This is a genomic window from Bradyrhizobium sp. B097 (assembly GCF_038957035.1).
Classification (GTDB): domain Bacteria; phylum Pseudomonadota; class Alphaproteobacteria; order Rhizobiales; family Xanthobacteraceae; genus Bradyrhizobium.
In genome coordinates, this window is the sequence record NZ_CP152412.1 from 625,134 (window position 1) to 680,557 (window position 55,424).

54 protein-coding genes, 1 tRNA gene and 1 other RNA gene (1 of these 56 only partly in view) are annotated in these 55,424 nt (G+C 64.7%); 22 read left to right on the top strand and 34 right to left on the bottom strand.

Annotation, left to right across the window (positions count from 1 at the left end; translation table 11 throughout):
- Positions 1-1,029 carry the 3' portion of an acyl-CoA dehydrogenase gene (locus tag AAFG07_RS02895; protein ID WP_342725936.1) on the top strand. Its footprint begins 111 nt before the window's first position, so 1,029 of the gene's 1,140 nt are visible here — the last part of the coding sequence; its start codon lies off the left edge, out of view; its stop codon occupies positions 1,027-1,029.
- A gap of 377 nt (positions 1,030-1,406) precedes the next feature.
- On the opposite strand, the gene AAFG07_RS02900 is transcribed toward AAFG07_RS02895, so the two are convergent.
- The 9 genes from AAFG07_RS02900 to AAFG07_RS02940 all read right to left on the bottom strand — a co-directional run bounded on the left by AAFG07_RS02900 (position 1,407) and on the right by AAFG07_RS02940 (position 9,817).
- Complete coding sequence (locus tag AAFG07_RS02900; RefSeq protein WP_342725938.1) at positions 1,407-2,444, bottom strand: amino acid ABC transporter substrate-binding protein; 1,038 nt, start codon at positions 2,442-2,444, stop codon at positions 1,407-1,409.
- Positions 2,445-2,507: 63 nt separating this feature from the next.
- Positions 2,508-3,101, bottom strand: a complete 594-nt coding sequence (locus AAFG07_RS02905; protein ID WP_229167489.1) for a L,D-transpeptidase — start codon at positions 3,099-3,101, stop codon at positions 2,508-2,510.
- A 165-nt stretch (positions 3,102-3,266) separates the two neighbouring features.
- Positions 3,267-3,395, bottom strand: a complete 129-nt coding sequence (locus AAFG07_RS02910; RefSeq protein WP_092122578.1) for a DUF2474 domain-containing protein — start codon at positions 3,393-3,395, stop codon at positions 3,267-3,269.
- Positions 3,396-3,496: 101 nt separating this feature from the next.
- Positions 3,497-4,507: a cytochrome d ubiquinol oxidase subunit II gene (gene cydB / locus AAFG07_RS02915; protein ID WP_342725939.1), complete on the bottom strand. Its 1,011-nt coding sequence runs from the start codon at positions 4,505-4,507 to the stop codon at positions 3,497-3,499.
- Positions 4,504-5,910, bottom strand: coding sequence for a cytochrome ubiquinol oxidase subunit I (locus tag AAFG07_RS02920; RefSeq protein ID WP_342725940.1), 1,407 nt, complete (start codon positions 5,908-5,910; stop codon positions 4,504-4,506). The genes cydB and AAFG07_RS02920 overlap by 4 nt, the downstream gene beginning before the upstream one ends.
- Before the next feature lie 119 nt (positions 5,911-6,029).
- Positions 6,030-6,608: a thioredoxin family protein gene (locus AAFG07_RS02925; RefSeq protein WP_342725941.1), complete on the bottom strand. Its 579-nt coding sequence runs from the start codon at positions 6,606-6,608 to the stop codon at positions 6,030-6,032.
- Between the two features lie 18 nt (positions 6,609-6,626).
- Entirely contained in the window at positions 6,627-7,322 is a 696-nt protein-coding gene (locus tag AAFG07_RS02930; protein ID WP_342725942.1) for a cytochrome c biogenesis CcdA family protein, read from the bottom strand.
- Between the two features lie 561 nt (positions 7,323-7,883).
- Complete coding sequence (locus AAFG07_RS02935; protein WP_342725943.1) at positions 7,884-8,495, bottom strand: sigma-70 family RNA polymerase sigma factor; 612 nt, start codon at positions 8,493-8,495, stop codon at positions 7,884-7,886.
- A gap of 254 nt (positions 8,496-8,749) precedes the next feature.
- Complete coding sequence (locus AAFG07_RS02940) at positions 8,750-9,817, bottom strand: acyltransferase family protein (protein ID WP_342725944.1); 1,068 nt, start codon at positions 9,815-9,817, stop codon at positions 8,750-8,752.
- Between the two features lie 215 nt (positions 9,818-10,032).
- Here AAFG07_RS02940 and hrpB point away from each other — a divergent pair, with 215 nt between their 5' ends.
- From hrpB to AAFG07_RS02955, 3 genes are all read left to right on the top strand, one after another.
- On the top strand, positions 10,033-12,501 hold the full coding sequence (gene hrpB, locus AAFG07_RS02945) for an ATP-dependent helicase HrpB (RefSeq protein WP_342725945.1): 2,469 nt from the start codon (positions 10,033-10,035) through the stop codon (positions 12,499-12,501).
- 219 nt (positions 12,502-12,720) lie between these two features.
- Positions 12,721-14,187: an NCS1 family nucleobase:cation symporter-1 gene (locus tag AAFG07_RS02950; RefSeq protein ID WP_342725946.1), complete on the top strand. Its 1,467-nt coding sequence runs from the start codon at positions 12,721-12,723 to the stop codon at positions 14,185-14,187.
- Positions 14,188-14,379: 192 nt separating this feature from the next.
- Positions 14,380-14,892, top strand: a complete 513-nt coding sequence (locus AAFG07_RS02955) for a TIGR02281 family clan AA aspartic protease (protein ID WP_342725947.1) — start codon at positions 14,380-14,382, stop codon at positions 14,890-14,892.
- A gap of 184 nt (positions 14,893-15,076) precedes the next feature.
- On the opposite strand, the gene AAFG07_RS02960 is transcribed toward AAFG07_RS02955, so the two are convergent.
- Together AAFG07_RS02960 and AAFG07_RS02965 are read right to left on the bottom strand one after the other, a co-directional pair.
- The gene (locus AAFG07_RS02960; RefSeq protein ID WP_342725948.1) at positions 15,077-15,469 is read right to left on the bottom strand and encodes a hypothetical protein; all 393 of its coding nucleotides are present in this window, start codon (positions 15,467-15,469) and stop codon (positions 15,077-15,079) included.
- A gap of 170 nt (positions 15,470-15,639) precedes the next feature.
- The gene (locus AAFG07_RS02965) at positions 15,640-16,206 is read right to left on the bottom strand and encodes a hypothetical protein (RefSeq protein WP_342725949.1); all 567 of its coding nucleotides are present in this window, start codon (positions 16,204-16,206) and stop codon (positions 15,640-15,642) included.
- Between the two features lie 409 nt (positions 16,207-16,615).
- Here AAFG07_RS02965 and AAFG07_RS02970 point away from each other — a divergent pair, with 409 nt between their 5' ends.
- Positions 16,616-18,115, top strand: coding sequence for a phosphomannomutase/phosphoglucomutase (locus AAFG07_RS02970; RefSeq protein ID WP_342725950.1), 1,500 nt, complete (start codon positions 16,616-16,618; stop codon positions 18,113-18,115).
- Between the two features lie 166 nt (positions 18,116-18,281).
- Here AAFG07_RS02970 and AAFG07_RS02975 read toward each other — a convergent pair whose 3' ends face one another.
- From AAFG07_RS02975 to AAFG07_RS02990, 4 genes are all read right to left on the bottom strand, one after another.
- Complete coding sequence (locus AAFG07_RS02975) at positions 18,282-18,782, bottom strand: Lrp/AsnC family transcriptional regulator (protein WP_024578797.1); 501 nt, start codon at positions 18,780-18,782, stop codon at positions 18,282-18,284.
- 76 nt (positions 18,783-18,858) lie between these two features.
- Positions 18,859-19,806 (bottom strand): sugar kinase, encoded by a 948-nt coding sequence (locus AAFG07_RS02980; protein WP_342725951.1) that lies wholly within the window; start codon positions 19,804-19,806, stop codon positions 18,859-18,861.
- 78 nt (positions 19,807-19,884) lie between these two features.
- Entirely contained in the window at positions 19,885-20,835 is a 951-nt protein-coding gene (nudC, locus tag AAFG07_RS02985) for an NAD(+) diphosphatase (RefSeq protein WP_342725952.1), read from the bottom strand.
- Between the two features lie 6 nt (positions 20,836-20,841).
- Positions 20,842-21,261, bottom strand: coding sequence for an HIT family protein (locus AAFG07_RS02990; protein ID WP_342729035.1), 420 nt, complete (start codon positions 21,259-21,261; stop codon positions 20,842-20,844).
- 111 nt (positions 21,262-21,372) lie between these two features.
- Between AAFG07_RS02990 and ffs the strand changes: the two genes are divergently transcribed.
- The 5 genes from ffs (at position 21,373) to AAFG07_RS03015 (ending at position 25,053) form a co-directional block, all read left to right on the top strand.
- An RNA gene (gene ffs / locus AAFG07_RS02995) (signal recognition particle sRNA small type) lies at positions 21,373-21,469 on the top strand.
- A gap of 112 nt (positions 21,470-21,581) precedes the next feature.
- Positions 21,582-23,432 (top strand): DNA polymerase III subunit gamma/tau, encoded by a 1,851-nt coding sequence (locus AAFG07_RS03000; RefSeq protein WP_342725953.1) that lies wholly within the window; start codon positions 21,582-21,584, stop codon positions 23,430-23,432.
- Positions 23,433-23,453: 21 nt separating this feature from the next.
- Positions 23,454-23,774 carry a YbaB/EbfC family nucleoid-associated protein gene (locus AAFG07_RS03005; protein WP_092122614.1) on the top strand — a complete coding sequence of 107 codons (321 nt, stop codon included), beginning with the start codon at positions 23,454-23,456 and terminating at the stop codon, positions 23,772-23,774.
- Between the two features lie 97 nt (positions 23,775-23,871).
- On the top strand, positions 23,872-24,477 hold the full coding sequence (gene recR / locus AAFG07_RS03010) for a recombination mediator RecR (RefSeq protein ID WP_342725954.1): 606 nt from the start codon (positions 23,872-23,874) through the stop codon (positions 24,475-24,477).
- Positions 24,478-24,624: 147 nt separating this feature from the next.
- Complete coding sequence (locus AAFG07_RS03015; RefSeq protein WP_342725955.1) at positions 24,625-25,053, top strand: hypothetical protein; 429 nt, start codon at positions 24,625-24,627, stop codon at positions 25,051-25,053.
- A gap of 312 nt (positions 25,054-25,365) precedes the next feature.
- Here AAFG07_RS03015 and AAFG07_RS03020 read toward each other — a convergent pair whose 3' ends face one another.
- Positions 25,366-26,739, bottom strand: a complete 1,374-nt coding sequence (locus tag AAFG07_RS03020; RefSeq protein WP_342725956.1) for an AmpG family muropeptide MFS transporter — start codon at positions 26,737-26,739, stop codon at positions 25,366-25,368.
- Positions 26,740-27,023: 284 nt separating this feature from the next.
- On the opposite strand from AAFG07_RS03020, the gene AAFG07_RS03025 reads away from it, so the two are divergent.
- On the top strand, positions 27,024-27,329 hold the full coding sequence (locus tag AAFG07_RS03025; RefSeq protein WP_342729036.1) for a GIY-YIG nuclease family protein: 306 nt from the start codon (positions 27,024-27,026) through the stop codon (positions 27,327-27,329).
- 72 nt (positions 27,330-27,401) lie between these two features.
- Here AAFG07_RS03025 and rmuC read toward each other — a convergent pair whose 3' ends face one another.
- Positions 27,402-28,610 (bottom strand): DNA recombination protein RmuC, encoded by a 1,209-nt coding sequence (gene rmuC / locus AAFG07_RS03030; protein WP_342725957.1) that lies wholly within the window; start codon positions 28,608-28,610, stop codon positions 27,402-27,404.
- A 170-nt stretch (positions 28,611-28,780) separates the two neighbouring features.
- Between rmuC and def the strand changes: the two genes are divergently transcribed.
- From def to truA, 3 genes are all read left to right on the top strand, one after another.
- Positions 28,781-29,308 (top strand): peptide deformylase, encoded by a 528-nt coding sequence (gene def / locus AAFG07_RS03035; RefSeq protein WP_342725958.1) that lies wholly within the window; start codon positions 28,781-28,783, stop codon positions 29,306-29,308.
- 224 nt (positions 29,309-29,532) lie between these two features.
- The gene (gene fmt / locus AAFG07_RS03040; protein ID WP_342725959.1) at positions 29,533-30,468 is read left to right on the top strand and encodes a methionyl-tRNA formyltransferase; all 936 of its coding nucleotides are present in this window, start codon (positions 29,533-29,535) and stop codon (positions 30,466-30,468) included.
- On the top strand, positions 30,468-31,205 hold the full coding sequence (gene truA, locus AAFG07_RS03045; RefSeq protein ID WP_342725960.1) for a tRNA pseudouridine(38-40) synthase TruA: 738 nt from the start codon (positions 30,468-30,470) through the stop codon (positions 31,203-31,205). The genes fmt and truA overlap by 1 nt, the downstream gene beginning before the upstream one ends.
- Positions 31,206-31,601: 396 nt before the next feature.
- Here truA and dapE read toward each other — a convergent pair whose 3' ends face one another.
- The 11 genes from dapE to rpmH all read right to left on the bottom strand — a co-directional run bounded on the left by dapE (position 31,602) and on the right by rpmH (position 41,323).
- Positions 31,602-32,768: a succinyl-diaminopimelate desuccinylase gene (gene dapE / locus AAFG07_RS03050; protein WP_342725961.1), complete on the bottom strand. Its 1,167-nt coding sequence runs from the start codon at positions 32,766-32,768 to the stop codon at positions 31,602-31,604.
- 49 nt (positions 32,769-32,817) lie between these two features.
- Entirely contained in the window at positions 32,818-33,402 is a 585-nt protein-coding gene (locus tag AAFG07_RS03055) for a DUF805 domain-containing protein (protein WP_342725962.1), read from the bottom strand.
- Between the two features lie 224 nt (positions 33,403-33,626).
- Positions 33,627-34,472: a 2,3,4,5-tetrahydropyridine-2,6-dicarboxylate N-succinyltransferase gene (gene dapD / locus AAFG07_RS03060; protein WP_342725963.1), complete on the bottom strand. Its 846-nt coding sequence runs from the start codon at positions 34,470-34,472 to the stop codon at positions 33,627-33,629.
- 221 nt (positions 34,473-34,693) lie between these two features.
- Complete coding sequence (locus AAFG07_RS03065; protein WP_342725964.1) at positions 34,694-35,383, bottom strand: pyrimidine 5'-nucleotidase; 690 nt, start codon at positions 35,381-35,383, stop codon at positions 34,694-34,696.
- A gap of 183 nt (positions 35,384-35,566) precedes the next feature.
- Positions 35,567-36,553 (bottom strand): DUF1036 domain-containing protein, encoded by a 987-nt coding sequence (locus AAFG07_RS03070; protein WP_342729037.1) that lies wholly within the window; start codon positions 36,551-36,553, stop codon positions 35,567-35,569.
- Positions 36,554-36,624: 71 nt separating this feature from the next.
- Entirely contained in the window at positions 36,625-37,518 is an 894-nt protein-coding gene (gene argB, locus AAFG07_RS03075; RefSeq protein ID WP_092122647.1) for an acetylglutamate kinase, read from the bottom strand.
- A 175-nt stretch (positions 37,519-37,693) separates the two neighbouring features.
- Positions 37,694-38,062 (bottom strand): DUF423 domain-containing protein, encoded by a 369-nt coding sequence (locus tag AAFG07_RS03080; protein ID WP_342725965.1) that lies wholly within the window; start codon positions 38,060-38,062, stop codon positions 37,694-37,696.
- On the bottom strand, positions 38,059-38,712 hold the full coding sequence (gene yihA, locus AAFG07_RS03085; protein ID WP_342725966.1) for a ribosome biogenesis GTP-binding protein YihA/YsxC: 654 nt from the start codon (positions 38,710-38,712) through the stop codon (positions 38,059-38,061). The genes AAFG07_RS03080 and yihA overlap by 4 nt, the downstream gene beginning before the upstream one ends.
- A 158-nt stretch (positions 38,713-38,870) precedes the next feature.
- Complete coding sequence (gene yidC, locus AAFG07_RS03090) at positions 38,871-40,742, bottom strand: membrane protein insertase YidC (RefSeq protein WP_342725967.1); 1,872 nt, start codon at positions 40,740-40,742, stop codon at positions 38,871-38,873.
- 3 nt (positions 40,743-40,745) lie between these two features.
- The gene (rnpA, locus tag AAFG07_RS03095) at positions 40,746-41,156 is read right to left on the bottom strand and encodes a ribonuclease P protein component (RefSeq protein ID WP_342725968.1); all 411 of its coding nucleotides are present in this window, start codon (positions 41,154-41,156) and stop codon (positions 40,746-40,748) included.
- Between the two features lie 32 nt (positions 41,157-41,188).
- The gene (rpmH, locus tag AAFG07_RS03100; RefSeq protein WP_008542748.1) at positions 41,189-41,323 is read right to left on the bottom strand and encodes a 50S ribosomal protein L34; all 135 of its coding nucleotides are present in this window, start codon (positions 41,321-41,323) and stop codon (positions 41,189-41,191) included.
- A gap of 364 nt (positions 41,324-41,687) precedes the next feature.
- On the opposite strand from rpmH, the gene AAFG07_RS03105 reads away from it, so the two are divergent.
- The 6 genes from AAFG07_RS03105 (at position 41,688) to AAFG07_RS03130 (ending at position 45,852) form a co-directional block, all read left to right on the top strand.
- Positions 41,688-43,166, top strand: coding sequence for a HAMP domain-containing sensor histidine kinase (locus AAFG07_RS03105; RefSeq protein ID WP_342725969.1), 1,479 nt, complete (start codon positions 41,688-41,690; stop codon positions 43,164-43,166).
- Positions 43,167-43,318: 152 nt separating this feature from the next.
- Positions 43,319-43,395 (top strand) — tRNA-Arg (locus tag AAFG07_RS03110).
- Positions 43,396-43,589: 194 nt separating this feature from the next.
- Positions 43,590-43,856 carry a hypothetical protein gene (locus AAFG07_RS03115; protein ID WP_342725970.1) on the top strand — a complete coding sequence of 89 codons (267 nt, stop codon included), beginning with the start codon at positions 43,590-43,592 and terminating at the stop codon, positions 43,854-43,856.
- Positions 43,857-44,226: 370 nt separating this feature from the next.
- Entirely contained in the window at positions 44,227-45,027 is an 801-nt protein-coding gene (locus AAFG07_RS03120) for a sterol desaturase family protein (protein ID WP_342725971.1), read from the top strand.
- Positions 45,014-45,301: a DUF5658 family protein gene (locus tag AAFG07_RS03125; protein ID WP_342725972.1), complete on the top strand. Its 288-nt coding sequence runs from the start codon at positions 45,014-45,016 to the stop codon at positions 45,299-45,301. Before AAFG07_RS03120 ends, AAFG07_RS03125 begins: the two co-directional genes overlap by 14 nt.
- Positions 45,302-45,477: 176 nt before the next feature.
- Positions 45,478-45,852 carry a hypothetical protein gene (locus AAFG07_RS03130; protein ID WP_342725973.1) on the top strand — a complete coding sequence of 125 codons (375 nt, stop codon included), beginning with the start codon at positions 45,478-45,480 and terminating at the stop codon, positions 45,850-45,852.
- Between the two features lie 75 nt (positions 45,853-45,927).
- Here the strand turns inward: AAFG07_RS03130 and AAFG07_RS03135 are convergent, their stop codons facing one another.
- The 6 genes from AAFG07_RS03135 to AAFG07_RS03160 all read right to left on the bottom strand — a co-directional run bounded on the left by AAFG07_RS03135 (position 45,928) and on the right by AAFG07_RS03160 (position 53,471).
- Positions 45,928-47,424 carry a sugar ABC transporter ATP-binding protein gene (locus tag AAFG07_RS03135; protein ID WP_342725974.1) on the bottom strand — a complete coding sequence of 499 codons (1,497 nt, stop codon included), beginning with the start codon at positions 47,422-47,424 and terminating at the stop codon, positions 45,928-45,930.
- Complete coding sequence (locus AAFG07_RS03140; RefSeq protein WP_342725975.1) at positions 47,421-48,518, bottom strand: hypothetical protein; 1,098 nt, start codon at positions 48,516-48,518, stop codon at positions 47,421-47,423. The genes AAFG07_RS03135 and AAFG07_RS03140 overlap by 4 nt, the downstream gene beginning before the upstream one ends.
- The gene (locus AAFG07_RS03145) at positions 48,515-50,638 is read right to left on the bottom strand and encodes an SMP-30/gluconolactonase/LRE family protein (RefSeq protein ID WP_229184604.1); all 2,124 of its coding nucleotides are present in this window, start codon (positions 50,636-50,638) and stop codon (positions 48,515-48,517) included. Before AAFG07_RS03145 ends, AAFG07_RS03140 begins: the two co-directional genes overlap by 4 nt.
- Before the next feature lie 77 nt (positions 50,639-50,715).
- Positions 50,716-51,732: a sugar ABC transporter substrate-binding protein gene (locus tag AAFG07_RS03150; RefSeq protein ID WP_092122674.1), complete on the bottom strand. Its 1,017-nt coding sequence runs from the start codon at positions 51,730-51,732 to the stop codon at positions 50,716-50,718.
- 41 nt (positions 51,733-51,773) lie between these two features.
- Positions 51,774-52,745, bottom strand: a complete 972-nt coding sequence (locus tag AAFG07_RS03155) for an ABC transporter permease (protein WP_207833677.1) — start codon at positions 52,743-52,745, stop codon at positions 51,774-51,776.
- A gap of 18 nt (positions 52,746-52,763) precedes the next feature.
- Positions 52,764-53,471, bottom strand: a complete 708-nt coding sequence (locus tag AAFG07_RS03160; protein WP_342729038.1) for a TetR/AcrR family transcriptional regulator — start codon at positions 53,469-53,471, stop codon at positions 52,764-52,766.
- A gap of 420 nt (positions 53,472-53,891) precedes the next feature.
- Here AAFG07_RS03160 and AAFG07_RS03165 point away from each other — a divergent pair, with 420 nt between their 5' ends.
- Together AAFG07_RS03165 and AAFG07_RS03170 are read left to right on the top strand one after the other, a co-directional pair.
- Positions 53,892-54,662: an STN domain-containing protein gene (locus AAFG07_RS03165; RefSeq protein WP_342725976.1), complete on the top strand. Its 771-nt coding sequence runs from the start codon at positions 53,892-53,894 to the stop codon at positions 54,660-54,662.
- A complete protein-coding gene (locus AAFG07_RS03170) occupies positions 54,659-55,387 on the top strand; it encodes an energy transducer TonB (RefSeq protein ID WP_342725977.1) in 729 nt (242 codons plus the stop codon). The genes AAFG07_RS03165 and AAFG07_RS03170 overlap by 4 nt, the downstream gene beginning before the upstream one ends.
- Positions 55,388-55,424 lie beyond the last annotated feature (37 nt).

Below are 55,424 nucleotides of genomic sequence, written 5' to 3' on the forward strand. Positions count from 1 at the left end.
TCTACCGGCTTCTCGCGCGAGCTCTGGAAGACCTTCGCCGAGATGGGCTTCTCCGGCCTGTTGGTGCCGGACCAGTTTGGCGGCAGCGGGCTCGGCTGCGTCGAGGCCGGCATTGTGATGGAGGAGATCGGCCGCACCCTGATGCCCTCGCCATTCCTCGCGACCTCGGTGCTTGCCGCCTCGGCGCTGTCGCGCGGCGGCAGCGAGGCGCAGAAGGCGCAGCATCTGCCTGGCATCGCCGACGGCTCGCTGCTCGCGGCGCTCGCGATCGACGAGGGCGCGAAGCATCGCCCGCTACAGACGAAACTGCAGGCCACGCGGTCCGGCAACGGCTTCAAGCTGTCCGGCGACAAGGCCTTCGTGGTCGACGGCCACACCGCTGATCTTTTGATCGTCGCGGCGCGCACGGCCGGCAGCGCCGGCGACAGGAACGGGTTGACGCTGTTCCTGGTCGATCCGAAGGCGAAGGGGCTCGCGGTCGAGCGGACGGCGATGGTCGATTCGCACAACGCGGCGCGCATCGTGTTCGACAATGTCGAGGTCAATGCCGACAGCGTGCTCGGCGAGGTCGATCAGGGGGGCGGGCTGCTCGAAGGTGTGCTCAATATCAGCCGCGGCGCGGTCGCGTCCGAAATGGTCGGTCTCTCCGACGAGGTGTTCGGCCGCACCGTGACCTATCTGAAGGAGCGCAAGCAGTTCGGCAAGGCGATCGGCGAATTCCAGGCGCTGCAGCACCGTGCCGCCGAGCTCTACATCGATATCGAGATCACCCGCGCCGCCGTGTTGAAGGCGTTGCAGGCGCTCGATGCCGATCCGGGCAAGGCCGCCACTGCGGTCGCGGTCGCCAAGGCGCGCGCCGGCACCACCGCGACGCGCGCCGTCCAGGAAGGCGTGCAGATGCATGGCGGCATGGGCATGACCGACCAGTTCGACATCGGCTTCTTCATGAAGCGCGCCCGCGTCTGCCAGGAGCTGTTCGGCGACAGCAATTTTCACACCGACCAACTGGCGAGCGGCAAGGGGTACTGAGCGAGGGCGACGGCGCCGCCGCGCAACTCACCGTCATCGCCACGCAACTCACTGTCATCGCCCGGCTCGACCGGGCGATCCAGTATTCCAGAGACGCTGGTGCTTAAGCGCAGAAGCCGCGGCGTCCTGGATCACCCGCTTTCGCGGGTGATGACAATTGCGGAGGCGGTAACAGCGGTGGTCTAAGCCGCGTTGTCGATCAGCGGCGGGACATCTCCGCACAACTCGCTGTCATCGCCCGGCTCGACCGGGCGATCCAGTATTCCAGAGGCGCTTGTGCTTGAGCGGAGAAGCCGCGGCGTACTGGATCGCCCGCTTTCGCGGGCGATGACAGTTGAGGGTGCGGTAGCAGCGGTGGTCTTAACCCGTGCTGTCGATCAACGAATCGGCGGGGCGTACTGGACGCCGCCGGCGTTCCAGAGCTGGTTCATGCCGCGCGGAATCTTCAGCTTGGAATCGGCGCCGACGTTGCGGTCGTAGACCTCGCCGTAATTACCGACATGGCGGATGATGCGCACGGCCCAGTCCTTAGTCAGGCCGAGATCCTCGCCATAGGAGCCCTCGGTGCCGACCAGCCGCATGACTTCCGGCTTCTTCGACTTCAGCGCCTCGTCGATATTCTTCGAGGTGATGCCGAGTTCTTCGGCGTTGATCATGGCGTAGAGCGTCCACTTCACGATCATCATCCAGTCGTCGTCGCGGAGCCGGACCACCGGCGCCAGCGGCTCCTTGGAGATGATGTCGGCCAGGATGGTGTGGTCGCTCGGCTTGGAGAGATTGAGCCTGAGCGCATAGAGCTGCGAGGCGTCCGACGTCAGCGTGTCGCACTGGCCGGTGTCATAGGCCTTCACGACATCCTCCAGCTTGTCGAACTTCATCTCCGTGTACTTCATGTTGTTGGCACGGAAATAGTCCGCGAGGTTGAGCTGCGTCGTGGTGTTGGCCTGCACGCAGACCTTGCTGCCGTTCAGGTCGAGCGCGGAATCGATGTTGCGCGAGCGCGGCAGCATGAAGCCCTGGCCGTCATAATAGGCGACCGCCGGGAAATAGAGGTCGTAATTGGTCTCGCGCGACATGCTCCAGGTGGAGTTGCGCGAGAGGATGTCGACCTTGCGGTTCTGCAGCTCCTTGAAGCGTTCGCTGGCGTCGAGCGGAACGAACTTCGCCTTGGTCGGATCGTCGAAGATCGCCGAGGCCACCGCGCGGCAGAAGTCGACGTCGAAGCCGGTCCAGTTGCCCTTGTCGTCGGGGATCGAGAAGCCCGGCAGGCCCTTGTTGACGCCGCACATCACGTCGCCGCGGCGGACGGTGCGCTTCAGCGTGCGGGTGTCGTAACGCTCATAGGTGATGGCGGCGGCCGCAACCAGCGCGGCGATCGCGAGCCCGATCGTCAGGCCGCCTCGAAATGTACGCATGGGTTCTCTCTCGCGAATGATCGGGGAAAAACAGGTCGGATATCGAAGGCGGGTGGGTCGAGATTACAGTTCAGGCTTCTGCCGGATGATCACCTTGGTGCCGACCGGAACGCGGTTGTAGAGATCGGCGACGTCGGCGTTGACCAGGCGGAAGCAACCGGACGAGATCGCGGTGCCGATGGTGTCGGGCCGGTTGGTGCCGTGGATGCGGTACACCGTGGTGCCGAGATACATCGCGCGCGCGCCGAGCGGATTGCCCGGGCCGCCCGCCATGAAGCGCGGCAGATAGGGCTGGCGGGCGATCATTTCCGGCGGCGGGGTCCAATCCGGCCACTCGGCCTTGCGGGTGATGGTCACCAGCCCCTGCCACGTGAAGCCGTCGCGGCCGACGCCGATGCCGTAGCGGAGCGCGCGGCCGTTGCCCTGCACGAGGTAAAGATGGCGTTCGGCGGTGGAGACGATGATGGTGCCCGGCGCCTCATTGGTCCGGTAGTAGACGACCTGCTTCTGCCATTCCGGATCGAGCTCGTAGCTGTCGTCGGCGACCAGGCCCGGCTCGTCGGCATCCGGGCGGCTCTGGGCAAAGCCCTGCGACGTCGACAGCACGAGCGCGCCCGTGGCGATCAACATCCAGACCAGGTGACGAAGTTTCGTCATGCAAAGCTCTCCTTGTTGGCGCAGCGGCCAATGGCTCCACCCAAATCGCGGTAACATCAAATCTCAGCGGCAGCTTGATGGCAAGTTTAGGGCGGGCGTCACATTATATCACTGTAATGCTTCTGTTTTTTGTCATTGGGCCCGTGACACGCCGCGTGGGCGGCCTTATTTCGGCGCAATCCAGAGGCGCAACGCGAAAGAGACCAGGGTCACGGTGCCGACGCCGCCGAGCCAGAGCGCTGCGAACCACAGCAGGCGCTGGCCGAGCGGCCGCTGATTCGGCACGAGAGCCATTTCCGTTCCGATGGAATCGGAACGAGGCTCTCGATTGTCTTTTTGACGCGTTTTCTTGACGCGAACCGGGATCCACTTCGCTGGAAAACGCTCTGGCGCCATCAGTGGTATCCGTGGCCGGGGCGCACCTTGCCGCGGAACACCCAATAGGCCCAGGCGGTGTAGCCGAGGATCAGCGGCACCAGGATCGAGACCCCGAACAGCATGAAGATCTGGCTGTTCGCCGGCGACGCCGCCTGCCAGATCGTGATGCTCTGCGGCACGATGTACGGATACATGCTGATGCCGAGCCCGGCATAGGACAGTGCGAACAGGGCGAGCGTCAGGAAGAACGGCTGGTGGTCGTTCTTGTTGCTGAGGGCGCGCAGCAGGAGCGCGGTGACGGCGGCGACCGCGATCGGCACCGGCGCGGTGAGGATGATGTTGGGCCAGGCGAACCAGCGCTGGGTGTACTGCACGGCCAGGAACGGCGTTGCGATGCTGACGGCGCCGATCGCGCACAGCATCGCGACCAACAACATCCAGCTCAGATGATAGGCGCGCTCGCGCAGCTCGCCTTCGGTCTTCATCACCAGCCAGGTCGCCCCCAGCAGCGCATAGCCGATCACAAGCGCTATGCCGGTCAGGACGCTGAACGCCGTCAGCCAGTCCCACCAGCCGCCGGCATAGTGGCGCCCCTCGACATGGATGCCCTGCAGGATGGCGCCGAGCGCGATCCCCTGCGCCAGCGTCGCGACCAGCGAGCCGCCGGCGAAGGCGAGATCCCATTTGTTGCGCGCCTTCTGGGTCCGCCAGCGGAATTCGAAGGCGACGCCGCGAAACACGAGGCCAAGCAGCATCGCGATCATCGGGGTGTAGAGCGCCGGCATCAGCACCGCATAGGCCAGCGGAAACGCCGCCATCATGCCGCCGCCGCCGAGCACCAGCCAGGTCTCGTTGCCGTCCCACACCGGCGCCACCGTGTTCATGATGACGTCGCGATCGGCCTTTTGCGGGAACAGCGGAAACAGGATGCCGAGGCCGAGATCGAAGCCGTCCATCACGACGTAGACGAACACGGCGAAGGCGATGATGAAGGCCCAGATCGTGGTCAGATCGACGGCGAAGCTCATCGCGCGCCCCCCACGGCTGCACCTGCCGCCGGCGTGATGCCGGCCGCACGGGCGGGAAGGTCTTTTGTCGGGCCTTGCTCGCCGGGATGCGGCGGCTGCGCCATCAGCCGCAGGATATAGATCACGCCCGCGGTGAACACGGCAAAATAGACGATGATGAAGGCGATCAGCGAGGAGCCCACCGCCGGCGCTGCCAGCGGCGATACCGAATCGGTGGTGCGCAGCAGCCCGTAGACCGTGAACGGTTGCCGCCCGGTCTCGGTGGTGATCCAGCCGGCGAGCACCGCGATGAAGCCCGCCGGGCCCATCAGGACTGCGAAGCGATGCAGCAGCTGTGACTGGTACATCATGCCGCGCCAACGCATCAGCAGGCTGAACAGGCCGAGCCCCAGGATCAGGAAGCCGAGCCCGACCATGATGCGGAACGACCAGAAGGTGATCGGCACCGGCGGCCAGTTCTCGCGCGGCACCGTGTCGAGGCCGGCGAGCGGCGCGTCGAGCGAATGCTTCAGGATCAGCGACGACAGTTTCGGCACCTCGATCGCGTATTTCACCTTGGCATCGCGCTGGTCGGGCCAGCCGAACAGGATCAGCGGCGCACCGTCCTTGTGGCTTTGATAATGGCCTTCCATCGCCATCACCTTGGCCGGCTGGTGCTCCAGCGTGTTGAGGCCGTGCTGGTCGCCGGCGAGGATCTGGATCGGCGCCACCAGGGTCGCCATCCACATCGCCATCGAGAACATCACGCGCGGGCCGGCGAGATGCTGGTCACGCAGCAGGTGCCAGGCGCCGACCCCGCCGACCACCAGCGAAGTGGTGAGGTACGCCGCCAGCACCATGTGCACGAGGCGATAAGGGAAGGACGGATTGAAGATCACCTTGAGCCAGTCGGCGGCGACGAACTGGCCGTCGGCATTGACGGCATGGCCGGTCGGCGTCTGCATCCAGGAATTGGCCGACAGAATCCAGAACGCGGAGATCAGCGTGCCGATCGCGACCATCAGCGTCGCCACGAAATGCAGCCTGGGGCCGACGCGTTCGAGCCCGAACAGCATCACGCCGAGAAAGCCCGCCTCGAGGAAGAATGCGGTCAAGACCTCATAGGCCATCATCGGGCCGATCACCGGCCCGGTCTTGTCGGCAAAGGACGACCAGTTGGTGCCGAACTGGTAGGACATCACGATGCCCGAGACCACGCCCATGCCGAACGCGACCGCGAAGATCTTCAGCCAGTAATTGAACAGGTTGATGTAGACCTCGCGCCCGGTGGCCAGCCACAGCGCTTCCAGCACCGCGAGGTAGCTCGCAAGCCCGATCGAGAATGCGGGAAACACGATGTGGAACGACATCGTGAAAGCGAATTGCGCGCGGGCGAGTACGACCGCATCCCAGCCTTCGAACATCACGCACCGTCCGTCGTCAATTTCGGGCGCGATCACGTTCGGGATCGCGCATTCCCGGCGTTGAGCCTATCATGCCGGGAATGACGGCGGATTGTCCAATTAGCTGACAAATTGTCCAATCAGCTATTGGCGTTGAGCAGCCGGGCGACGGTGCGGTCGATCTCGTCGTACTGGCCCTCGCCGGCGTGCTGGAACACGATCTTGCCGTTCTGGTCGATGATGTATTGCGCCGGCCAATACTCGTTGTGGTAGGCGTTCCAGGTCTGCGAATTGTTGTCCTGGGCCACCGGATAGAGGATGCCGTGCCGCTTCAGCGCCGCCTGCACGTTGGAGGCCGAATGCTCGAACGGGAATTCCGGCGTGTGGACCCCGATCACGACGAGGCCGCGATCCCGGTACTTTGAATAAAGTTGGGTGACGTGCGGCAGCGTGTTGACGCAGTTGACGCAGCCATAGGTCCAGAAATCCACCAGCACGACCTTGCCGCGCAAATCGGCGAGCTTGAGCGGCTGCGAATTGAACCAGTTGCTGATCCCGACCAATTCGGGCGCGGTCTGGCTCTGCGCGGCGGTCATCGCGGTGGCCATCGGAACGGGCACGGCCGGCGCGTTGGGCTCGGTGCAGAGGCCGGGGATGACGGCGCCGCCGAGGCCAAGGCCCGCCACCAGGGTGGAAACAGCAATCAAGCGCAGGGACATCGATCTCTCCTTATGAGCTCACAGGCCGATCTGGCCGTTGGGATAGAACTGGGTCAGCCACGCCACGATCAGCGTGTCGTATTGCAGGTAGGACAGCGCGGCGAAGCCGATGATGACGACGCCAAATCCCTGTTGGAGGCGCGGCGCGATCCGCGCCATGCTGCGCACGCGGGTGGTGACCGCCTGCCCGCCATAGGCAATGGCAAGCATCGGGATCGCGGCGCCGATCGCGTAGGTCACGAGCTGCAGGCTCGCCCACGCCGTGTTCTTCGAGGTCGCGACGATGGTCAGGATCGAGCCGAGCACGGGACCGGCGCACGGCGTCCACACCAGGCCGAGCGTAGAGCCGAGCACGAAGCCGCCGAACAGGCTCGGCGACGGTCCGGCCTGACCAAGGCTGCCGGCTGCGCCGGTCAGCCGGATCGACAGCCATTCGAACGGCGCCGGCCAGATCATCAGGAGGCCGAAGCCCGCGAGCAGGATGGCCGCGCCGGTCCGCAGCAGGTTCGGATCGAAATCAAAGGCGCGCGTGATCGCACTCAGCAGCAATGCCACGGCAGAGAATGACATCACGAAGCCGAGCGCGATCATCGCGGGCCGCGCCTTGCCGGTCTGGCCTATCGATACCCCAAGCAGGATCGGCAGCATCGGCAGGGTGCAAGGGGCGGCGACGGTGGCGACACCGGCAAGCAGGGCTAGGGCAAGGCTGAGCATCGTCGTCCGTCCATCAGAACTCCCGGCGCGCCAGAAGGCCGTGCCGGGTACGTCTGATGTTCTTCGCGAGGACGGCGTGGGCCGTTACGGCCGTCCGGGTGCCGATGACGTCACGTCAGCGTGAGGCCGATGTCATGCGCTCCGCGGCTCACGCATCCCATCGGCTGCAGGCAGGGGAGTACGTGTTGTTTTTAGAAGTTTGTTTGCCGCGCTCGCGCCACCCAATCAGTGTCATCGCCCGGCTTGCCCGGGCGACGACAGTCTTTTTGACGCCGACCGCATGACCGCCCCCGACCATCGCAAGTTGCCGCGCCAAAAACGGAGCGACCCGGCTGGGGGGCATCCCGGCCGGGTCGTTGGAGGTTACTTGGGAGGTTAGAACTTAAGGAGGTATCGAAACCTGGGTCAGTGAATTGGGGTTGGGGTTGCGTCGTTGGATATGGGTATAGAGATCGCGTTTTTCCGGGTGATGTCGTCGATTGTTTCAATTGTTTCGTCGCCGAACTTTTTTGGCTTCGTGGACAATTGCCCGGGTTACTAAATAACTGAATTTGCTTTACTTTAGGCCGCGACGCTGTCGACGCCGGCGCCCCTCAGGAGGTCGGCGAGCTGCTTGCGGGCATAGAACATGCGGGTCTTCACCGTGCTCTGCGGGATACCGATGATCTGGCCGGCCTCCTCGACCGACTTCTCATGGTAGTAGACCAGATTGATGATCTCGCGGTGGGCCGGCGACAGCTTGGCGACGCAGGCGCGCAGGATTTCGCTGGTGGTGGCGCGATCGAGCGAGGTTTCCGGCGTGTCGGCGCCATCGGCGATCTCTAGCACGTCCTCCTGGTCGATGTCCTCATGCCTGCGCTGGCGCAGCGCGGTCAGCGCCTTGAAGCGGGCGATCGACAGCAGCCAGGTCGAGACCTGCGAGCGGCCCTCGAACTGGGCCGCGGTGCGCCAGACGTCGAGGAACACCTGGCTGACCAGGTCCTCGGCCATCGTGGTGTCGCGCACCATGCGGAGCACGAAGCGGTAAACCCGGACGTTGTGACGGGCATAGAGCGTGTGCATCGAGGTGCGGTTATTCTTGGCGATATGCGCGAGCAGCGTTTCATCCGAGGTCGCGCGTGCAGCGTCGATGTGCTTGTTGGCTGCAGAGTTGATGGCGATGACGTTCGGCATGACAGGCTCCCAGTTCGCCGTTGGGCGGCGGTTCGTTGGGAGAATTGTTAGTTAGTGCCCGTTTCCGGATGTCTGCGCGAAAAGCGGAAAATGGTTTCGTGACCGGGAGAATTGTTTCGTCGCGGCCCCGGCGACGAAACATTCGGGACCAAAAAGCCAGTCATTTCAACACGCGGAAAATTCCAATGGCCGGATTTGCCGCTGTCGGAACGAATCCGGCCCATGACTTTTGGCACTTATCCGCTACCCGCGGCCTATTCGGCCGCCTGCAGCGCGGGCGCCGCCTTTTTCGGGGCAATCCAGAACGCATCGGGCCGCTCGAACAGGAAATTGGCCCGGGCCGCCAGCGCCAGCCGCCAGATCAGGAGGGAGCCTGCGACGCCGACCGCGGTGACGATCAGCGCGACCCAGCCGATGTCGTGGATGACATCGGACCGCAGCAGAAGGGTGCGCGTCGCGGCCATCGGCAGGAAGAAGGCAAGATAGATCACGATCGAGTGCTCGCCGCAGAAGCGCAGGAAGCCGAGCCAGTGCGCGCGCGCCAGCAGCGTGCCGGTCACGATGATCGCACAGGCGCCGGCAAGGCCGAGGGCCAGCGAGACGATCGGCCATTCACTGACATCGAGCGCAACCAGGCTGCCATTGACGAGCGCCCATAGCCCAAGCCCGAGCAGTGCGAATGCGGGCCGCGCCCGCGCGCGGTCCGACAGCGCGAACACGTAGGCAGCGAGCACATAGCCGGTGAAGAAGTAGACGAAGCGGGCGCAGAACTCGTCGATCACGGTCCAGCCGGTCACGACATGCGCGCTCTCCAGCGCCGCGGCAACCAGCCAGATCGCGAGCGGGTGGATGTTGCGCGTGAGCTTGGTGACGACGAAGAAGATCGGCAGCAGATAGATGAACCACAGCGTGCCGAACGGCTCGATGAAGGCCTCGAGATATTGCAGCCCGACACCGGCCCAGCCTGCCTCGGCGGCCAGCGACGGTGCCTTGAAGCCGAACTGGATCGTCACCCACAGCACGTAGAAATAGGCGAAGTGCATCACCTTGCGGTCGAGATAGGTGCGCCAGTCGCGATCGATCACGACCGGCAGGAACAGCCCCGAGATCAGGAAGAAGTCCGGCATCCGGAACGGTTTTGCGAACATCACGACATAGTGCATGAAGCCGGTCTGCTCGGCGGCCTTCTCGACCCCCAGCACCGAATGCATCATCACGACCATGACGATGCAGATGCCCTTGGCATAGTCGACCCAATCGACGCGCGCCGCCGCATTCCCGGCGGAACGATCTGTCGCAGCCTGTGTGCCGTTTGTGGTCATCCTTGTCCCGTTCCGGCGTGATCGGGCTCATCATCGGCCCGATCGGTTGCTTTCTCCTTTATCCATACAAAGGATGTGCCGCCGAACCCGGGGACCTTTCCCCGGTTCCCTGGACCCGGCGAATGGTCTAAGAGGCCCGGAAATCCTAGAAGAAGCCGTGCTTTGTTAACCACAGGACGCAGGTCGGCCGAGGGCCGCTGCCGCGATGAGACTCCTTGCCGCACCATTTCGATAGCCCGCTGCCGATCGACGCCGTGCTCGATGAGCTCGACCGCACGCTCGATCGACACAATGCCGCCGTGCTGGTCGCGCCGCCGGGCGCCGGCAAGACCACGCGCGTGCCGCTGGCATTGCTCGATGCGCCCTGGGCCAAGGGCAAGAAGATCATCGTGCTGGAGCCGCGCCGCATCGCCGCGCGCGCCAGCGCCGAGCGGATGGCGAAGACGCTCGGCGAACGGCCCGGAGAGACCGTCGGCTATCGGGTGCGCTTCGGCTCGAAGGTGTCGCGCGCGACGCGGATCGAGGTCGTCACCGAGGGCATCTTCTCGCGCCAGATCCTCGACGATCCCGAGCTCACCGGCGTCGCCGCGGTGCTGTTCGACGAATTCCACGAGCGCTCGCTCGATGCCGATCTCGGGCTGGCGCTGGCGCGCGACGTGCAAACCGGCCTGCGCGAGGACCTGCGCATCCTCGTGATGTCGGCCACACTCGACGGCGCGCGCGTCGCAAGGCTGCTCGGCGACGCGCCCGTGGTCGAGAGCGAGGGGCGCGCCTTTCCGGTCGAGACCCGTTACGTCGGCCGCAAGGCCGACGCGCCGCTGGAGCGGCAGATGGCCGAGACGATCGCGACCGCGCTACGCGCCGATGCCGGCTCGGTGCTCGCCTTCCTGCCGGGCGCGGCCGAGATCCGCCGCACTCAGACATTTCTCGCCGAGCGCGTGCATGACGCCTCGGTCGAGATCGTGCCGCTGTTCGGCGCGCTCGATGCCGCCGTGCAGGATCGCGCCATCGCGCCGGCGCCGAAGGGCATCCGCAAGGTGGTGCTGGCGACCTCGATCGCCGAGACCTCGCTGACCATCGAGGGCGTGCGCATCGTGGTGGACTCGGGCCTTGCGCGGGTGCCGCGCTATGAGCCGGATATTGCGCTGACCCGGCTCGAGACCGTGCGGGCCTCGCGCGCCGCGGTCGATCAGCGGCGCGGCCGCGCCGGCCGTACCGAGCCCGGCGTCTGCTACCGGCTCTGGGACGAGCCGCAGACCGCATCGCTCCCGGCCTACACCGCGCCGGAGATCCTCTCCGCCGACCTGTCCTCGCTGGTGCTCGACCTCGCGCAATGGGGCGTCAGCGATCCCGCAAGCCTTGCCTTCCTCGACCCGCCGCCCGGGCCGGCACTGAAGGAAGCGAGATCGCTGCTCGACGAACTCGGTGCGCTCGACGGCGACGGCCGCATCACCGAGGAGGGCAAGAGCCTGCGCGCGCTGGCACTGCCGCCGCGGCTGGCGCGCATGATCGTGGATTCCGCGCGCTTCGGTGCCGGCGAGGAGGCGGCCGAGATCGCCGCGGTGCTGAGCGAGCGCGGGCTCGGCGGCGACAGCGTCGATCTCGACGTCAGGCTCGATCAGTTCCGCCGCGACCGCTCGCAGCGGGCAACGAGCGCGCGCAGCATGGCCGCGCGCTGGGCTTCGCAGGTGAAGGCGGCGGTGAGCGAGCAGAAGGATCTCTCCACCGGCGTCATGCTGGCCTTCGCATTCCCGGACCGTGTCGCGAAAAACCGCGGCAATGGCAGTTTCGTGCTGGCCAACGGCCGCGGCGCCGCCGTGGAGCAGACCGCGGCGCTGGCGCGGCTGCCCACTATCGCGGTCGCCGAACTGACCGGCACCGCCGCGAGCGGCCGCATCCTGCTGGCGGCGCCGATCACCCAGGACGAGATCGAGCAGCGCTTCGCCGATCAGATCGAGAATGTGGAAGAGGTGACGTTCGACCGCGGCGCGATGGCACTGCGCGCGCGGCGCCGGCGTTCGCTGCACGCGATCACGCTTTCGGAAGCGCCGATGTCGCTCAAGCCATCGGCCGAGACTGCGCGCGTGTTCGCCGACGGTTTGATCGCTGTCGGTCTCGACCGGCTGCCGTGGTCGAAGCATTCGAAGCAGTGGCGCGATCGAATCATGTTCCTGCGCAAGGCCGAGGACGACAGCTGGCCCGATCTGTCGGACACGGCACTTGCCGCGCGGGCCGACGATTGGCTGGTGGGAGCGCTGTACGACAAGACCGCGCTGAAGGATCTGTCCGCCGGCGACCTGTCTGACGCGCTGATGACGCTGTTGCCGTGGGAATTGCGCGCGCGGCTCGATCGCGAGGCGCCGACGCATTTCGAGGCGCCGACCGGAACGCAGCTTGCGATCGATTACGAGGCCGAGCAGGGCCCGACCATCGCGGTGCGGCTGCAGGAGTTGTTCGGGCTCAACACCCATCCCTCGATCGCCAGGGGCGCGGTGCCGCTGGTGCTGGAACTGCTGTCGCCGGCGCAGCGCCCGGTGCAGGTGACGCGCGATCTGCCGGGTTTTTGGCGCGGCAGCTACGCTGCGGTGCGTTCCGATCTGCGCGGCCGCTATCCGCGCCATCCCTGGCCCGAAGATCCCGCCAGCGCGCTGCCGACAAGGCGGGTGAAGCCGCGCGGCACCTAACGGGTCGCGAATTTCATGTATCGCCGTCATTGCGAGGAGCGATAGCGACGAAGCAATCCATCGTTCCGCGCATGCCGCACGATGGATTGCTTCGCTTCGCTCGCAATGACGGGCATAGACTCGCACCGTCCGGGACGTAACGCTGGCGAGCGCCGGCAAACGGTGGTTAGATTTGCGGGCTGGGATGGGATCACGGGCTCGCACTTTGGGGAGGCCGCCATGGACTTCAAGAACCTGGAGATCAAGAACGCATCGCCGTCGCTGTACAACGAAGACCTCGCGCCGGCCAAGGAACGTAACTGGGGCGCCTTCAGCATCTTCAACGTCTGGACCTCGGACGTGCATAGCCTTTGGGGCTATTACCTCGCCGCCAGCCTGTTCCTGCTCTGCGGCAGCTTCGTCAACTTCATCCTCGCGATCGGCGCCGGCTCGCTGGTGATCTTCGTGCTGATGAGCCTGATCGGCAATGCCGGCGTGAAGACCGGCGTGCCCTATCCGGTGCTGGCGCGGGCCTCGTTCGGGATCTGGGGCGCCAACATTCCGGCGCTGGTGCGCGCCATTGTCGCCTGCTTCTGGTACGGCGCGCAGACCGCGGCGGCCTCGGGCGCGATCGTCGCGCTGCTGACGCGCATCGACGGCTTCAAGGCGTTCCATCAGTCCAGCCATGTGCTCGGCCATTCCGGGCTCGAGGTGATCTGCTTCGTCGTGATCTGGGCGCTGCAGCTCCTGATCATCCAGCGCGGCATGGAGACGGTGCGCCGCTTCCAGGACTGGGCGGGGCCTGCGGTGTGGCTGATGATGCTGATCCTCGCGATCTATCTCTGCATCGCGGCCGGCGGCATCTCGCTCACCGCGCCGATCCCGCAGGATGTGCTGCTGGAGAAGACCAGGGATGCCGGTGTGCCCGGCGAGCCCGGCACCTTCCCGGCGCTGTGCGCCGTCGCCGCGACCTGGATCACCTATTTCGCCGCGCTCTATCTCAATTTCTGCGACTTCTCGCGCTACGCGCCGGACGCCAAGACGCTGCGCAAGGGCAATATCTGGGGCCTGCCGGTCAACCTGATCCTGTTCTCGCTGGTTGCCGGCGTCACCACGATCGCAGCGTTCAACGTCTATCACGAGGTGCTGCTGCATCCCGACCAGATCTCGGCGAAGTTCGACAGCTGGTTCCTGGCGCTGCTCGCCGCGGTCACCTTCGCGGTGGCAACGCTCGGCATCAACGTGGTCGCCAATTTCGTCTCGCCGGCGTTCGATTTTTCCAACGTGTTTCCGCGGCATATCGACTTCAAGAAGGGCGGCTACATCGCGGCGCTGATCGCGCTGGCGCTGTATCCGTTCGCGCCCTGGGAGGGCAGCGCCGCCTCGTTCGTCGGGCTGATCGGCGCGACCATGGGGCCGATCTTCGGGATCATGATGGTCGATTACTATTTGATCGCGAAAGGTCGCGTGAACGTGCCGGCGCTGTACCAGGAGGACGGCGAATATCGCTTCCAGAACGGCTGGAACGTCAGCGCGCTGATCGCGGCCGCGATCGGCGCCTTGTTCTCGTCGGTGCTGCCGAACTTCACCTCGCTCCTGCCGGCCTGGTGGGCGGTCTATGGCTGGTTCTTCGGCGTCGGGATCGCGGGCGCGGTCTATTACGCGCTGCGGGTTGCGATGCCGAGCCCGATCGCCAGGACCGCTTAAAAACGGCCCCCCTGAGGGGCGGCAAATTCGGTCCGGGCGAGGCGGTCGATGACATTCGGCCGCCTGAAGAGGCTCGCATTAACTCTTCGCTCATCCTTTTCGCCAAAATGGCAGGCTCGCGCTGCCGCCCTCGCTCGCGGCGGGACGGCGGGCGTGGTGAAATTGCGCGTTCGGTTTTCCGAGTATGGTGTCATGCGTAACCTGATGATTTTCGCGGCCATCCTGATCGGGCTGGGCACCTTCATGGCCCAGATGGCCAGCAAGATGGCGCCCGCCGCCGCGACCACCGCAAAGCAGACCGTTGCCCCCGCCGTCACGGTGGCGCAGGCCAGCGCCCGCACGCTCAGCATCGCGCCCGATCCGCGCGGTCACTTCGCGACCGACGGCCGCATCGATGGCCAGCGCATCAACTTCATGGTCGACACCGGCGCCTCCGTGGTGGCTCTGAACGAGACCTCCGCCGCGCGCTTCGGCCTGCGCCCGGTGCCGGGCGATTACACCTCGCGCGTCACCACCGCCAACGGCACCATCAAGGCGGCGCGGGCGCGCCTTGCCATGATCGAGATCGGCGGCCTCACCGTGCGCGATGTCGATGCCCTGGTGCTGCCGGACGAGGCGTTGTCGGAAAACCTGCTCGGCCTGTCCTTCCTGTCCAAGCTGAAGCGCTTCGAATACGCCAACGGCAAGCTGCTGCTGGAGCAATAGGCAGCACTTTCGCATTGCGAGGGAATTCAGGGCGCTGCTTGTTCACATTTTGGGAATGAGAGGGTAGTCGAGTCGATCTTCGCAACGGCGCGGCATTTCCACCAGACGTTCGCGGGCAACATCAGACCGGAGGCGCTTGCGCAGAGTGTCGAGCCGGTCTCCCGGCGGACTCACCGTAAAATGTCTATTGCGGAGTTACCTCCACGCACTGAGCGGGGTCTGAAATGCAGAACTCAGTTTTCCCGGTAGTCTGATCGATTTTCCAAGAGCCTAACACTGGCAATCCGCCAAAAACGTTTGAAATCCCTCCCTGTACGTTAGGTCCTTTGCCGGTTGGTTTCTCTGGAAAGCCGGGCCTCTCGGTGCATTGACCGGTCAATTGCTTGGTCTCGGCGTCGAGGACTGCGGTGCAATGATGAAGCTTCTGGTTCTTGTGGTCGAGGCGTTCGACAGCATAATGGTTTACCCCAGTCTCCACAGTCGCAAACTCAGCGAAAATTTCGTAATCCGCAGCGAGCCCAACGGTCGCCGTCACGGTTAGCGAAAGTGCGAGTATCCCGGTCCTCAGCAGCTTCATAAGACCTCTCCATGTCCTCCCCTGTGATGCGCGAACCTCGGCGAAGCGAGCTTCTAGCCGGCCCTTGGTCCCGTTTCGCCAACTCGCATTTTGCCAATTGGCATTGGTCTGCATGTGTTCGGCCGCCGTCGACAATACATCGGGAATGTGCCCGCTCGGCCGGCGTGTATTCAGTAGCCCTTGTACTCTCTGACACTCAGGAGGTTTGGATTATCTTCTACCGGGGTCGCTACCAACAAGCCAGTTGGGTCGGCAGCGGTGATTGTTCTCAAATTATTGCTACCGGGTTCTGAGAACGTTAGCGTGTGTCCATAAACCTCACCGAAATTCGTGGGTTTGGCGCTGTCAGTGGCAGTGATTGTGAGATTGCGGTTCGCAGTAGTAACCTGAGGGCCTTCTGGCGGAGTGCCAGTCGAGTTTCTTGCGTAAAAGTAGCTGTCAACTTTACCATTCTCAAGCAAGGGAATTGCGCGACCGTGTGATGGAAGAGCGTCTGTTGGCGTCGGATTGGCGTGGCCGCTAAACGGAGCGGTTTTGGCGGCGCCTTGATCCAAAGTCGGACCGGCTCCCGCTGGGGGCTGTTGCTGCGCCGGGCCTTGCGGCTGCGCTTGATCTTGTTGAATCTGTGCCTGTTGAATTACGCTATCCGCGGCGAACGGATCGTGGTCAACGGGAACGAGCGAGTAGTTATCGAAATCCGGCTGATGGTCCACCGGCACCAGAGAGTAATCAGGCATTGATCATCACCTGTAGATATTGCGCACGCCTTCGGGCGAGTGCGTGCGTGACCGCACCTCGCCGAGAGGGCTGGGTTGGCTTTGTGTGTTGAAGGCAAGTGCTTGAGTGACGGCTTGCGCGAGGGCGCGGAAGTGTCGCATCCGGTTCGGCTCGCGCACCGTCTTGGCCGCGCCACCCCTGCAGAAACCATGCTGGGTCGGAGCGATGAGCGGTCAAGCAGCTCGCAGGACGCAACAGCGTGGCGTGTTGCGCCGCCGCGCAAGGATGGGTGGATGACGACAGTATTTCGCTGACGCCAAATCTGCCGCAATTATTAGCCACAAGCCGTCAATCCTGCCTTCCGCTGCGGCGATGCATTCGCTAAAGCCAGCGGCACTGTTCGTCCGCATTTCCACGAGGCCGCTTCTGATGTTTCCCAAGCCGAAATCCGCGCTGGTCCCGAACACCTATGCCTTCGAATCCGAGCCGATGGTGAAGCCGACCGGGTTTCGCGAATACGACGCGCGCTGGCTGTTCAACAAAGAGATCAATTTGATGGGCGTGCAGGCGCTGGGCATGGGGCTCGGCGCGCTGATCGCGGAGCTCGGCGTCAGGCAGGAGATCGTCACCGGTCACGATTTCCGCGGCTATTCCGCGTCGATCAAATACGCGCTGATTTCAGGCCTGATGGCGGCGGGCTGCAAGGTGCATGACATCGGGCTCGCGGTGACGCCGATGGCCTATTTCGCGCAGTTCGATCTCGACGTGCCCTGCGTCGCCATGGTCACCGCCTCGCATAATGACAATGGCTGGACCGGCGTGAAGATGGGCGCCAATCGCCCGCTCACCTTCGGCCCCGACGAGATGACGCGGCTGAAGGAGATCGTGCTCAACGCCGACTTCAACAACAAGGCCGGCGGCTCCTATCAATTCCATGAAAACTTTCCGGCGCGCTACATCGCCGATCTCACCAGCCGGCCGAAACTGAAGCGGAAACTGAAGGTCGTGGTGGCCTGTGGCAACGGCACCGCGGGCGCGTTCGCGCCGCAGGTGATGGAGGCGATCGGCTGCGAGGTGATCCCGCTCGACACCGAGCTCGATCACACCTTCCCGAAATACAATCCGAATCCGGAAGACATGGAGATGCTGCACGCGATCCGCGATGCGGTGCTGGCGCACAAGGCCGATGTCGGCCTCGGCTTCGACGGTGACGGCGACCGCTGCGGCGTGGTCGACAACACCGGCGAGGAGATCTTTGCCGACAAGGTCGGCGTCATGCTGGCGCGCGACATGTCGGCGATCAACGCCAACGCGCAGTTCGTCGTCGACGTGAAGTCCACCGGACTGTTCGTAACCGATCCCGTGTTGCAGAAGCAGGGCGCGAACACGGTCTACTGGAAGACCGGGCATTCCTACATGAAGCGCCGCACCAACGAATTGGGCGCGCTCGCCGGTTTCGAGAAGTCCGGCCACTTCTTCTTCAACAAGCCGTTCGGCCGCGGCTATGACGACGGGCTGGTGTCGGCGATCGCGATCTGCGAGATGCTCGACCGCGCCCCCGGCAAATCGATGGCCGACCTGAAGGACGCGCTGCCGAAGACCTGGTCGTCGCCGACCATGTCGCCGCATTGCGCCGACGAGGCGAAGTACGGCGTGGCCGACGCCGTCGTGAAGCACTTCGAGACGCTGCAGCAGCAGGGCGCGCAGGTCGCGGGCCAGAACATCCGCGATCTCGTCACCGTCAACGGCGTGCGCGTCACGGTCGCGGACGGCAGCTGGGGCCTTGTGCGCGCCTCCTCGAACAAGCCGGAGCTCGTGGTCGTGGTCGAAAGCCCGGTCAGCGAGCAGCGCATGCGCGACATGTTCGAGGCGATGGACTCGGTGCTGCGCACGCACCCCGAGGTCGGCGAGTACAATCAGAAGATCTGAGCACGCGGCTCGCGGCAAATCTCACTGTCATCACCCGGCTCGACCGGGTGATCCAGTATTCCAGAGGCGGCAGTGATTGAGCCGAGAGGACGCGGCGTACTGGATCGCCCGGTCCATGTGCGCAATTGCGCACAGGCTGGGCGATGACAGCGGAGAAGGTGAGGTCTTACGCCGCGGGCACCGGCAGCGCCGTCACCGACTTGATCTTCTCCATCGCGAAGCGCGAGGTGACGTTCTTCAGCGGCACGGCCGAGATCAGCTTCTTGTAGAACACGTCGTAGGCCTGCATGTCGGCGACCACGACGCGCAGCATGTAGTCGACGTCGCCGGCCATCCGGTAGAATTCCATCACTTCGGGCATGGCGCTGACGGCGTCGGCGAATTTGCGCAGCCAGGCTTCCGAATGGTCGGCGCTCTCGACCGAGACGAATACCGAAATCCCGAGCCCGATCTTGTTCTGATCGACCAGCGCCACGCGGCGCAGGATCACGCCGTCGGCCTCGAGCCGCTGGATGCGCTTCCAGCACGGCGTCGACGACAGCCCGACCCGGTCGCCGATTTCGGCGACGGAGAGCGAGGCATCCTCCTGCAACACGGTCAGGATCTTGCGATCGATGGCGTCGAGGCGGCGGTTGTTGTCATGAAGCTGAATGGCGACATCGGTCATAGAAGAAAGTTCCACATGAAGGTTCAAACTCCCTCATATAGAGAAAAATCTTCCAAATCAAGCGGATCGTGACCGGTCAGGCCGGCCGAGCGTCGGCGTGTTCGCCCAAAAACGCTTCAACTTCAGTACGTTGCGGTGCGGCATAAGCGCCCCCGAACCGGGTGCATTTCAGCGCTGCGGCGGCCGAGGCAAAGCGGAGCGCCTGCCGCAGCTCCTGCTTCTCGGTGATGGCGAGGGCAAACGCCCCGTGGAAGACGTCGCCGGCGCCGAGCGTGTCGACGGTATGGACCGGGAAGGCCGCCGTCTCCTCGAGCCCGCCCTTCTCGTTGAGCCAGATCGTGCCCTTCGGGCCGCGCGTACCGGCCAGGAAGGACGGTGTGAGCTTGGCAAGCTTTTGCAGCGCCTGGCCGTCGTCGGTGACGTCGGCGGTCTGCTGCAGCGGCTCGCTGGAGAACACCAGATGGGACGAGGCGGTGAGCAGCCCTTCCCGCATCGACATTGCGCGATCGACGTCGACCACCACGGGAATGCCGCGCTTGACCGCCTCGGCGCACAGCTCGGTGCAGAACGGCGCGCAGCGGCTCTCGGTCAGGATCGCCGCGCAATCCTCCAGCAGCAGCTCGGTCGGCGGCAGCTTGACCTTCCAGAGCTCGGGATCGCGGAAGGTGACGATGGTGCGCTCGCCGGTGTCGTCGATCATGATCGCCGAGATCGGCGTGACCAGATCCGGCATGTGGATGAGATGGTTGGTCTCGATGCCTTCCTGCGCCAGCTTGTCGAAGATGTAGCGGCTCGAGGTCTCCCGCTGATCGCCCATCGGCCCGCAGATCGCGGCGCGGCCGCCGAGCCGGGCGATGCCGATGGCGGCGTTCAGCGCGTTGCCGCCGCAGATCTCGTCGAAATGGGTCGCGTTCTCCTTGGAGCCGCGCGCCGGTACGTTGACGCGGAAGGTCAGGTCGCGCACCGGCAGGCCGATGCAGAGGATGCGGGGCGGGACTTTCGGGGCACCGTCTTGAAAATTCATGCAGGGGTCCGTCGCAATGGTTCCGTCAACTGCCTCAACCTGTCCCGATCTAATCGGCAGAACGATGTCCGGTTCCCGCTATTGGTCCAATGGATTTCGGTGGTGCACCCAGCGGCCGAGCAAATGATGGGCAATCGCGAACGGATGCGGGCCGGCCAGGCCGTCGGGATGCTGGCGCTTGAGCATCAGCGTCGCCTCGGCATGGTCGAACCAGCGTGCATCCTCGAGCTCGGTGCGGTCGACCACGATGTCCTCGTTGGTCGCGCGCGCGGTGCAGCCGATCATCAGCGATGACGGGTAGGGCCAGGGCTGCGTCATGTAATAATTGACGTCGGTGCAGCGGATGCCGGACTCCTCGAAAATCTCGCGCCGCACCGCATCCTCGATGGTCTCGGCGGCTTCGACGAAGCCGGCGAGGCAGGAATACATCCCGGGCATGAACTGCTTCTGCCGGCCGAGCAGCACCTTGTCGCCCGATGTGACCAGCATGATCACGACCGGATCGGTGCGCGGAAAGTGCTCGGCCTTGCAGCTCGGGCATTCGCGCTTCCAGCCGCCCTCCTTCATCGCCGTGCGGGTGCCGCAGTTCGCGCAGAAGCCGTGGCGCTGGTGCCAGGTCACCATCGATTTCGCCATCGCGATGGCGGAGAGCTGCTCCGGCGGCACCACACCCTGCATCGCCATGCCGCGCAATTCGGTGATCGCGACATCAGGACGCCCGACCAGCTTCTCGGCCGCCTGCGGCGCGATCCCCATGCCGAAGATCGGCGCGGCATCGCGGAGCCCTAAGAAGATCGTGCCGGGATTGGCGCCAAAGCCGCGGGCCTCCTCCAGCGAGAGCAGCGCGCGGGCCCCGCCTTCCTCCTGCTTCACGACCAGCGAGTCGCGATAGATCACGTAGGCGCGGGCTTCCCGATGGCCCTCCAGCGCGAACAGCTTCTCGTCATTGCTGCGCAGATGCGCGGCGCGGTCCAGCACATGGGTGACGAAGGCCGGTTGGCCGAGCGGAAATGAATCGGATGCAGACATCGAAAATCAACCCAACCAGATCTTGCGGCGAAGCGCGCTGATGAAATTCTGCACTTCCTCGGCGTCATGCGCCAGCGGCGGCATTACGCCCCAAACGGGACGCGGCCATGCAGCGTCGCTGGTGCGGCGCGCGATGACGTGGACATGGAGTTGCGGCACGAGGTTGCCGAGCGCTGCGACATTCAGCTTGTCGCACTTGGAGACCTCTTTGAGGGCCCGCGAGACGCGGGTGATCTCGGTCATCAGCTGCGCCTGCTCGACCTCGTCGAGGTCGATGATCTCGACCGCGCCGTCGCGCCGCGGCACCAGCAGCAGCCAGGGATAATGCGCATCCTTGATGACGAGCACCTTGCACAGCGGCAGGTCGCCGATGTCGATGGTGTCTTTCTTGAGCTGCGAATGCAGCGACCAGTTGGTGGCGGGCATGAGGGGCAAGTAATGCCTTTCCGTGTTCCCAGACAAGCCCCACAAAGCCAGCCTTACAAAGCCGGGTCAGGCCGCTTGCTTTCCGGCGGTTTTGGCCCCAAATAGGGACCGGGAGATTGGCGGTGGACGAGCCACTCGCCAACCGGGTCAGGTCCGGAAGGAAGCAGCCCTAACGAGGTCCGGATCGGGTCGCTCGTCAGTCTCCTACCTGTTTTTCCGAGCGAATCGCGCTGGAATGGCGGTCTCCGCGCCCGGCGCTCGATTTTGGCTCCTATCCGCACGCCGGTTGAAGAGACAATTCCCTAGTTGCGGATCGATGCATGAATGACGCTGGCGACCCCTCCCAACCGTCCGACGGCGCAGGCAAAGCAAGCCTTGACGGCGGCTTTGATTTGGGTGGCGCGCCGGATACGGCCAAGCCGTACCGCGTTCTCGCCCGCAAATACCGCCCCTCCAGCTTCGAGGATCTGATCGGCCAGGAGGCCATGGTCCGCACCGTCTCGAACGCATTCGAGACCGGGCGGATTCCGCAGGCCTGGATCCTCACCGGCGTCCGCGGGGTCGGCAAGACCACCACCGCGCGTATCCTCGCCCGTGCCTTGAATTACGCCAAGCCGGATGGCTCGGTGAAGGGGCCGACCATCCACATGCCCGACCTCGGCGTGCACTGCCAGGCGATCATGGAAAGCCGGCACATGGACGTGCTGGAGATGGACGCGGCCTCGCACACCGGCGTCGACGATGTTCGCCAGATCAATGACAGCGTGCGCTATGCGCCGGCCAGCGCGCGCTACAAGGTCTACATCATCGACGAAGTCCACATGCTGTCGACGGCGGCCTTCAACGCCTTCCTGAAGACGCTGGAGGAGCCGCCGGAGCACGCCAAGTTCGTGTTCGCCACCACCGAAATCCGCAAGGTTCCGATCACGGTGCTGTCGCGCTGCCAGCGCTTCGATCTGCGCCGGGTCGAGGCCGACGTGCTGATGAAGCATCTCGGCAACATCGCGGCCAAGGAAAACGTCGAGGTCGAGCCCGAGGCGCTCGGCATCATCGCGCGGGCGGCCGAGGGCTCGGTGCGCGATTCGCTGTCGCTGTTCGACCAGGCGATCGCGCATGCCGCAGGCCTCGTGAAGGCCGATGCGGTCAGGCAGATGCTCGGCCTCGCCGACCGCACCCGGGTCATCGATCTCTTCGATTCGCTGGCGCGCGGCGATCTCGCCAGCGCCTTCGCCGAATTCCGCGCGCAGTATGATGTCGGCGCCGATCCGGTGGTGGTGCTGTCCGACCTGGCCGAGTTCGTCAATTTCGTCACCCGCGTGAAGTTCGTGCCGGGAACCGCGGACAACGTCGCGTTCGGCGAGACCGAGCGGGTGCGCGCGCGTGAATTCGCCGCAAAACTGTCGACGCGGGTGCTGTCGCGGATGTGGCAGATGCTGCTCAAGGGGATCGCCGAGGTGCAGACCGCGACGCGGCCTGCCGCTGCCGCCGAGATGGTGCTGGTGCGGATCGCCTATGTCGCCGACCTGCCGACGCCGGATGAGGCGATCCGGATGATGATCGAGCAGAATGGCGGCGGCGCGGCGCCCGCGACGTCGGGCTCCGCCGCATCGTTAGCGCCACGCGGCGCGCCGGTCTCGACGATGTCGGCGATGCCGTCGGCGCGGGCACCGCAGGGTGCGCCGCGCGCCGATCTCGCCGCGCGTCCGCAGATGGCGGCCCCAGTCGCCGATGCCGCGCCGGCGCTGCGGATCACGAGCTTTCCGCAATTGATCGCGCTCGCCGGCGAGAAGCGCGACATCATGACCAAGAGCGCGCTGGAGGCCGATGTGCGGCTGGTGCGCATCGAGGATGGCCAGCTCGAGATCGGCCTTGAGCCGAAGGCGCAGCGCGCGCTCGTCACCGATCTGTCGCGCAAGCTCGAACTATGGACCGGGCGGCGCTGGACCGTCATCATCTCCAACGAGGCCGGCCAGCCCACGGTGCGCTCGCAGAATGAATTGGCGCGCAGCGAGCATCAGCGTACTGCCGAGGCCGATCCGCGCGTGCAGGAGGTGCTGGCGCGCTTCCCCGGCACCAAGGTGGTCGAGGTCCGCCGCCTTGCCGCCGAGGTTCCGGTAGCGGATGCGACCGGCGAAGACCCGATTGAAACTTCCGACAGCGACGACGATTGATCTGGCGATAGGAACGCACGCATGGCTGATTTTCTCGGCATGATGAAACAGGCAGCACAGCTGCAATCCAAGATGCAGGCGATGCAGGAAGAGCTCGGCAATGTCGAGGTCGAGGGCATCTCCGGCGGCGGCCTGGTCGCCGTGCGCATGACCGCGAAGATGGAAGTGAAGGGCATCAAGATCGATCCGTCGCTGATGAAGCCGGAGGAGCGCGAGGTGCTCGAGGATCTGCTCGTCACCGCGCATGGCGATGCCCGCCGCAAGGCCGAGACGGCGATGCAGGAGAAGATGATGGCGCTCACCGGCGGGCTCGGCCTGCCGCCGGGATTTGGTCCGACTTGAAGCGCGGCGAGATCAAGATGAATCATCGTGCCTTGGCTCTTTGTTGGAGCATGATCTTTTCGGAAAACCGCTCCACACTTTTCCGGATCATGCTCTAATGGCTACCAGCGTTGCCGGCCCCGAGATTGAACGCCTGATCCAGTTGCTGGCGCGGCTGCCCGGGCTCGGGCCGCGTTCGGCGCGGCGCGCGGCGCTGCATTTGATCAAGAAGCGGGAAGCGCTGATGACGCCGCTGACCGCGGCGCTGCAGGTCGCGATCGACAAGATTCAGGTCTGCAAGACCTGCGGAAACATCGATACACAAAACCCCTGCACGGTGTGCACCGATCCGCGCCGCGATCCCTCGATCATCGTCGTGGTCGCCGATGTCGCCGATCTCTGGGCGCTGGAACGCGCCAATGCGACCAATGGACGCTATCACGTGCTCGGCGCGACGCTGTCGCCGCTCGACGGTGTCGGTCCGCAGGACCTCACCATCGATCAACTGGTGGCGCGCGCGCATGCGCCTGAAGTGAGCGAGATCATTCTGGCGCTCAATGCCACCGTCGATGGCCAGACCACCGCGCATTACATCACCGACCTCTTGTCGGAGGCCAATGTGCGGGTGACGCGGCTGGCGCATGGCGTGCCGGTCGGCGGAGAGCTTGATTACCTCGATGAAGGTACGCTATCGGCTGCGATGCGGCAGCGGACGCTGTTCTAGCCAGCGATCCGGGAGCCGGACGCGGCATTGTTCGCCAGGCGATCGGTTACAATCCAAAAAGATCGCGCCGAAACAAAATGATAGGGTGGATGACGATTTGGGGACGGTCATCCATGCTCTGACGAATCAAGTACGGAACCACTGCAAATGACGACACACCGATTCGGCGTACGCTTGGCCGTTGCGTTTCTGGCGGCCACTTTCGCCGCGCCGTGCGCGCTCGCGCAGCAGAGCGATGCGCCGCAGAAGCCCGGCAAGATGATCCGGGCCGGCGACGTGCTGTCGGGGGAACTCGGCGTCATGAAGGTGCGCGACACCAAGAACCGCGGCAAGCGCGTCGCGACCTACCAGATCACCAGCGAGCCGCGCCGCCTGCCGCCGCCGAACGGTCTCTGCAACCTCGAAACCGGGCCGGAAACCTTTCAGCTCGTTCCGACCAACGACGCCCAGGCCGCCCAGCTCAAGAGCCTCTCCGGCAAGGCCATCTCGGTGAAGGTCGACGAGATCGCCTGCGCCAAGGACGCCGGCGAGATGAGCGAAGCCATCGTCACCAAGTGGAGCGTGGTGGCGAAGTAACCGCGTCAATTGCGGCTCCCGGCTGCGCGGGTGATGACACCGCGCTGTTTGACATCTTGAGTTGCGACCTATCCTCATCGTCGTCCTGGCGAAGGCCAGGACCCATAACCACCGGCCTTGGTTGTCGGATGGATTGTGGCCTCAACGTCGCGCAACAATTTGCATTTGGGGTAATGGGTCCTGGCTTTCGCCAGGACGACGCACGGACAGAGCCCGTAGCCCGGATGGAGCGAAGCGAAATCCGGGGCAGTTTTGCAAATTGAGAGACTTCCCCGGATTGCGCTTCGTTTCATCCGGGCTACGGCGGCTGGGCTAAACTCTCACCGGCCCCAACTCGTCGAAATGCCCGCGCCGCTGCAGCCAGGCGAGCAGGATCAGGCTCGGGATTGCGACCAGCACGCAGATCACGAAGAACATTTGCCAGCCGACGGCCTTCGCCACATAGCCCGCCCCCGATGACAGATAGGTGCGGCCGACCGCGGCGAGCGCCGTCAGCAGCGCGTACTGGGTCGCGGTGTGCAGCGGATTGCGACATAGCGCCGACAGGTAGGCGACGAAGATCACGGTGCCGATCGCGCTGGTGAAATTCTCCGCGGTGATCGCAAGCGCCAGCGCCCATTGATCGACGCCGACATGGGCGAGCCAGGAGAACGAGAGGTTGGCGACCGCCTGCAGCACGCCGCCGATCCAGAGGCTGGTTGCGAGCGAATAGCGCCGCGCCACGAAGCCACCGGCAAATCCGCCGATCAGGGTCGCGGCAAGGCCGACGCCCTTCACGATCGCGGCGTAATCGACCTTGGAAAAGCCGATGTCGATCACGAACGGCGCGGTCATGGTGCCCGAGAACGCGTCGGTGAACTTGAACAGCACCACGAAGGCGAGCGCCGCCCATGCGTCCTTGCGGCTGAGGAACTCGGAGAATGCGCCGAGCGCCGCGTGCAAGACGCGCTCCGCTGCGGTCTGCGCATGCGTGGCGGCCTCCGCGCCTTTCGATTGGGCCGGCTCGGTCGCAGCAAGCGCGGTGACGATGCCGATCACGACCAGCGCGGCCATGACCACATAGCCCCACATCCACGCCGACGGGCGGGCGAGGCCGGCGGACTCGAAGCCGCTGACGATGAACAGCGCGCCGGCGGTCGAGACCAGCATGCCGATGCGATAGGCCGCGACATAGGACGCCATGCCGGCGGCCTGCTCGCTCTCCGGCAGGCTTTCGACGCGGAAGGCATCGACCACGATGTCCTGCGTCGACGACGCGGTTGCGACCAGCAGCGCGGCGAACGCCGCGAACCATGGCGATCGCGCGGGATCGGCCAGCGCCAGTACCAGGATCGTCGCGATCAGCAACAGCTGCGAGAGCAGCAGCCAGCCGCGGCGGCGTCCGAAGATCTGCGTGAATAGCGGCACGTGCAGCGCGTCGACCAGCGGCGCCCAGAGGAATTTCAGCGTGTACGGCGTGCCGATCAGCGCGAGCAGCCCGATGGTGCCGAGATCGACCCCGGCCTCCTTCATCCACACCTGCAGCGTCGAGCCCGACAGCGCCAGCGGCAGGCCGGACGAGAAGCCGAGCAGCAGCACGATCAGGACGCGCGGCTGCAAGTACACGGCGAAGCTGTCGCGCCAGGAGGTGGGGGCCTGTCCCTGCGGCTTCGCGGGCACGTCTGACGTCGCTTCAGGTGCTGTCATAGGGGCCGTTGGTAGCAGATTCGAGCCACTAGGAGGGTGTCGTCGCCCGGCTCGATGTGCGGACCGGGACTAGGTAACACCGTTCGGAGACATGGGTAACACATCGACGGCATGGAATGGCTTGGGAGGCCGACATGCCGGGCGACGACAGTCTTTTTGTGGCCGGATCTGGTAACAACTCCTCTATGATCGCACCTAGTGATGTTGATGTCCGCAGATCGCGCGGCATGATCAGGTGTCATCGCCCGGCTCGACCGGGCGATCCAGTATCCCAGAGGCGGCAGTTGGGCGCACGCAGCTTCTACGTCTACATCCTTGCCAGCCGCATCGGCGGCACGCTGTATATCGGTGTGACAAATGACCTCATTCGCAGAGTCGGTGAGCACAAGCTGCAACTCATCGAGAGTTTCACTGAGAAATATGACGTGGTGAAACTCGTCTATTTCGAGCAATTCGATGACCCTGAGAACGCGATCAAGCGCGAGAAGCGGCTGAAGAAATGGCCGCGGGCATGGAAGATTTCCCTGATTGAGAAGGACAATCCGGATTGGAACGATCTTTACCCGGAGATTGCGGGTGGCGGCGGATAGGCCTCTGGGATACTGGATCGCCCGGTCAAGCCGGGCGATGACACTGACTATGAGGTGAGATGAGGGTCCGTACTACTCCCCCGCCTGCAGCTTGCGCGGGGCGGGGAACAGCTCGGGCGTCGCTCCCTTGACGAAACGCGGCACTTCGATCGGGGTCTCAGCCTTGCTGAAGTCGAGTTCCTCGATGCGGCCGGCGCGCTTCTCGATCTTGTCGGCGGAGATCAGGATCTGCCTGACGTCCTCGTTGACCTGGCCGAAGTGGTTTTGCAGCTTGAGCACGCGCTCGCGCAGCCGGCTGAGGTCGTCGCCGAGATGCATCACCTCGTTGCGGATCTGGTCGGCGGCGTCGCGGATGCGGGCGTCCTTCAGGATCTGCTGCATCACCTGGATCGCCAGCATCAGCAGGGAGGGCGACACCAGCACGACCCGGGCGCGATAGGCCTTCTGGACCACGTCGTCGAAGCCGTCATGGATTTCGGCATAGACCGATTCCGACGGCACGAACATCAGCGCGGTGTCCTGGGTCTCGCCCGGGATCAGGTACTTCTCCGCGATGTCGCTGACATGCTTCAGCACGTCGGCGCGCAGCCGCTGGCTGGCGAATTTACGTTCCTCGTCGCTGCGCGCATCGTGCAGCGCGGTCATGGCCTCGAGCGGGAATTTCGCGTCGATGCAGAGCGGACGCTGGTCGGGCAGGAACACGACGCAGTCCGGCCGCTTGCCCGTGGTCAGCGTGTACTGGAACTCGAACGAGCCCTTCGGCATGCCGTCCTGGACGATCGCTTCCATCCGCGCCTGGCCGAACGCGCCGCGCGACTGCTTGTTGGCGAGCACGTCGCGCAAGGTCGTCACCTGGGTGGTGAGCTCGTTGAGGTTCTTGTGCGCGTGATCGATGATGCCGAGCCGCTCGTGCAGCACCCGCAGCGAATCCATCGTGTTGCGCGTGGTCTGTTCCATCGATTGGCCGACCCGGTGGGTCACCGAGTCCAGCCGCTCGTTGACCGCGCGGGCCATCTCGGCCTGACGGCCGGCCAGTGCCTGCCCCATCGCGTCGACCCGCCCGGAGGCCTCGCTCTGCGCCCGCAGCATGTCGGCGAGCCGCTCTTCCAGCTCATCGGCGCGAATGGCCTGGGCCATCGCGAGTTCCGCGCCGCGCCGGCTGGCGCGCGCGATCACCATTGCGATGGCAAGCAGCAGGACCAGCGCCAGCGTGCCAAGGCCGATCAGGGCGTCGGAGACACGGAGGGGAAGGTCGCCGATCGTGAGCAGAATCTCGTTCATGCCATCAGTTGTAGCCGATTCGGCATCGCCATCGAACGAAAAGGGAACATTTATGGTAAACACTCCCTTAAATTCCTTGGTTAATGTTGTCTGAAGAAACGTGGTTAAGGCTGTCTTAACCGGTTCCTGAGCGCATTGACCCCATGAAGTCAGCAGCTTAAATCGCCGCCATGGCATTACGAGAAATCATCATCCTGCCGGACAAGCAGTTGCGTCTGGTATCGAAACCGATCGAGAAGGTGACGCCGGAGATCCGCAAGCTCGCCGACGACATGCTCGAGACCATGTATGACGCGCCGGGCATCGGGCTCGCGGCGATCCAGGTCGCGCAGCCGCTGCGGCTGATCACCATGGACCTCGCCAAGCGCGACGAGAACGGCGAGACCACGCCGCAGCCGCGGGTGTTCATCAATCCGGAGATCATCTCGCATTCGGAGGAGCTATCGGTCTACGAAGAGGGCTGCCTGTCGATCCCCGAATATTACGAGGAGGTCGAGCGCCCGGCGCGGGTGCGCCTGCGCTTCACCGACCTCGACGGCAAGGTGCACGAGGAGGATGCGGAAGGACTCTATGCCACCTGCATCCAGCACGAGATCGACCACCTCAACGGCGTGCTGTTCGTGGACTATCTGTCGAAGCTGAAGCGCGACCGCGTGTTCAAGAAATTCGAGAAGGCCGCCAAGCGCGCGGCGGAGTAGGATCGCCATCGGCACTCGACTCCCTCTCCCGCTTGCGGGGGAGGGTTGGGGTGGCGGTCTTTCCACGAGTCGTATCGCTGAGATAGCCCCCACCCGGATCGCATCTTCGATGCGATCCGGCCTCCCCCGCAAGCGGGAGAGGCCAACCGAATTCGCGGAAAGACCCGCGCGCTTGATATGCGAATCCTCTCCCCGCAAGGGAAGGAACAGACCGAGTTCTCGTCATGCCTCTTCGCCTGATCTTCATGGGCACGCCCGATTTCGCGGTGCCGACGCTGCTGGAGCTGGTGGCCCATGGCCACGAGGTCGTGGCGGTCTACACCCGCGCGCCGAAGCCGGGCGGGCGGCGCGGCCTGCAATTGCAGCCGACGCCGGTCGAGCAGGAGGCGCGTCGCCTCGGCATATCAGTGCTGACGCCGAAGACCCTCAAGACTCCGGAAGCGCTCGAGGCGTTTCACGCGCATGACGCGGATGCCGCCGTCGTCGTGGCCTATGGCATGATCCTGCCGCAGGCGATTCTCGACGCGCCGAAGCTCGGCTGCTTCAACCTGCATGCTTCGCTATTGCCGCGCTGGCGCGGCGCCGCGCCGATCAACCGCGCCATCATGGCGGGCGATGCCGAAAGCGGCGTGATGGTGATGAAGATGGATGTCGGCCTCGACACCGGCGACGTCGCGATGGCCGAGCGGCTGCCGATCTCGGACAGCATGACGGCATCCGACCTGCACGACGCGCTGGCGCCGCTCGGCGCCGATCTGATGGTACGCGCAATGGGCGCGCTGCAGCGTGGCGGCTTGCAGCTGACGAAGCAGAGCGAGGCCGGCGTCACCTACGCTGCCAAGATCGAGAAGGCCGAGGCGCGGATCGACTGGAAGCAGGCGGCGCACGCGGTGCTGCGGCACATTCACGGGCTTTCGCCGTTCCCCGGCGCCTGGTGCGAGCTTTTGGGCGAGGGCGAGCCGGTGCGGCTGAAGATCCTGCGTTGCGAATTGGCGAAAGGCGCGGGCGAGCCGGGCGATGTGCTCGACGACAATCTTGCGATCGCCTGCGGCGATGGCGCGGTCCGGATCCTCGAACTGCAGCGCGCCGGCAAGGCGCCGATGAAGGCCGCGGATTTTCTGCGCGGCACGCCGTTGAAGCCGCCCGCGCGGCTCGCCTGATGCCCCGCTACAAGCTCACCATCGAATATGACGGCACGCCGTTCTCCGGCTGGCAGATCCAGGACACCGCGCCGACCGTGCAGGGCGCGCTGGAGACGGCGGTCAAGGCGATCTGCGGCGAGGACGTGCGCGTCCATGGCGCCGGGCGTACCGATGCCGGCGTGCATGCGCGCGGCCAGGTCGCGCATTGCGACATCGCCAAGCAATTTCCGCCCGGCCGCTTCCGCGACGGGCTGAACGCGCATCTGCGGCCCAATCCGATCGGCGTGCTGGCGGCTGATATCGTATCAGACGATTTCGAGGCGAGGTTCTCGGCGATCAAGCGGCACTATCTCTATCGCATCACCAACACCCGTGCGAACCTCGCGCTCGACATCGGTCGCGTCTGGCGCGTGCCGCGGGCGCTCGATGCCGACGCGATGCACGAGGCCGCGCAGCGACTGCTCGGCAAGCACGATTTCACCACCTTCCGCGACACCGAGTGCCAGGCCAAGTCGCCGGAGAAGACGCTCGATCAGCTCGACGTCACGCGCGAGGGCGATGCCATCAACATCGTGACGTCCGCGCGCTCGTTCCTGCACAGCCAGGTGCGTTCGATGGTCGGCTCGCTGGTCTGGGTCGGCGAGGGCCGCTGGAGCCCTGACGATCTCTTTGGCGCACTCGCCGCCCGCAACCGCGCCGCCTGCGGCCCCGTGGCGCCACCGGACGGGCTCTATTTGATGCGGGTGGATTATTAGGCGGTGTGAATGATCCGGTAGGATGGGTCGAGCGAAGCGAAACCCATCACTTCGAATCCGCGGCCCACATGATGGGTTTCGCGGAGTTTATCATCGGGCCGCGCTTTGCGCGGACCCGTTGGCTCTACCCATCCTACGGACCATATCTGGTGCGGGCGGATGACGAGCAGCCCCAATCCCTACTGTGCATGGGGTTGTTTTCGACGTTTTTGTCTAGCTAGGCGGCGCTCTCTCCTAGCCTCGCCCCGCTTGCGGGGAGAGGCCGGATTGCATGCAGCGCAGCGGAATGCGATCCGGGTGAGGGGGACTCTCCGCGAGTCCGTTGCTCACCATCTTTGCGGTTAGACCCCTCACCCCGACCCTCTCCCCGCAAGAGCGGGGCGAGGGAGAAGAGGACTACGCAAAATACCGGTCCAGCACGCCACGATAGACCTTCGTCAGCTTCTCCAGATCGGCCACCGGCGTGCGCTCGTCGATCTGGTGCATGGTCTGGCCGACCAGGCCGAATTCGATCACCGGGCAATAGCCCGAGATGAAGCGCGCGTCAGACGTGCCGCCCGAGGTGGAGAGTTCCGGCTTGCGGCCCGTGACCTCCTCGATCGCGGCGACCGCGAGATCGGTGAACGGGCCGGGCTGGGTGACGAACACGTTCGAGTTCGACGGCTGCCAATCGATGTGGGCGCGGATGCGGTTGCCGCAGGCCTTCGCCAGCCGCTCGTCGACCAGCTGCCGCAGGCTCTCCTGGGTGTGGTTGTCGTTGTAGCGGATGTTGAACTTCGCCCGCGCCTGGCCGGGGATCACATTGCTTGCGGTGTTGCCGACATCGACCGTGGTAAATTCGAGGTTGCTGGCCTGGAATTGCGCGCTGCCGTGATCGAGCGGCTCGTCGCTCAGCGCCACGATCAGCCGCGAGATATCAGGCACCGGGTTCGAGGCGCGGTGCGGATAGGCGACGTGGCCCTGCACGCCATCGACCACCAGCGTGCCCGACTGCGAGCCGCGCCGGCCGATCTTGATCATGTCGCCGAGCACCTCGACATTGGAGGGCTCGCCGAGCACGCAATGGTCGAACTTTTCGCCGCGCTCGGCGCACCATTTCAGCAGCTTGACGGTGCCGTTGATCGAGACGTCTTCCTCGTCGCCGGTGATCAGGAAGGAGATCGAGCCGTTGCCATCTTCTCGCGGCTTGCCGCCATGATCCCTTAGATATTGCAGCACGGCGGCGACACTGCAGGCGATGCCGCCCTTCATGTCGACGGCGCCGCGGCCGTAGAGATAGCCGTCCTTGACCTCGCCGGAGAACGCGCCGAGCGTCCACGCCGCTTCATCGCCGGGCGGCACCACGTCGGTGTGGCCGGCGAAGGTGATATGCGGCGCCGAAGAGCCGATGCGGGCATAGAGATTGTCGATATCGGCGGTGCCGGGCTCGGAGAACGTCACGCGGTGGACGTCGAAGCCTGCGCTTTTCAGCAAATTTTCAAGAACGCCAAGCGCGCCGGCGTCGGCCGGGGTGACGGAGGGGCAGCGAACCAGATCGCGGGTAATCGAGACGGCATCACTCATGCGCCTCGCTTAACACGTCACACCGCGGGTGGACCAGCTTTGTGCGGCATCATTCGAGCTCGCTCTGCTGATCCCAGCCCTGCCTGGAGCGCGACCCGTTGCCGCGGTCGCCGCCTTGCCGCACATGGGTTTTTCCAAGCGGATTGGGACCATAGCGATTGGGGTAAGAGGTGCCGCGCAGAAACGCCAGCTCGATGAAGCCCCAGATATAGAACACGAAGACGATCGCGCCCGCGGCCATCACCCAATAGGAATCATCGGGAAGCCGGTCCGAGAACTGGCTCATGAGGCCTGGGATCGCGAAGAACGGGACCATCCACCAGCCGCTCTTGTCGCGGTCGTGCAGGCGCTTGATCGAGACCGCGATGTAGACCCAGACGAACAGTGCCGTCCCGCTGGCCTTGACCAGCAGCGCGGGCAAACCGGCAAGGGTCAGCGATCTGTAGCTATCAGGGTCGAACGCCCGGAAGATGTCGTCGACATTGAAGCCGAACCCGCGCTTGCCGCCGAGGCCCGCCAAGATCACCAGCGCGGCCAGGAATATCATCCAGCACACGATGATCAGTGCTGCGAGCCAGAACTTGGCCCGGTTGACGCGGCCCTTGAAGCCGAACAGGTAATTGGCCCAGTCCATGAAAAAGCTCCGGACAGCGGCAATGTTTCGCGGCCCGGAGTTTTGTCGGCGTCGGATGGAATTTGGTTCGATCAGTCTAGACCCGTCATCCCCGCGCAAAGGCTTCGCCTTTGTCGCTGGAGGTGCGAGCGGAGCGAGCCTCGAAGGATGCACGGCCACAGTCGGGCCGTCGACCCTTCGAGGGCCGCTGAAGAAGCGGCCACCTCAGGGTGACGGTGCGTTCCTTAGTCCCGCAGCAGCTCGTTGATGCTGGTCTTGGCGCGGGTGCGCTCGTCGACGCGCTTGACGATCACGGCGCAGGCGGTGGCCGGCCCGGGCTGGCCGTTCTTCAGCGGCTTGGCCGGCAGCGTGCCCGGCACCACGACGGCGTACTCCGGGACCTCGCCGACGAAGATCTCGCCGGTTTCGCGATCGACGATCTTGGTCGAGGCGCCCAGGAACACGCCCATCGACAGCACCGCGCCCCTGCGCACGATCACGCCTTCGGCGACCTCGCTGCGCGCGCCGATGAAGCAGTCGTCCTCGACGATCACGGGCTCGGCCTGCAGCGGCTCGAGCACGCCGCCGATGCCGACGCCGCCGGAAATGTGTACGCGCTTGCCGATCTGGGCGCAGGAGCCGACCGTCGACCAGGTGTCGATCATGGTGGCTTCATCGACGTAAGCGCCGAGATTGACGAAGGAGGGCATCAGCACGACGTTGCGGGCGATGAAAGCGGAGCGGCGCACGATCGCGCCCGGCACGGCGCGGAAGCCGGCGTCGCGGAAGCGGTTCTCGCCCCAGCCCTCGAACTTCGAAGGCACCTTGTCCCACCACGAGGCCTGGCCCGGGCCGCCCGCGATCTGGCCCATGTCGTTGAGACGGAACGAGAGCAGCACCGCCTTCTTCAGCCACTGATTGACCTTCCACTTGCCGCTCGCCTCGCGCTCGGCGACGCGGGCCTCGCCCTTGTCGAGCAGCTCCAGTGCGTGGTCGACGGCCTCGCGGACCTCGCCCTTGGTCGAGGTCGAGATGCCATCGCGGGCGTCGAACGCGGTGTTGACGGTGGTTTCGAGGGCGGACAGCGACATCGGGACAATCCTTGGGCGTATCGGGGATATGAGGGAATTTTGCAGGGCTTTTTCGGAATTTGGGGCAAGAGAGTCAAGGCAAACCCCACCGTCGTCCCGGCGCAGGCCGGGACCCATAACCACGAATGCCAGCGATGCGGCACGATGGGGCCGTAGCGCGTAATCCAACCGAGATTAGTGGTTATGGGTCCCCGCCTACGCCGGGACGACGTGGGGAGAGATCAGGGCTTCAGCCGCTGCAAGAACCCGGTGAGATCGTCCGTGACATGGTCGACATAAGCGGCGTCGCGGCCTTCGAGCTCCCAGGTCTCGCGCACCACTTCCTGGCTGCCGTCGGGCACCACCAGCACGGTGGTCATGCCGAGCTCATGCGGCACCACCAGATTGCGCGCGAGGTCCTCGAACATCGCAGCCTTCGCCGGATCGACGTCGTGAAGCCTGAGGAACTTCTGGTAGGTCTGCGGCGCCGGCTTGGGCTCGAGATCGGCGGCGATGATGTCGAACACGCCGTCGAAATGATTGGAGATGCCGAGCCGGCCGAGCACCGCGTCGACATGGTCGACCGAGCCGTTGGTCAGGATCAGCTTGCGCCCCGGCAGCTTCTCGATCGCAGCGCCCATCGCCGGATTCGGCTGCAGCGGCGAGTGGTCGATCTTGTGCACATAGGCGAGATAGTCGTCGGCCTGTACACCGTGCTCGGTCATCATGCCGCGCATCGTGGTGCCGTAGCGCAGGTAATAGTCCTTCTGCAGCCGCCGTGCCTCCTCGGGCGAGATCTTCAGCCAGTTGCCGACGAACTCGCCGATCCGCGCATCGACCTGCTGCCACAGGTTGACGTGATGCGGGTACAGCGTGTTGTCGAGGTCGAACACCCAGGTCTCGACATGGCCGAAGCTGCGGGGAGTTTTCATGTTATCTTTCCGTCGTCGTCCTGGCGAAAGCCAGGACCCATACCGCGTGATCCATCAAATGAAGCGCGGTGCCAATACCGCGCAATGGTCGGTCACTACCCGTCTTTGCCAAATGATTGCCTGTGGTAATGGGTCCTGGCTTTCGCCAGGACGACGGTGATGTATGTGGCGCCACTGTCTTCATCACGGCATCGCAAAGCGCAGCGTCTTGCCGCCGCTGGTCATGTCGACGGTGGTGAAGCCGAGCGCGGTGAGGCCGCGGGTGGCGCAGTCGCCCTGCTCGTTGACCTCGAACTTGCTTTCGCGGGTGCAGAGCTGCACCGCACCGCCCCAGTTCAGCGGCTTGTCCTTGATGCGGATGGCGCGGTTGTCGCCGTCGACGGCTTCCGCGAAGGAATAGATCTGCTTCGGCGTGCCCGACACGTCGGGATGCAGGCACTTGCCGGGGTCGATCCGATACCAGCCGCGGCTGGTCACCGCCTTGCCGTCGTCGGTCGCGACCGCGGCCATCACCTTGTGCGGCGTGTCGTTGCACCAGGTCAGCCCGGTCGGCGACGGCTTCTGCACGGCGTCGACCATGGTGTTGAAGAAGTTCGGCGACTGCACGATGTCGCTGCCGAGCCCGCGGCTCCTGAGGAAGGCCGACAGCGCGCTCTGGGTCTTCGGCCCATCGACGCCGTCGATCGGCGCCGCGTCGTAGCCTGCGATCACCAAGAGGCGCTGGATGCCGGCGAGCCGCGCCTGCTCGTCGTCATACTCGCTGTCCTCGGCGAGGTAGGCGACAAGATTGCCGTCATCGGTCTGCGTCGGCGTGATCTGGGTGAATTGCGCCGGTGTCTGGCCGGAGCGGCATTGGCGCGCGGCGGCGATCACGAAATTGTCCTGCGCGACGCACAGCGCGTCGGTGCCGTTCTGCGGGATCGGCGACGCACCGTAGACGCCGAGCGCGCGGGCATTCAGCAGCACGCGATCCGCGGTCAGCGCGCCCTGCACCACGACGCGGCAGGTCGCGGGATCGATCCGAAACCAGCCGCGTGTCGCCGTTGCGGCCTTGTCGTCGATGCCGATCGCGGCCTCGATCACGTAGCTCATGCGGTTGCAGAGCTTGAGATCGGCATGTGCGGGCGCGGCTGAGAACAGAAACGACACCAGCGCGGCCGGCAACGACATCGCGAGCCGCGCCGGCGGCGACCGGCGAGGGTTCCTCGCCGCGCGTCCCGCGATGACGACCTCGTCTGCCATTACTTATGGATCAGCGTGCCGGTGCCCTGGTTGGTGAAGAGCTCGAGCAGCACGGCGTGCTGGGTCTTGCCGTCGATGATGACGACGCCCTGCACGCCCTGTTCGAGCGCGTAGATGCAGGTCTCGACCTTCGGGATCATGCCGCCGGAAATCGTGCCGTCGGCGATCAGCTTGCGGGCCTCCTTGATCGACAGGTCCGGAATCAGCTTCTTGGACTTGTCGAGCACGCCGGGCACATCGGTCAGCAGCAGCAGGCGCTTGGCCTTCAGCGCGCCCGCGATCGCGCCGGCAAAGGTATCGGCGTTGACGTTCAGCGTCAGGCCGTCCTGCGAGGTTGCCAGCGGCGCCAGCACCGGGATCAGCTCATAGCCGATCAGCTGATTGAGCAGCGTGAGGTCGACCTTCTCGGGATCGCCGACGAAGCCGAGATCGACCGCCTTCTCGATGTTGGAATCGGGATCGACCATGGTGCGCGTCGTCTTCGACGCCTTCACCATGTTGCCGTCCTTGCCGGAGAGGCCCACGGCCTTGCCGCCGGCTTCGTTGATGTAGCCGACGATCTGCTTGTTGACCGAACCCGCCAGCACCATCTCGACGATCTCGATGGTCGCGGCGTCGGTGATGCGCAGCCCGGCCGCGAATTCCGACTGGATGCCGAGGCGCTTCAGCATGGTCGCGATCTGCGGCCCGCCACCATGTACGACCACCGGGTTGATCGCGGTCTGCTCAAGCAGCACGATGTCGCGCGCGAACGCCTTGGCGGTGTCCTCGGCGCCCATGGCATGGCCGCCATATTTGATGACGATGGTTTCCTCGTCATATTCCTGCATGTGCGGCAGCGCCTCGGACAGGATGCGGGCCTGATCGAGCGGGCTGATGTGCTGGTCGGTCATGGGGCTGGTCTCACGTCAGCGGAGGGACGGGCGCGTTTCTATCTGATTGCCGGGCAGGGCGCAAAGTGGGGATCGCGATTCGTAGCCCGGATGGAGCGCACGCAAAATCCGGGGCTTGCACCCGCGGCACGATTCCCGGATTTCGCTTCGCTGCGTCCGGGCTACAGGCTACCGTTCAGCGCTTCGGCCACATAGCCGAAACCGCCAGCAGCAGCCAGCTCAGGATCAGCAGCGTTCCGCCTGATGGAGCCGCCATCGGAAACAGGCCATGGCCGCCATATTGGCGCAGCGTGAGATCGCCCGCGAACAATGACGCGGCGATGACGAAGCCTGCCGCCGCCACGACACCGAGCTTCAGATGGATGATCGCGCGCTCCGCGACCGCAATGGTCGCGATGGCGGCGGTGGTATGGAACAGCAGCATCGAGGATGCCGCCGCCAGCCGCGATGCGTCCGGCAGATGGGCTGCGGCCGCTGCCAAAATCACGCCGCAGGCGCCCATGATCGCGGCAAGGCCGATCAGGAGACGGGATGCGCCGTTCATCGGCGCCGCTCCTCGATCAGGCGCACCATGGCGGCACGCAGCTCCGGCATGCCGTCGCCGGTGCGCGACGAGGTCACAAGCACTTCGGGGAACGCGGCGGGATGTTTTGCGAGCTTCGCGATGGTTTCGGCGGTGACGGTCTTGAGTTCGCCGGCCCTGACCTGGTCGGCCTTGGTCAGCACGACCTGGTAGCTGACCGCGGACTTGTCCAGCGTCTTCAGCACGTCTTGATCGACGTCCTTGATGCCGTGGCGGGCGTCGATCAAGACATAGACCCGCGCCAGCGTCGCGCGCCCGAGCAGGAATTTGTGGATCAGCGCGGTCCATGACGCCACCTTGGTCTTCGGCGCCGAAGCGTAGCCGTAACCGGGCATGTCGACGAGACGAATGTCCGCGTTTTCCGGGCCCTCGAAGAAGATCAGTTCCTGGGTGCGGCCCGGCGTATGCGAGGTGCGAGCGAGCGCATTGCGGCCGGTCAGCGCGTTGATCAGGCTCGACTTGCCGACATTGGAGCGGCCGGCAAAGGCGACCTCGAGACCGGCCATCGGCGGCAGCGTCTCGATCGAGGGCGAGGCCCAGATGAAGCGCCAGTCGCCGGCGAACAGCTTTCGCCCCTGCTCGATCAGCTCCGCATCAGATTCGGCGGTCATGCGAAGGATCCCATTTCATCGTGGCCGGGCAAAAGCCCGAAGCGCAGCTTTGGCGTAAGACGACCCGGCCATCCGCGTCAACGTTTTGCTGGCCGCCAAATATGTCGATGCCCGGCGCAAGGCCGGGCATGACGCAGTGATAGATCGGGCGCAGGAAGCTATGTCGGCTTCTTGGCGAAGGTCGACTTCAGATTGTCGAATAACTCCACCTTCACGCCGTTCTTGCGCATGATGAAGCTCTGCTGCAGCACGGAGAGCGTGTTGTTCCAGGCCCAGTAGATCACGAGACCCGCCGGGAAGCCGGCCAGCATGAAGGTGAAGATCAGCGGCATCCAGTCGAAGATCATCTTCTGGGTCGGATCCGGCGGCGCCGGGTTGAGCTTCATCTGGACCCACATCGTGATGCCCATGATGATCGGCCAGATACCCATCACCAGATAGGCGCCGAAATGCGGTCCGAGCAGCGCGATCGGATCGAACGGAACGAGCCCGAACAGTGTGAACAGATTGGTCGGATCGGGCGCGGAGAGGTCCTTGATCCAGCCGAAGAACGGCGCGTGCCGCATTTCGATGGTGATGAACAGCACCTTGTAGAGCGAGAAGAACACCGGGATCTGCAAGGCGACGGGAAGACAACCGGCGATCGGGTTGATCTTCTCCTTCTTGTAGATCTCCATCATCTCCTGCTGCTGCTTCACGCGGTCGTCAGGATAGCGCTCCTTCAGCGCGGCCAGCTGCGGCTGCACCGACTTCATCTTCGCCATCGAGGCGTAGGACTTGTTGGCGAGCGGGAAGAACAGTAGCTTCACGATCACGGTCACCAAGAGGATCGCGATGCCGAAATTGCCGACCAGGCGATAGAACCAGTCGAGCGCCAGGAACATCGGCTTGGTGATGAAGTAGAAATGGCCCCAGTCGATCAGGAGATCGAAATGGTTGAGGCCGAGCTGCTTGTTGTAGCCGCCGAAGCCGACCAGCGGGAAGTTGAGGCCGACCGTGGCGGCCTCCTTCGCGCCGGCGAACAGCCGCGCATTGGCAACGCCGGTGCCGCCGATCGGAATGGTCTGCGCGCCGAGCATGTAGTCGGCCTGATAGCGCTTGTCGCCGGTGGTAAAGCGGGCGGTGTCCAGCGTCGCATTGGTTTCCGGCAGCAGCGCGGTGGCCCAGTATTTGTCGGTGATGCCGAGCCAGCCGTCGGTGACCTTCGAGAACACGACGCCGCGCGAATTTCCGCCGGTCGGGGTCTTGGCCTCGTCGAGGTTCTTGTAGGTGTATTCCTGCAGGCCCTGTTCGCCGAGATAGCCGATCGGGCCTTCGTGCAGGATCGCGTAGCCGGAGACCGGCGGCTTGCCGCCGCGCGAGATCAGGCCGAACGGATACAGCGTCACCGGCGCGCTGCCTTGATTGTTGACCTCATCCTTGATGCTGAAGAGGTAGCGATCGTCGATCGAGATTGTGCGGCGGAAGGTCAGGCCCTGGCCGTTCTCATATTTCAGAATCACCGGGGTGCTCGGCGACAGGCTGTTCGATCCTTCCTGCTGCCAGACGGTTTCGGCATCAGGCGTCTTCACCGACGAGCCGTTGGCGGTCAGCCACAGGAATTCGGCATAATAAGGCTCGGCGGTGCCCGACGGCGACAGCAGCACGACGGCCGGCGATGTGGGGTCGACGGTCTCGCGGAACTGAACCAGCGCCAGATCGTCGATCCGGGCGCCCTTCAGCGCGATGCTGCCGATGACGCGTGGGCTCTCGATCTTGATGCGCGGGCCGGCCGCGAGCACCGTCTCGCGGCTCGCCACCGGAGCGTCGGCGCCGGGCGCGGCGGCTGTCGGTGACGGCGTCGCGGAGCTTCCGGGAGCGGCGCCGGGAGCAGCACCAGGGGTCGCCTGCGGTGCCGGCTTCAACAGCTCGGCCTGGCGCTGCGCCTCGCGCTGCTTCTCCATCTGCGGCACGTTATAGAAATATTGCCAGGCGATCAGGACGAGGCCCGACAGAATGACGGCGATGATCGTGTTGCGGTTGTCGGACATCTCTTAGGGTCTCGTCATTCCATTCGGATTGGGAGCGCTCTTGTTACCCGCCTTGTTGGTACCCGTCTTGTTGGTACCAGCATTGGGCGCAGGCCGGTCGAGGCGGCGCAGCGCCGACCGCAGGTCGTCAATCATGGTCGCAAAGTCGCGGGTCAGCGCGTCACGACGGCCGACTAGCACATAATCATGGTGCGGCCGCATGAATACGGCATCGACCCGTCTTATCACTTCGCGAAGCCGGCGGCGGATGCGATTGCGCTCGGTCGCGGTGCCGTTCTTCTTGGTGACGGTATAGCCGACGCGGATCGGGCCCTGATCGTCGCGACGGCGGCCCTGCAGCACAAAAGCTGCGGTATTCGCCCGTGCGCCATTGGCAACGGCGAGGAAATCCGCCCGCTGCCTCAGCCGATCCATATTGGGTATCTCCGGAGAGGAGACGTCCGGGCTCAGGCGCTCAGGCGCTTGCGGCCGCGCGCACGGCGCGCAGCGAGGACCTTGCGGCCGCCGGCCGTGGCGAGACGGGCGCGGAAGCCGTGACGGCGCTTGCGCACCAGTTTGCTGGGTTGATAAGTCCGCTTCACGGGTAATTCTCCGCTGACCGGGCAATTTGCCGTTGTATTGAGATGGAGTCCGATGATGCTGGCAGGCCCAAGCGAGCCGATTACGGCCCCAAATGAGCCGCCCCCGGTCAAGAACCGGGCCATCGCGGACAGTTGGCGCGGCTTATAAGCGAGCGCCCTGTTTTCGTCAATGTCACAGGGCGTCGCAAAGAGGCTTCTTTGAAACGTCGCAATTGGGGCGAATATAACTGTTTTCGCGGGGTTTTTGACGGTGAGGAGCGCTTTGGGGCGTTCGGGGAACCGCCGACATTAGCGATCCGTAATTTGACCGGCTTGGGGGCCGGGCCGCATCTTCCGACCCCTAAGCCCAACAAGGCCTTATCTTGTGGCTCTAACTGACGATCAGGCGACCGCGCAGAAGCAGCGGCCCAAGCCGCCCCTTCGGCTCGGGCTGTCCGGCAAGCTTTTGCTGCTGACGATCCCCCTGGTGATGATCGCCGGGCTCCTGATCTACGTGCCGGCGATCGCCAACTTCCGGATGAACCGGCTCAATGACCGCCTGGCTGCCGCCAACACCGCGGCGCTGGTGCTCGATGCCGCCCCCTCCGGCCTGGTGCCGGATTCGCTGGCGCGGCAGATCCTGACCAGCATCGGCGCCCGCGCCGTCGCCATCAAGCTCGGCCAGCAGCGCCGCCTGCTCGCCAGCGCCGACCTGCCGGCCGCGATCGACCATGATGTCGACATGCGGGCCATGACGGTGTGGTCGGCGATCGTCGATGCCTTCGAGATCATGCTCGAGCACGGTGACCAGACCATCCGCGTGGTCGGGCCCGCGCCGGGCCAGGCGCAATTCATCGAGGTCGTGATCGACGAGAAACCGTTGCGGCAGGCGATGTACCGTTTCTCGCGCAACGTTCTGGTGGTCGCGCTCCTGATCGCCGGCCTGACCGCCGGCCTGGTCTATCTGGCGCTGCATTACCTGTTCGTTCGCCCGATGCGGCGGCTGACCGCGAGCCTGGTCGGCTTCCACGAGAATCCGGAGAGTTCGGCGCGAATCATCGTGCCCAGCCAGCGCGGCGACGAGATCGGCGTTGCCGAGCGCGAGCTGTCGGACATGCAGCGCGACCTCGTCTCGATGCTGCATCAGAAGAGCCGGCTTGCCGCGCTCGGGCTCGCCGTCTCCAAGATCAATCACGACCTGCGCAACCTGCTGGCGTCCTCGCAATTGCTGTCGGACCAGCTCGCCAGCGTACCTGATCCGCGGGTGCAGCGCTTCGCGCCGAAACTGCTGCGCTCGCTGGAGCGCGCCATCGCCTTCTGCCAGTCGACCTTGTCCTATGGCCGCGCCCAGGAGGCGGCACCCGACCGCCGCGTCATCATGGTGGAGCCTGCGGTCGCCGAGGTGCGCGAGTCCGCCGGACTTGCAACCGATGTCTCGATCACCTGGATCTGCGCGATCGAGCGCGGCCTCACCATCGACGCCGATCCGGACCAGCTGTTCCGCGTGCTGCTCAATTTGGTGCGCAACGCGACCCAGGCCCTGGAAAGCCGGCCGGACAGCGATGGCGGTGCCCAGCAGATCCGCATCACCGGCCGCCGCGAGGGCACGGTTGCGATCATCGAGGTCTCCGACACCGGCCCCGGCGTGCCGGCCAAGGCGCGCGAGCATCTGTTCGAGGCGTTCCAGACCTCCGGCCGCCCCGGCGGCAGTGGATTGGGCCTTGCGATCGCCGCCGAGCTGATCCGCGCCCATGGCGGCCATATCCATCTGGTCGAGGGCACCATCGGCGCCACGTTCCAGATCTCGATCCCGGATCGCCCGGTGGAACTACTGTCGGTCCGCAGTGAGCGGGCGAGGGCCTGAGGCCATTCCGGTAACCCAGGGCGGCTATGACAGCGGCCGAAATTGGCGCTTCCAGACCTTGCCAACCGGACCGGGAGCCTGTAGCTAGAGCGCTCTTTCGCGACGCTCCGGGGCTCCCGGAGCCGTGCGGGCTTTAGGCCCACCGCGAAAATGCGCCCGTAGCTCAGCTGGATAGAGCATCAGACTACGAATCTGAGGGTCGGACGTTCGAATCGTTCCGGGCGCGCCATTCAACTTTGTTTTCATTGGAGTTTCGCGTTGCGTGCCGGGCTTGCTGCCCGGCAAGGGCATTGGCCGCGCCGCGATTTCCAGTTGTCGGGGTGTCGCGGCCATCAAATGTTTGTGCGATGCGGCATCATCTTTATTGCATTGCAACAAAGTGAGCCTACCTCTGCGCCTCGAGACCCATCGAGGAGCCTTCAAGTGACCAAGATTTCCCTTTCCATCATTGCCGCCACTCTCGCGATCGCGAGTGCAACGGTCGCGTCCGCCGCCGAGCTTCCGACGTTCGAAGCCGGTGGATTGCCGATCTCGCCGGTGCAGGCTGGCGTGCTTGGCGCCGCCAACGTCCACGAGCAGGCAGCGGCCGCCGCGACGGCGGCCACGCCGCATCAGCTCCACGTCCTGACGCCGCGAAGCAAGGTCACGACTGCGCGGGCTTCGCTCCCGGCGGACCGCTCGCTGCACTAACCGGCATCGCCGAACCCTTGGAGAGAGCCCGCGACGACGTTGCGGGCTTTTTCGTCCCGCACAAGTCGTGGCGTGCTTAAACAGAATTGAGCTCGCGCGTAGAACGATCAGCTCCGTTATCTCCGGGCCAACGGTTTGCCTAGCCGCCGCGCAGAAGCAGCAAACGCGTCCGACATTTTTGATCGAGCAGGCATCAGCCGCATCAGCCGCGACGGCCCGTCAGAATCGGGCTCAAGGGCGAGGCGGACGCCCGTAAAAACCCTGCTTGCGCGCGCCCGACCGTTGAGCAAAAAATAAGGTTTTTAGCTTATAGGGGACGGAGTGTTTTTATTCCTTTTGTCCATCCTATTAAATCGGCGAGTCATCCCTCATGCCGAGTGACATCGCAAACGCCGTCTTTTACGCGGCGGTATTTCTGGGCATCGTCTATGGCAGTCGCATCCTGGAAAAAAGGTGGCCGATTGCGGACGTTCCTTACCCCGAGTTTCGTGATGATTGGCTCGCGGTGATCGTAAGCCTCGGGTTGTCGCACATGCTCGCTCCAGCCGCGGCGATCACCGCGGGCGCAATTGCGAGCTATGCTGGTGTCGGTTGGATCAAGTTACCGACCGACGGTTACTGGTGGTACGTCTCTCTCGCAATCGTCGTGGTCGCGCTCGATCTCTACAAGTACACGTACCATCGCCTCCAACACGCGATCCCGTTTCTTTGGGCGATGCACTCGTTCCATCACAGCGCGAACGGCGTTACGTTCATTACCGGCGGTCGGCATTTCTGGTTTGAGAGGGTGCTGTCCGACGCCTTCCTTCCGATTATGGCGATCTTGTTTCGCGTCCCGCCGGACATGGCGATAGCTGTCGGATTTATCTTCTTCATCCCCGATACATGTGCCCATCTCAACGTCCGCATCCCGCTCGGCCGGTTTGTGACCTGGATCAACAATCCGCAATGGCACCGGATCCATCACTCGATCCATCCCGAGCATCGCGACAAGAACTTTGCGGCCTTCTTCCCGCTCCTGGACATTTTGTTCGGCACAGCCTGGGTACCGAAGCCGGATGAGTATCCTGCAACGGGCCTCGTGCCCGCCGAGCGAGTGGACATTATCAACAGTGTGATCTGGCCAATCCGGCATCTTCGCCATCGGGAGTCTCGGAATGAATTGGGTTAAAGGTCTTTTGGTGTTCCTCGCCTTGTTGCTGGGATACGCCGACCTGGTGTCGACCAATGTGATCCTGGATCTCGGATTGGGTGAGTTGAACCCGTTCATGCATCTGGCACAGACATGGTTCGGCGTGTGGTGGCTGGTCCCCAAGCTCGGTTTGACGTTTCTCGTCACGTGGCTGCTTTGGCGCAGCAACAACGTCTACAATATCGCGCTCGTCGTCGCCTTCTGTTCGACGCCCGTACTGAACAACCTCGTGGTCATCGCGGGCAATAGCTGAGCCGGCCGCTTCGTCAGTTGTCGCAACTGGCGAAGCGTTGCCCTGTGCGGACTTTCCATTGCGCTTGGCCGCCGCGCAGACTTTCGTCGCATCTCGCAGAACCTGCCCGCATCGTCCGACGACAAACATCCTGGAATGACCGATGATCGCGTTCCGGCGGTCCAGGAGATCGAGTGATGTCGGACAGGTTTGTTCTCGCCTGCATCGTCTGCAGTGCCCTGATCCTGGGGGCCCTCGGTGCGACGGTGCACGCGCAGACGCCGTCGAGCTGCAAGGAGCCGCGGGCGGGCACCAGCCGCGTCCCGATGCTGTCGCCGCCGCTGGCCAATGTGGTGACGGGCAAGGGACGGCTACAATTCTACTCGGCGCCGAATCTTCACTGCCCGATCAGCGGCGTGTTCGTGATTCCGAACGACGAGCTCGTCGCCTATGCGCAAACCGATGATGGCTGGTCGTCGGTGATGTACCTCAATCGAGGGACGGGCAACGACGTCTCGGGTTGGGTGAGGTCGGCGCGACTGAAGGTAACCGGGACCATCGCTCCGAAGTAACGCGTGATCGGGATCGCAGCGGATGCTGCATGACAGCGAGCGGCGAGCCGGCCGCGACGCATGGGCGTTGCCACCTCAATGGATCGCTGCGTACATGATCTTCTCCTCGGTGGCCTCGACCGCGGAGAATTCCTCGACCACCTTGCCCTGGCGCGAGACCAGGATGCGGTCGGAGAGGGCCATGATCTCGGGCAGATAGGATGAGATCACCACCACCGCCTTGCCCTCGTCGGCGAGCTGGTTGATCAGCTCGTGGATCTCGACAATGGCGCCGACATCGACGCCGCGGGTCGGCTCGTCGAAGATGATCAGCTCGGGCTCCTGCACCAGCGATTTGGCGATCACCACCTTCTGCTGGTTGCCGCCTGAAAGCTCGACCACCCTGGCCTCGTCGCCGATGGCGCGGACCTTGAGCCGCTGGGTCCAGGTCTTGCCCACCGTGTTGGTCTCGCGCCGCGACAGCATCATTCGGCCGGCGGGAAACTTCGAGAGCAGGCCGAGATAGATGTTGCGGGCGATCGAGGCGGTCTCGAAGAAGCCCTCGACCTTGCGATCCTCGGTCACATAGGCGATGCCGGCTTTGACCGCCGGCGCCGGAACCCGGTAGCGCACCGGCTTGTCATGCAGCAGAATCTCGCCGCCGTGGAAGAAGTCGCGCTTCAACACGCCGGATACGATCTTGAAGGTCTCGGTGCGGCCCGCGCCGACCAGCCCGAACACGCCGGTGATCTGTCCGGCAAACACCGACAGCGAATTGTTCTTCACCATCGGCGCCATCTTGAGGTTCTGCACCGTGAGCACGCGCGCCCCGGCCGGCCGCACGCTGGTCTTCCGCGCGCCGTACAGCGTGTTGGAGAGGTCGCGCCCGACCATCGCTTGCACGATCGCTGCGCGGTCGAATTTCGCCGCATCGTCTGTGATGACGTGCTTGCCGTCGCGCAACACGGTGATGCGGTCCGCCAGCAGCAAGGCCTCTTCCAGCGCATGCGAGATGAAGACGATCGAGACGCCGCGCTTCTTGAGGTCGCGGACGAGGTCGAAGAAGTATTTTTTCTCTTCCGGTGTCAGCGATGCGGTCGGCTCGTCGAAGATGATGACCTTGGCCTTGTGCAGGACCGCGCGCGCGATCTCCACCATCTGCTTCTTGGCCGCGCCGAGTCCGCTCACGGTCGCGGTCGGCGTCACGTCGAAATTCAGCGACTGCAGGAATTGCTGGGCGGCGATGTAGATGCCGCGCAGCCGGTTGTAGAACTTCTCCTGCCCGAGAAACAGGTTCTGCGCCACGGTCATGGTCGGCACCAGGCTGTTCTCCTGGAACACCATGGCGATGCCGAGATTGCGGGCCTCGAGCGGCGTGCGCGGCGCGACGTCGGAGCCGTCGACCGTCATGCTGCCCGACGTCAACGTCACGACGCCGGCCATCACCTTGGTCAGCGTCGACTTGCCGGCGCCGTTCTCGCCGACCAGGGCGTGGATCTCGCCGCGGCGCAGCTCGAAGTCCACGCCCTCGATGGCGGGCACGCCGGCGTAAAGCTTGGTGGCCTTGCGCAGGGACAGCACGGTGTCGCTCATGAGCCTGTCTCCTCGGCGAGCCCGGCGAGGGGCAGTTTCAGCACACGGCCCGGTCCCTTGGCGATCAGCATGAGGTCGCTGCCCAGCTCGAGTGCCGCGACGACGCCGTGATTGACGCCGTCAACCCGGCTGTGCAGCGAATAGAGCGGCTTGCCGTCTTCGCCGAGCCGGATCACGAGGCCGTAGGAGCGCGGCGGCGCCCACGGCTTGATGACGCCCATCGTCTTGATGTGCGCGCCCTGCATCGGCTCCTTGAACGAGAAGCCCGAGCGCAGCCGCGGCGCCACCCAATAGGCCGGGTCGATCTCGGCCATCATGCGGCGGCGGTAGGCCGGCTCGCGCAGCACGAATTCGATCAGCTGGGTGCGTGCGGTGAACGCCGTGAGCCAATAGCCGCCGCCAGCAGCCTTCGACAGCCGCGACGGATAGACCGGCAGGTGGCCGAGTACGATTTGCGGCGGCCTGCCATCCGCGACAAGCACGAGACGATGCCGCCAGCTCTCGCTGACCAGGACGCTATCGCCGCGCGCACAGGCGCCGAAGGCGTAGCCGAGCTTCGAGGCTAACGGCTTCACCGATCCGGTCCTGGGATCGAGCCGGAACACGCGGCCGCTCCGGTTGAGCTCCATCAGGTCGCGCGCCCAATCGTCGACGCCGCAAGTTGTCGAGCCGTCCGTCGCGATCAAGGCTCCGTCGTCCGCCAGCGTCAGCGCATTGATCGCATTGAAGGCGGCGTCGCTGAATGTCACGCCCGGCTCGCCTGCGGAAGGATTGGCGTAGAGGCGCACCTCGCGGCCGCCGAGCGCAACCGCGATGCCGCCGTCGGCGAGCGCACAGAGTGCGGAAATCGGTTGCTCGAAGCTGCGCAGCTCGGTCGCGGTGCTGCCGTCGAGGCGCAGCAGGCGGCGGCCGTCGGCGACATAAAGATTGCGGCCGTCGGTTGCGAGGTCCTCGGGCGCCTCGCACTCCAGCAGGGTGGTCGCGGCTTCCAGTTTCTGGTTCGGCTTGAGCGCGCCGTCGAACGACGGCACGGTGATGGTGGCCTCGCCGCGGCCGAGAAAGCGGTTGGCGAATTCCCTGACGGCCGCGATCACGACAGCTTCCCCCAGCGCTTGTCATACTGCACGAAGTTCGGGTCCGCGTTCTCTAGCTTGTAGCGGCCGATCCGGTTATTCATGATGCCGCCGAGATAGAGATAGCCGCGATGCTCGCGCATCGAGGTGATCATCGGGTGGTTCTCACCGCGCAGGTCCCAGAACGATTCGAGGATCTTGCCCTGCTCGTTGAACTTGACGACGCAGCCGGTGTTGATGTTCGGGAACAGCCATTCGTCGACCGGGACGCGTTTGGCCATGCGGCGGCGGAAGCCCGGCATCTTCCAGGCGAGGTCGAGCGAGGGGCTGCGCATGCCGACCAGCGCCAGCCAGTAATTGCCATCGGAGGCGAGATTGATGTTGTCTGGATAGCCCGGCAGATTGTCCATCACCACCTCGACCTGGCCCTTCTTCGGCCCCGCGAACCACAGCCGCTTGATCGAGCAGCCGAAGGTTTCGGCGAACAGGATCGACTGGCCGTCGCTGGCGACGCAGATGCCGTTGGGGAATTTGAGGCCGCGCAGCGCCGTGTGCGTCGCGCCGGTCTTGGTGTCGTAGCAGATGATGCGGCCGTTGCCGCGGGCCTCGAGGCCGTCGATCGGCCATTCGTCCATCTCGTAGCGTACGGTGGCTTCCGAGAAGAAGATCAGGCCGTCGTCGGTGATGTCGAGGTCGTCGGCGAGCCGCAGCCGGCTGTCGTCATTCACCGAATGCATGCTGCGATTGGTCTCGTCGGTCGCCTTCTCTACGGTGCCGTCGGGCGTGATCCGGTACAGGCCCATGCCGCCGATGCAGACATAGAGATTATCCTGCCGGTCGAACGCCATGCCGAGCGGCTGACCGCCGATATGGGCGAACACCTCCATGCGCTGATAGTCGGGCGCGAAGAAGCGCATGATGTCGCCATGGCGCGAGCCGGCGTAGAGATTGTTGTTGCGATCGAGGATCACGTCCTCCGGCGCCTCGATGCGGCCGAGACCGATCAGTTCGACGTCGCGCAGCTTGTCGTTCTGCTCGAACGGGCCGCCCTGGCCGATCTCGGTGGCCGGCGGCGGCGGCAACGCGTGATAGGTCGGCGCGACATAGACCTTGCTGATGATGCGGGTGCGGTTCTTCTGCCAGCGGATGTCGACCATCGCGGCGATCAGCAGGATGCCTGCGAGCGCCATGCGGTTGATGCCGCCGCGCGCATTGAGCGTGGTCAGGCCGTTGGTGATCAAGAGCACGATCAGCACGCCGACCAGCGATTTGGCGACCGAGCCCTTGCCGCCGCCGAGCGTGATGCCGCCGAGCACGGTCGCGGTCAGCACGATCACCTCGAGGCCGACGCCGATGTCGCCGCCGACGGTGCCGAGCCTGGCCGCGAAGAACAGCGCGGCGATGCTGGTCAGCACACCGCTCGCGACATAGCACAGCGCGATGGTGCGGCGAACCGGAATGCCGGAATTGTAGGCCGAGCGGCGCGAGCCGCCGATCGCGGTGATGTGCCAGCCCGGGCGCAGCCGGGTCATGAAGATATGGCCGAAGATCGCGATCGCGATGTAGACCAGGGCGACGCTCGGAATGCCGAACACGTCGCCGCCGCCGATGAAATTCCAGGACGGGATGTCCGGGAAGGCCGCGGCGATCGAATTGGAGTAGCGCTGGATCAGCAGATCGAATGCCGAACGGTAGATGATCAAGGTGATCAGCGTGGTGATGAAGGCGCGCAGCCGCAGATATCCGATCAGCACGCCGTTGACGGCGCCGAGCAGCGCGCCGCAAGCGAGGGTGGCGACCACCACCGCGGGCACCGGCCAGTTCAGCACGTCGAGCAGATAGAGCGCGCAGAAATCCGTCAGCGCGAAGATCGAGCCGACCGACAGATCGATGCCGCCGACGATGACGACCAGCGCCATGCCGAGCCCGATGAAGCCGATCTCGCCGGCCTGCCGCGCGGTGTCGGCAAGGCTCGCCGGCGACAGGAAGTGATCGATGGAGCGGCTGAGCGCGAAGCCGACGATCAAAAGCAGGATCACCGGAATGGCGGTCTCGGTCCAACGCTTGGACAGGATCTCGCCGAGGAGATGATCCGGCCAGTAGCGGTAACGCAGGCTCGTCAGGGTATCGCGCATCGGCATTCCAGCAGGGCGTTGGATTTTGGGAGATCGACGTCCCGGGCGGAGCGCGCCCGGGACGCCAAGCGGACGTGGCCGGGCTATTTCTTCAGGTCACTGAGATTCCAGCACGCGGTCTGGCTGTCGGCGTTCTCTTTGGTGATCGGGATCAGGGTGGTGTATTCCGAACCCTTGATCGAGCCGGCCTTGGCACCTGACGACAGCAGCCATTTGATGGTGCCTGCCATCTGCGCGGCCTGGGTCGGCACGTCGTAGCTCAGGTTGAGGTCGAAGGCGCCGGACTTGACGAGTTCGCAGGCGCCCTTGCGCTCGCCGCCGCCTGAGGTCGCGACGAACACCTTGCCGGTCAGGCCGGCTTCCTTCACCGCCGCCGCGGTGCCGATGTCCATGCCGTCCCAGAAGCCGACGATGCCGCAGAGATCGGGATTCTGCTTCAGCACCGTCTGGGTGATCGCCTTGGCCTTTGCCGCATCCCAGTCCGCCGCCTGGCTCGAGACCACCTTGATCTCGGGATGCTTGGCGAGCACGTTCTCGACGCCCTTGAGCGTGTAGGCGCTGGCCGCCGCCGAGAGCGCGCCCTGCACGATGGCGATCTTGTTCGACTTGCCTTGGCAGGCCTTGACCACGGCCTCGGTGTCCTTTTCGCCGATCTCGATCCAGTTGGCGCCGACAAAGGCCGAAGAGCGATAGGCCGATCCCATGTTGATCTGGATGACGTAGATGCCTTCGTTTTCGGCGCGCTGCAGCAGCTTGGCGTAGGTCTGCACGTCCGGATTGTGGATCACCATCACGGCCGGCTTCTCCGAGATCAGCGAGGTCACCGCCTGCGCGCCGGCATTGGTGTTCCAGTTGGGGTCGCGGATCTCGAACTTGACGCCGAGCGGCTCGAGCTCCTTCTTCATGCCGGCGTACCAGCCTTCGGTGAGGTCGAAGTTCATGGCGACCGGAACATAGGCCACCGTCTTGCCGGCGAGCGCCTCCTTGAACGGCTTCTGGAACGGCTCGTCCAGGCCCTGCTGGGCCAGAGCCGGGGCGGCGATGGCCGCGAGCCCGAGCGCTGCGGCGATCACCTTGGCAGTCCTGACAGCGTACTTCATTGCTTCCTCCTTGGTCGTGATTGATCTTTTTGTGGCTTGGTTCAGATGTCGCCCTGCTGTGCCGTTTCTTCGTTGCGCGGATTCAGGAATGAATCGGTGATGACGGCGAGCAGCAGCACGACGCCCTTGACGAGGTTTTGTCCGGCGTAGGAGATGTCCATGATGGTCATGCCGTTCAGCATGGTGCCGATCAGCAGCGTTCCGATGATGACGTTGAGTACGCCGCCGCGGCCGCCCGACAGGCCGATGCCGCCGAGCACGACGACGAGAATGACGTCGTAGATCAAAGTCGAATTGAAGACCCGGGTGGGCATCGAGTTGACCGACGCCGCCATCACCAGGCCTGCAAAGCAGCCGATCAGGGCCGCGACGACATATTGCAGCACGATGATCGGCCGCGAGGGGATGCCGGTGACGCGGGCCGCATAGGGATTGTCGCCGATCGCGTAGATATAGGCGCCCCAGCGCGTCTGCCGCAGCAGGAAGGCGACCACCACGCAGGCGATCGCGAACATCACGATCGAGGTCGGGATACCGAGGATGGTGCCTTGTCCGAGCCGCTCGAAGCCCTGCATGCCGTCGCTCCACTGCACGACGTCGAGCTGAAACAGCGCGGCCTGTCCGAGGCCGGCGAGCAGCAGGCCGGTCGCCAGCGTCGCAAACAGCGAAGGGACCTCGGCGTAGGCGATCAGCCAGCCATTGACCAGGCCGAAGGCGATCGTGAGCAGCACGGCCGTCAGCAGCGAGGCCGGCAGCGAGTGGCCGTTCTGCACCATCTGCAGCACGAGCCCCGGAGGCACCGCGAGGGCTGCGATCAGCGAGATGTCGATGCCGCGACCGATCACGACCAGCGCCATGGCAAGCCCGAGGATGCCGAGCACCGCGACGTTCTGCAGCAGCGTCAGCATGTTCTCCGGCGTCAGAAAGCCGCGCAGGAAAATCGAGAACGCCAGGAAGAGCACGGCGAATACGGCGAAGACGATCTCCTGTTGATTGAACCGCAATCGCTTCATGCCTCGTCCTTCCTGCTGCTATGGCTGCGCTGTCGGCCTGGATCTCGTGCGGGAGCCGGTCGCGACGCGGCCGGGCCGCGTCCTGCCGGCGACCGCGGCGTCGACGAAGGCGCCGACGGCGTTGATGTAGGCCTCGATCGAGGTGCCGCGTCTGCGGTACTTCGCGCGCTTGACGTACCAGTCCTGCAGCAGCGGCTTGATCAGCGAGGCCGTCAGCGTGACCTGGTCGATTGCGAACATCCCGCTGGCGACGCCTTGTTTGAGGACGTCGGCGATGATCTTTTCGGTCATCACCTCCATCTCGATGGCGCGCTGGCGCTCCGCGGGCGGAAACGACTTCGCTTCCATGAAGGAGAACACGAACCAGGGCTGCATCGCCTCGCTCATGCGGACATGGGTGGCGATGATCCAGTGCAGGTGCTTGCGCGCATCCTGCTTCACGCTGGCGGGCGGTGCGGTGAGGACTTCCGCCGCCGTTTCGGCGACCTCGCCGAGGATCATCGACAGCAGCGTCGGCTTGCTGTCGAAATAGGTATAGAGGCCGCCCATGCTGAGGCCGGAGGCCTCCGCGAGCTGGCGCAGCGTGGTGGCGTGAAAGCCGTGCTTGTTGGACAGGGTGAGCGTCGCGCCGATGATGCGCGTGAGGTTCGGAACCGCGAGATGCGGCTTCTGGACCCGGATGGAATCCCGATGACGTTCGAGAATGCGTGCGCAAAGCACGTCCATCGCGAACGCATTTGTCCCCGGCCGCTGACGCGCGAGACCCACGTTGCCTCCCTGGCTATGTCCCCGGACCATTCATTTGGATGCCGATCCGGGCCGGGCTTTGCGCCCTTGCTCAATTCCTAGCCCACGAACTGCCGTTCGGAAAAGGGGGATGATCAATTTTTCTGAGAGAGCGCTCGCTCGTTTTTTGGCCCACGGCGCGTCGCTGGCCTGGAGCGCGGCGCCGCTCCGGCGCTGTTCGGGAACTTTTCGCGCTGAAAGGTCAGCACAAATTCCCGGCACTCCGGCCGATCATGTTGCCGGTTAGACGGCCGTCACATTCCAGATATAAAGAACGCAGGGCTCGCTGGCCGGAAGGTCAACCCGCACAGACATGCTGGCCGAATTTCACCCACGGTCACTTTGGGCCGAAGCAAGGTTATGACGGCAGTTGGATCATATGGTGCACGCGCGGGCGCTGCGAGCGGCGCTGGCGCTCCGGGAGCCTCCGCAACGTCGCGGTATCTGTTCGGGATTTGTGCTGCGCTGCTGATCGGCAGCATCTGCGCGGTTGCCGCGCAGCAGCGCGACACCGTCACGGCATCCGCAGCGATCGAATTCAACATCCCGGCCCAGCAGCTTGCGAGCGCGCTGCAGGCTTATGGCGAACGAACCGGCGTTCAGGTGCTCTATGAGAGCAATTCTGCGACGGGACGGAAGTCGACATCGGTCGAAGGCAGCCTCACGCCCGAGGATGCATTGAATGTGCTGCTGACGGGAACCGATCTGAAGGTCCAGTACATTCGTCCGGATGCCATCACGCTTGCTTCGCGCGCCGTGCGCGCCGATCATCCGCCGGCGAGCCCGCTTGCGACCGCGGATCTGTCGCTCGGGACGCTGCAGGTGCGGGCGACCAGTGATGGCAACGATACCGGCGCGCTGCGCGACTACAGCGAAAGCCTGCAGCTCGACATTCAAAAAGTGTTGCAGAAGAATATCGGGTCTCGCGGCGGCAGCTATCAGCTCGTTGTCGATCTGTGGATCGATCCCTCGCGCACGATCCAGCGAACCCAGCTGTTGCGATCGACCGGCGATCAGAACCGTGATGCCGTCGTGACCGCGGCGCTGCAAGGATTGACCGTCAGCCGAACGACGCCCGCGAATGCGTCGCAGCCGGTGCGGATCGCGATCCGGGTGAAATCGTTCCAATGATTGACAACGACACCAGCGGAGCGGATGGCGTGCGCGGCTTGAGGCCGATGACGCTGCTGTTTCATCCCGAGGATCCGAGCGCGTGGACCTCGGGCGAGGTGCTGCGTTTGCTCCTGGTGCCGGCTATCGCGGCCCTGTTGTTCGTCGGGGGAATTTACTGGATCCGGTTGCAGCCGCCGGCTGGACCGGCAAGCCGGGAGCAGAGCTCGATCGTCCAGGTTCGGTTGCTGCCGAGCCCATCGCCTGCGCCGATTCCGGTTGCACCGGTGTCGCAGCCGCAAACCGCGACCGTCGCCAGCCGGACCGACGTGTCACCGGAGAACTCCGAACCGCCGCTCGACAATCTGACCGCATCCCCGGCGCGGGAGCCGATGCCGGCGGAGCCGGTCGTGCCGAGCTTGCGTCCGACGCCGTCACCCGCCGATGCGCCGCCCAACAGTGCCGCCGTGAAATTTCAGCAGGCGCTGCTTCGTCACGTGGCACGCTACCAGCGCTATCCGAACGCGGCGCGGCTTGGCCGGTTGCATGGTGCGGTCGAGACGCTGTTTTCGATGCAGCGGGACGGCACCCTGCTCGAGGTCTGGGTCAAGACCAGTTCCGGACAGGCCGTGCTCGACAAGGCTGCGGTCGAGGCGATCCGGCGGGCGCAGCCGCTGCCGTCGATCCCGTCGGCGCTGCCCGACCGGCTCAATATTCAGATCACTTTGGTCTTCGACCCGGCCTGATCCAGTTGCGCGGGCCCGTTCGACTTCGCAAGCGCGA

Excerpts from the sequence above, each read along its gene's own strand:
- AAFG07_RS02900 (WP_342725938.1), bottom strand. The coding sequence starts at position 2,444 with ATGCGTACATTTCGAGGCGGCCTGACGATCGGGCTCGCGATCGCCGCG.
- AAFG07_RS02905 (WP_229167489.1), bottom strand. The coding sequence starts at position 3,101 with ATGACGAAACTTCGTCACCTGGTCTGGATGTTGATCGCCACGGGCGCG.
- AAFG07_RS02910 (WP_092122578.1), bottom strand. The coding sequence starts at position 3,395 with ATGGCTCTCGTGCCGAATCAGCGGCCGCTCGGCCAGCGCCTGCTGTGG.
- cydB (WP_342725939.1), bottom strand. The coding sequence starts at position 4,507 with ATGAGCTTCGCCGTCGATCTGACCACGATCTGGGCCTTCATCATCGCC.
- AAFG07_RS02920 (WP_342725940.1), bottom strand. The coding sequence starts at position 5,910 with ATGTTCGAAGGCTGGGATGCGGTCGTACTCGCCCGCGCGCAATTCGCT.
- AAFG07_RS02925 (WP_342725941.1), bottom strand. The coding sequence starts at position 6,608 with ATGTCCCTGCGCTTGATTGCTGTTTCCACCCTGGTGGCGGGCCTTGGC.
- AAFG07_RS02930 (WP_342725942.1), bottom strand. The coding sequence starts at position 7,322 with ATGCTCAGCCTTGCCCTAGCCCTGCTTGCCGGTGTCGCCACCGTCGCC.
- AAFG07_RS02935 (WP_342725943.1), bottom strand. The coding sequence starts at position 8,495 with ATGCCGAACGTCATCGCCATCAACTCTGCAGCCAACAAGCACATCGAC.
- AAFG07_RS02940 (WP_342725944.1), bottom strand. The coding sequence starts at position 9,817 with ATGACCACAAACGGCACACAGGCTGCGACAGATCGTTCCGCCGGGAAT.
- AAFG07_RS02950 (WP_342725946.1), top strand. The coding sequence starts at position 12,721 with ATGGACTTCAAGAACCTGGAGATCAAGAACGCATCGCCGTCGCTGTAC.
- AAFG07_RS02955 (WP_342725947.1), top strand. The coding sequence starts at position 14,380 with ATGCGTAACCTGATGATTTTCGCGGCCATCCTGATCGGGCTGGGCACC.
- AAFG07_RS02960 (WP_342725948.1), bottom strand. The coding sequence starts at position 15,469 with ATGAAGCTGCTGAGGACCGGGATACTCGCACTTTCGCTAACCGTGACG.
- AAFG07_RS02965 (WP_342725949.1), bottom strand. The coding sequence starts at position 16,206 with ATGCCTGATTACTCTCTGGTGCCGGTGGACCATCAGCCGGATTTCGAT.
- AAFG07_RS02970 (WP_342725950.1), top strand. The coding sequence starts at position 16,616 with ATGTTTCCCAAGCCGAAATCCGCGCTGGTCCCGAACACCTATGCCTTC.
- AAFG07_RS02975 (WP_024578797.1), bottom strand. The coding sequence starts at position 18,782 with ATGACCGATGTCGCCATTCAGCTTCATGACAACAACCGCCGCCTCGAC.
- AAFG07_RS02980 (WP_342725951.1), bottom strand. The coding sequence starts at position 19,806 with ATGAATTTTCAAGACGGTGCCCCGAAAGTCCCGCCCCGCATCCTCTGC.
- nudC (WP_342725952.1), bottom strand. The coding sequence starts at position 20,835 with ATGTCTGCATCCGATTCATTTCCGCTCGGCCAACCGGCCTTCGTCACC.
- AAFG07_RS02990 (WP_342729035.1), bottom strand. The coding sequence starts at position 21,261 with ATGCCCGCCACCAACTGGTCGCTGCATTCGCAGCTCAAGAAAGACACC.
- AAFG07_RS03000 (WP_342725953.1), top strand. The coding sequence starts at position 21,582 with ATGAATGACGCTGGCGACCCCTCCCAACCGTCCGACGGCGCAGGCAAA.
- AAFG07_RS03005 (WP_092122614.1), top strand. The coding sequence starts at position 23,454 with ATGGCTGATTTTCTCGGCATGATGAAACAGGCAGCACAGCTGCAATCC.
- recR (WP_342725954.1), top strand. The coding sequence starts at position 23,872 with ATGGCTACCAGCGTTGCCGGCCCCGAGATTGAACGCCTGATCCAGTTG.
- AAFG07_RS03015 (WP_342725955.1), top strand. The coding sequence starts at position 24,625 with ATGACGACACACCGATTCGGCGTACGCTTGGCCGTTGCGTTTCTGGCG.
- AAFG07_RS03020 (WP_342725956.1), bottom strand. The coding sequence starts at position 26,739 with ATGACAGCACCTGAAGCGACGTCAGACGTGCCCGCGAAGCCGCAGGGA.
- rmuC (WP_342725957.1), bottom strand. The coding sequence starts at position 28,610 with ATGAACGAGATTCTGCTCACGATCGGCGACCTTCCCCTCCGTGTCTCC.
- def (WP_342725958.1), top strand. The coding sequence starts at position 28,781 with ATGGCATTACGAGAAATCATCATCCTGCCGGACAAGCAGTTGCGTCTG.
- fmt (WP_342725959.1), top strand. The coding sequence starts at position 29,533 with ATGCCTCTTCGCCTGATCTTCATGGGCACGCCCGATTTCGCGGTGCCG.
- truA (WP_342725960.1), top strand. The coding sequence starts at position 30,468 with ATGCCCCGCTACAAGCTCACCATCGAATATGACGGCACGCCGTTCTCC.
- dapE (WP_342725961.1), bottom strand. The coding sequence starts at position 32,768 with ATGAGTGATGCCGTCTCGATTACCCGCGATCTGGTTCGCTGCCCCTCC.
- AAFG07_RS03055 (WP_342725962.1), bottom strand. The coding sequence starts at position 33,402 with ATGGACTGGGCCAATTACCTGTTCGGCTTCAAGGGCCGCGTCAACCGG.
- dapD (WP_342725963.1), bottom strand. The coding sequence starts at position 34,472 with ATGTCGCTGTCCGCCCTCGAAACCACCGTCAACACCGCGTTCGACGCC.
- AAFG07_RS03065 (WP_342725964.1), bottom strand. The coding sequence starts at position 35,383 with ATGAAAACTCCCCGCAGCTTCGGCCATGTCGAGACCTGGGTGTTCGAC.
- AAFG07_RS03070 (WP_342729037.1), bottom strand. The coding sequence starts at position 36,553 with ATGTCGTTGCCGGCCGCGCTGGTGTCGTTTCTGTTCTCAGCCGCGCCC.
- argB (WP_092122647.1), bottom strand. The coding sequence starts at position 37,518 with ATGACCGACCAGCACATCAGCCCGCTCGATCAGGCCCGCATCCTGTCC.
- AAFG07_RS03080 (WP_342725965.1), bottom strand. The coding sequence starts at position 38,062 with ATGAACGGCGCATCCCGTCTCCTGATCGGCCTTGCCGCGATCATGGGC.
- yihA (WP_342725966.1), bottom strand. The coding sequence starts at position 38,712 with ATGACCGCCGAATCTGATGCGGAGCTGATCGAGCAGGGGCGAAAGCTG.
- yidC (WP_342725967.1), bottom strand. The coding sequence starts at position 40,742 with ATGTCCGACAACCGCAACACGATCATCGCCGTCATTCTGTCGGGCCTC.
- rnpA (WP_342725968.1), bottom strand. The coding sequence starts at position 41,156 with ATGGATCGGCTGAGGCAGCGGGCGGATTTCCTCGCCGTTGCCAATGGC.
- AAFG07_RS03120 (WP_342725971.1), top strand. The coding sequence starts at position 44,227 with ATGCCGAGTGACATCGCAAACGCCGTCTTTTACGCGGCGGTATTTCTG.
- AAFG07_RS03125 (WP_342725972.1), top strand. The coding sequence starts at position 45,014 with ATGAATTGGGTTAAAGGTCTTTTGGTGTTCCTCGCCTTGTTGCTGGGA.
- AAFG07_RS03130 (WP_342725973.1), top strand. The coding sequence starts at position 45,478 with ATGTCGGACAGGTTTGTTCTCGCCTGCATCGTCTGCAGTGCCCTGATC.
- AAFG07_RS03135 (WP_342725974.1), bottom strand. The coding sequence starts at position 47,424 with ATGAGCGACACCGTGCTGTCCCTGCGCAAGGCCACCAAGCTTTACGCC.
- AAFG07_RS03145 (WP_229184604.1), bottom strand. The coding sequence starts at position 50,638 with ATGCCGATGCGCGATACCCTGACGAGCCTGCGTTACCGCTACTGGCCG.
- AAFG07_RS03150 (WP_092122674.1), bottom strand. The coding sequence starts at position 51,732 with ATGAAGTACGCTGTCAGGACTGCCAAGGTGATCGCCGCAGCGCTCGGG.
- AAFG07_RS03155 (WP_207833677.1), bottom strand. The coding sequence starts at position 52,745 with ATGAAGCGATTGCGGTTCAATCAACAGGAGATCGTCTTCGCCGTATTC.
- AAFG07_RS03160 (WP_342729038.1), bottom strand. The coding sequence starts at position 53,471 with ATGGACGTGCTTTGCGCACGCATTCTCGAACGTCATCGGGATTCCATC.
- AAFG07_RS03165 (WP_342725976.1), top strand. The coding sequence starts at position 53,892 with ATGACGGCAGTTGGATCATATGGTGCACGCGCGGGCGCTGCGAGCGGC.
- AAFG07_RS03170 (WP_342725977.1), top strand. The coding sequence starts at position 54,659 with ATGATTGACAACGACACCAGCGGAGCGGATGGCGTGCGCGGCTTGAGG.